Here is a 41,965-nt window from a genome sequence, read left to right as displayed (position 1 = left end):
GGGCCGCCGTGCCGGGAATGCTAGACCTGTGTCGCCGGTGGTGGCCAGGGGTTTGACCTGCGAGATTTCGGCCGCGAACATGCCATCCGGCCTCGGGGCGGCCTGGCGCAGGTCGTAGGCGGCCCGGTAGTCGGGTCCTCCAGCGCCTCGATGAGGGAGTGCCGGCCCGAGCGGCCGAAGCGCCACCACACCGGCCCGAGCGGCCCGTGCCCGGCCAGCAGCTCCAGCGTGGTCGCGACGATGGGCACGGCGTCGTCGTACTCGCGCCACCCGTCGCCGTCGTAGTCGCGGACCTCCCCGCACCACCGGCCGCGCCAACAGCCCGCGGACAGGTCCGCGACGGACTGCTGACGGTTGGCCAGAATACCGGCGCAGAGCTGGGCCGAAGGCCGAGCGCTGGCTTGGGGGCAGCGGCAGGAGAGCGCCGCCAGTTGCTCCGTCCAGGTGCGTGCGAACGCGCGGGTTTGTAGGCATCGCGCACATAATCGGAGCACGCAAAGCCCTGCGACCTGCGAGGATTCCATGCGCCGCTTCCGCGTCCCCCTCATCCTGCTCGCCAATGCGACCCTCATGGCAGGCCTGCCGTTCCTGGCAGCGCAACCCGCGGCTGCTGGTACCGGCGCCGTGGTAATCCGTGATCTCAACTCCGCAGGCCAGACTATCGGCGTCCAAAGCGACGCCTGGGTTCGCTCGGTAACGTGCGATAACAGCCTCGCAGCCCCGGGAACTAAAGAACTCGCTGTGGAGAACCTCACGGACGCGACCGCCACCGTCTACTCCGGCGATAACTGCCAAGCGTCCAACAAGATCGGCGACGTTCAGCCAGGAGTGGTCAACGTGCTTCAGGTCAACATCGCTCAGCGGTATTCAGTCATCGTGGCGGGCGGGTAGAAGCAGGGGATTACAGCCGTACGGCGCGTTACCTGCCTTGCCCCACGGCTGCCCGCGGTGCCGACGGATCCGGTCCCGCCACCGTCCCGTTCGACGGATCGGCTGGCCGAAGTGGGATGATTGGGTGTGCGCCGAGGGCGTCGCCCTTGCCGATGAGACCGCCTGACGGAGGCCGACTCCACATGTCCGGCGCCGGTCTCGCTCGGCCACACCGCCCAAGGGCACCTGGTACTGATCGACCTTGAGTGCGTCGGCGTGCTCCGGCTCGCCGGTCACTACCGGAGTGCCGCGATCTGCGGCAGGGGTCCGGCGGGGCGCCGTCCGGTCACGCGTACCCACCGGGTGCAACGGCCGTCGCACCCGCAGCCCGTAGACCGGCGCCAGGGAGTTCGCCCGGTGCGAAACTCACCAGCACCGCACGCGTTCTCCCCGGCACCGCACCAGTGCGGTGCGGTGCAGAGCGCCTTCTTCGCACCGCCGGCGCCCGTGACCGATCCGGGGCGGGCGCTGTTCACCCGGTATGACGATCTCCCACTTCCCGACCGCGGCCCCAGGGCCCGACCAGGCCGAGCCCGACCGCCAGGAGCCCGATGACGGCCTGAGCGCAGCCGAGCGCGAAGCCCTCGCCCGGGCCGCCGTCACCGGCCAGCACGCAGCCGACTGGATCCGCACCCTCGCCGCCCGGCAGAAGCACGCCGGCAACCGGCAGGTCCTGGAGCGGTACGCCGACGCCGTCGAGCAGGTGCTGCGCCGCGAGATCATCCCCGGCAGCGAGGGCGAGCTGACCGAGGAACTGCGCTACACCCTGGACGCCTACGTGCTGTGCGGCACCGTCCTGGCCGAGCACCGCCCGGAGCTGACCGCCACCGAGCGCATCGCGCTGCTCGCGGTCGGCTTCACCGCCGCGTCCGCTCCGCGGGTCGTCCTCAACCACCTCGTCGGCGACCTGGCGCTGCTGTGCGAGGCCATCGACCAGGCCCTCGCCCTTGCCGCCACGGCGCAGCCGGCCACTTCCGAGGTCCGGCCGTGAGCCAGACGCCGACGGCGGCGCCGGACGACCCGGTCCGCAAGTACGCCGTCGACCGGCTCGTCCGCCGCCTGCAGGAGAGGCGGCCCGTGCCGGGTGAGGACGCCGGGTGGTGGAAGCGCTACCAGCACGAGCGGTCCCTCAGACGGCTGGGCCGGGCCACCGATCGCGCGTTCATGTTCGAGGGCGCGGCAGACGAGGCGTTCCTGCGCTACCTGAAGATCGAGCTGGCGATGCACGTGCTGACCGACCTCACCGCCGACGAGGTCACGATGTGGCGGCGCACCGAGGGGATCGTGGCGGCCCGCACCCTGGTGGAGCTGCGGGACTTCGTCCGGCAGTCCACCGGCCGCCCGGACTGGGACTTCACCACCGGCCGGCATCGCCCGGCGCCGCTGGCAGGCGATGCCTGAACCGGCCCGGTACGTGATCGGGTGGCCGCGCCGGAGCCGGGAGAATAGTCCGATGACCAGTCAGCTCCCTCGCGACCTCACCTCCCTGATCCCCATCTCCCCCGCGCCCACCGCCGGCCAGCGCGCCGCCGCCCAGCTCCTCCAGCTCGACCAGGCGCTGCTCTCGGTCCCGGACATCGCGGCCGCCGCCGAGCTGATCGCCGACCGTCTCGAAGACCCCGACCAGGTCACCCCCGACGCGGCCGGCGCGGTCCTCGCCCACCTGCACGCCGCACTGGCCAGCGCCGCCGCACACCCCGCAGAGAACCGTCCCGGCTGAGTCCGAGCCGACACTGGAGGCATGTCACCCGGTCTCGGACGGGTGCAGCGGGCCGTGCTGGCCCACCTGGACGCCGAGCCGCTCGGGCGCAGCACGTTGACCGGGCTGCCCGTGTGGGAGTCGATGCACGAGATCGCGGCCGCCGTCTTCCATGCTGCCCGGGCCAGCGGGGCGGAGCTGGCGTCGGTGCGGCGGGCGGTGCGCACGCTCGCGGCCGCCGACCTGGTCGACCACCAGCGGCTTCCGCTGGACGGCGTCACCTACGTCCAGCAGCGCGGCACCCCGCGTCGGCCGGTGCTGCGGTGGGAGGTGCGGATCGAGGCCTGCGCCGGGGCCGGCTGTCCGGCCTGCGCGGCGGGGACGTTCCGGTGGCCGGGCCAGGCCGTGGATCTGGACGTGATCGACGCGCTGCTGCAACAGAACGGCTGCGTGCCCGGCCAGGTCGACGCGTTCTGCCGCCGCGGCTGGCACTGGAACCACTGCGAGATCCCCGGCCCGCAGCACCGCCACCCGGCCACCATCACGGTCAGCGAAGGCTGCGCCCGCCGCGCCACCACGCTCGAGGAACGCGAGGCCAGCGACCGAACGCTGGACGCCTACCTCGCCCGGTTCAGCGCCCGCGCACCCCCCAGGTGACCATCGCGCCCTCAGTGCCCGCGGTCGAGTGCTGTCGGGCGCTCGCCGGTGGTGGGTCACAGGGCGACGAAGAACTCCTCGTTCGCCGGGCAGTCCTCGTCGTGGAGGGCATCGACGATGCCCTCGCCTCCGCACTCGTCACACTCGTCGTCGTCCGGGTCGATCGGCTTCTCGGCCTTGCCCGACCCGCCGCACTCGTCGCAGATCGTGTCCTTCGCACCGCACAGGCACGGCAACGCGGGCGGCTTGCCCGGGTCCAGCGTGGTCTCGTCCATGCCCGTACCAACGAGCCGATCCCCCGCCGGGCACCGATCCGCCCGGCGGTTCAGTCGGCCACCGGTGCCTCGGGTGGCCGGCGCGAATGACAGGCGAAGCGCACCCGGCCCGCTTCGGGTGTGGCGTCCCACTCCTCCAGCGACGCCTGCAGGCGTGACCACTGCGGGCGCGACGCCCCTGCGCTGCGCCGAGGTAGGCCCACACTGGCTGCCGTGCGCCCCGACGTGTGTGTGGGCCTGGGACGCCGGCGTTCCCAGGCCCACCCTTGGAACGGGTCAGATCCAGCTGTAGTTCTGGTCGGTGACCGGCTCCAGCTCGAACGCCGGCAGCGGCGCGTGCGGCGAGGACAACTGCACGAGGACCTTGCCGATCGGTGGGAACAGCGGCAGATCGCCGACCTTGCGGTAGTCGATCCACTCGACGTTGCCGACCTCGTGGCTGCCGTCGGGCAGCTCGTCGAACTCCTGGGTCGCCAGGGTCGCGCGGACCTCCGGGGTGACGTGGGTGCGGTAGACCAGGTGGATCTTTCGGGGCGGTGCGGTCGGCCCGGGCCGGGTGACCCGGGCGTCCGCCATGCCGATCAGCTCCAGGTCCGCTGCCTGCTCGGGCGCGAGCCCGAGCTCCTCCTGCAGCTCCCGGACGGCGGCGTCGCGGAAGTCCTCGCCGGCGCCGACGTTGCCGCCGATGGTGGTGTAGTGCGTCGAGTCGGCGCGGTCCCGGCGCAGCAGCGCGACGTCGTCGCCGCAGAAGACCAGGCCGGTCACCCGGACCTTGATCCTGCTGAACGGCTTCTCGGTCGTCGCTTCGGTGGTGCTCATAGGTGCAGGTCTCCTTGGTGGACGTGGCCGGGCCGGTTGTGCCCGGCGGTGCCTCCCGGCCCAACGACCGGGAGGGGCAAAGGGGTTGGCGTCGCCTCCTAGAGTGCCCCGGGGAAGCCGTGGAGGGTGCGGGCTTCGCTCTGCGGGACGTGCTCCATCTCGACACCGGTGAGGGGGATGCGCCGCAGGCGGCAGCCGGTGGCGCGCATGACGGGGGAGAGGCGGCAGGGGTCCATCTCCTCGACCAGCAGCGTCGGACGGGCGGTGCGGGTGTTCTTGCTGCCGGTGATGGCCGGCGGCAGGTGCCCGCCGGCGAAGGGCATCGGGGTGATCCGCCAGATCGGCCCGCGGTCGCTGGACACGCTCGCCTGGCCGAAGCCGCGCTCCTCGCGCAGGGTCATCGGCTCGCCGTTGGTGCCCGTCAGGCCCCGGAACAGGGCCTCGGCGCGACCCTGGTTGACGATCTGTCCGGTGTCGATCGTGAACTCGCGGGAGAAGAAGGCGGAGGCGGGGTAACCGGCCTTGAGCAGGGCGCGGGCGTAGACGCTGACCTGGGGGAGGACCTGCTCGCGCAGGTGAGCGGCGGCCAGGTGGTCGACGGGGTCGAGGGCCATGGCCTGCTGCCGCAGGGCGGTGAGGACGCCGTCGATGTCGGCCGGGGTCGAGGTCAGGAACTCCCGCGCCGGCCGATCCGGCGGACGGTCTTGTACGCCAGCAGCGTGTTGAGGAAGTGCCGGGTGGTGTCGGTGTACCCGCTGGCCTTGCGCCGGTCGGTGGCCGGGTAGAGGTTGAGGGCGGTGAAGCGGCCGTCGGGGTGGAAGTCCGGGTCGGCGGCCCAGTAGTCGCCGTCCGCGTTGCGCAGGCGGTGCAGCCGCACGGGGACGGCCCGGTGCTGGATGGGCAGGACGCCGTCCAAGGCGTCCCGGACGGTCTGCGCCGTGGGCTCGGCGGCGTCGGCCGTCACGTGCAGGTAGAGGCGACCCTGCTCGGACAGCACCGGCTGGTTGCGCTCGTCCAGGCGCACGATCTCGGTGTAGGGCAGCTCGTCCGTGCCGGGCTGGGCAGCGATTAGCAGGTGGGGGCCGCAGGCGAGGACGTGATGGCCGTCGATGTGGGTGTCGAGGAGCTCGCCGAGGCCGACGAGCGGGGCGAAGCGCAGCTCGACAGCGGCGGTGGCCGCGCCGTGGCCGAGGTGGTCGAACAGCGGCCGGTAGGTCCGCAGGACGTGGGCGAGGTCGTCGGCGTAGCGGTCGCGACTGGTGCCGGGCGACTTGCCGACGTAGCCGGTGGCGTACGGGGTGAGCGAGATGCGGATACCGTCGAAGACCTCCTTGAAGTCATCGGCCAGGCGCTGGTGCACCGCGGCGAGGTGGCCGGCGCGCTCGGACCAGCCGACGGTGGAGACGCGGATCTTCACGCCGAGGACGTCGCGGGCGAGCCGGGCGTAGGTGTCCAGGTAGGGGTAGGACGCGATGTCGTTGTCCAGGTAGGGGAACAGGACACCCGGGCGGTGCGCACGGCCGCCGCCGATCCGCACGCCCCGCTCGCAGGCCTCCTCGGCGAGGGCGTGGAAGAGGTCGCCGAGGCCGTGCTCGGTGAGCTGCCAGATGTCGCTGCCGGCGGCCTGGCTGCACATCGCGCACCGGTTGACGCAGCCGACCGCGGGCGGCAGGTACTGGAGGTGGGTGAGCGCCTCGGTCGGCAGGGTCCGCAGCTGGTCCCGCAGCCGGGGCATGCTCTGAGTGGTCACGGTCTCGCTCCTTCAGGGGGTGGGAAGGTCGGTGGGGATCAGGTGCTGGTCGAGGGCGCTCAGCAGCGCGCGCCCGACGGGAGAGAGCCGGTGGGGTCCGGCGAACGGGCCACCGCTGCACGGCGTGACGGCTTCGGCGGTGCCGAGCTCGGCGCCCGGCAGGCACACCACGCCCGGCTCGGGCAGGTTGGCCAGCAGCACCTCCCCGGTGGCGGCCTCGGCCGGGTGGGCGCCGGGGCCGACCCAGCGCAGCCGACCGCCGTGGACGCGGTAGCGGCCGGGCCGGGCCAGGTCCTGGTCCAGGACGACGGGCCTCTCGCCCCGGTGGCGGAGCTTCAAGTAGTAGGGCCCGGGCGCCGTCGAGGTGGCGGCCCGTACGGTGGCGGCGTTGAAGTCGTCCGGCTCGGGCAGCCAGTCCACCCGGCCGCCGAGCAGGGTGGTCAGGTGCGCGACGACGAACGGCGGCAGGCCGCGCAGCTGCTGGTTGACCGCCGAGACCTCGGTGGTGCCCTGGTTGCGGCAGTTGATCTCGTTGAGGAACACCCGGCCGTCGTCGGTGAGGATCGAGTCCAGGCCGAACAGCCCGGACATGCCGTGCCGGGTCCAGGCCCAGCGGGCGACGCGCTCGGCCGCGTCCACGACGGCGGCCGCAGCCGGTTCGGGCCAGGGGATGGACCAGCAGTTCCCGGCGCTCTTGCCCGCTCCGATGCCGGCCTCCGGCAACCCGACCGCCTTATGGGAGGGGCGGTCGACGTAGACCCGCAGCCCGCCCCGGTGGTCCGGCACGGACAGCGCGGTGACGTTCGAGGACCACCCGGCGGTGAACGCGGTCGCCCGGTACGGGCCCGGCATCGCGGCCGCTCGGGCCAGGTCGGCCTCGTCGTCCACGAAGACCGTGCCCCGGCCGCCGGAGTCCGCACCGCACTGCACCACCAGCCGCACCGCCCCGACCCCGCGGCGCAGCTCCGCCAGGCCCGGCAGCGGACCGTCGACCCGCACACCGGGCAGGTGCAGGGCGGCGGGCACCTGGGCGTCGAGCAGCACCTCGCCGAAGTACGCCTTGTCCTCGATCCGGGCGCGCAGAGCGTGGTCGATCGCCGCGACCACACCGCGCGGCCCGGCCCAGGACCGCAGCAGGTCGGTGCCGTACCAGGCGGAGATGACCACCGGCCGATCCAGTGCGGCGATCGCCGAGCGGGCCAGGCGGTCGAGGCCGGCCATCCAGTCGCGCCGCTGGGCGACGCCGCGCACCCGGGTGCCGCTCTCGGCGGCCAGCACCCGCAGCGGCGCGGCCTGGGGCCAGGACCGGTAGCAGCCGATCGCCAGCGCCGGGCGGGCCCCCTCCAGGGGGAACGGCCCCGTATAGGTCGTCCGGCCGGCGGTGGTGAATCGCTCGACGCTCACGAGGACGCTGCGACCCAGCGCGGCGGTGAGGCCGCGGGCGGCCTCACCCCACACTCCGGCGTCCACGGTGGTGGCCGCGCTGGTCACGCGGTCCTCCCGGCTGCCACCGCGGAGCTCGCACTCTCCTGGGCCGGTGCCGTCCGGGGCGACGGAACGGTGAACGCCAGCCCGGCCTTGGCCAGGACGTGCTTGGCGATCTCCTCGGGGCGCTGCTCGGCGGTGTCGAAGACCAGCAGCCGGTCCCCGTGGCGGCGGGCCATGCCGTGCAGCAGCGCCGCGTTGAACCGCGCCGCGAAGGCGGGGTCCTCGACACTGCGCCGGTCGGCGGAGTCCACCTCCTCGCGGCCTTCCATTCGCGCGCGGCGGACCTCGGGGGAGGCGTGCAGGTAGACGGCGACGTCGAACGGGGCGAAGAAGCGTGCCCCCCAGAGGCTGAGCGCGGCGCTCAGGTAGGGGCCGCCGGCCATGCCGAACGCGACGGTCCTGTCGGCGTATCCGTCCTGGATGAGGACCGCACCGCCAGTGCGGGGCGGGTCGACGCGCACCAGCGCGGCGTCCAGGGCGTACCCGCCGACCAGAAAGGCGGCGGTGATGGCACTGGACTCGGCCTGGCGCACGAGCGGGAGCCGCTTGAGCAGCGGCTCGATCGGGTGGTGCTCGGCGAGCATGCCCCGGTGACGTGCCGCCGGGATACCGCAGCCGTCGAGCAGGGAGATCAGGGTCTGGACCGTGGTCGTCTTGCCGGACATGTCGAACCCGTCCACGAGGATGCGCACGACTGCCTCCTTCACCGTCGAAAGGACGGCGCCTGATGTGGCGTCACCCGCTAGCCTGGCGTGACGGCTTGGTCGCTTGTAGTGAGAGATCGCCGCCCGGTCAGGGCGAAGCCACCGCCCGTTCCGGACGGCGACCCCGCCCACGCGAGGACGGTTCGAACAGCCGACGGGCACGGCATATCCGGGGAACAGGGCGACGCCGCGCCAGGGAGCGGGCAGCGCTGACAAGGGGAGGTCACCCATGACCGTCACCAGCACCACCTCACCGGACGGCGCGCACACCGCGGCCTGCGGGCGCCGGATCAGAGAACGGACACTCGGTCAGGCCGGAAGCCCCGAGCCGGTGCCGCACGGCCTGGTCGAGCTGATCGCCAAGGAGATCGAGGCGCACTGCGGCCACCGCCCGCTCAAGGCCTTCCGGATGGCGATGGGCTGGACCGTCGCCGAGGCGGTTCAGGCGGCGCACGACCTGGTGGAGAGGGAGAACCTGCGCAAGGTCGGGCTCACCGAACGCTCCTGGAAGGACTGGGAGGCGGGCAAGGCGCCGAGCCCGGAGTACCAGGACCTGCTGTGCCGCCTCCTGTCCACGGGCCCGGTCCAACTCGGGCTGGCCGCCGACTACACGCCCGGGCCAGCCTGGGCCGACAGCCCGGACAGTGCGACACTCCCAACAGGACCCGCCGACGCGGGAGCGGGGCTGAAGGAGGTGGCGGCCACGAAACGGCGAACCGCGCTCATGCTCACCGGGCTCGCCCTCGCGACGCCCGCCACCGCCGCCCGGGTCCTCGACCAGGCCGCCGCCGAGGCACTGGAGTTCACCCGCCAGGCCGAGGCCAGCTCACTGGGCGCCGGAACGCTCGACCACCTGGACCTCGCCGTCACCGACTTCAACGACGCCTACTCCATCAAGCCCCCGCGGCAGGTGTTCGCCGAGGCGCTGGACTACCGCCGCAGGGTGAACGTGTTGCTGAAGGCGAAGCACACCCACGAGCAGGGCCGCGAGCTGTTCGCCTACGCCGGGTGGCTCTCCGAACTCCTCGCCTGGCTCGCCCACGACCTCGGCAGCCCCCGCGCCGGTCTCGCCTTCGCCAATGACGCCTTCGTGCACGGCCAGCAGGCCAGCCACGGCGAGCTGTGCGCCTGGGCGATGGACGCCGCAGCCTCCATCAACCTGTACGGGCACCGCCCCGACCGGGCGCTCGCCGCCGCCCGTCGCGGCCTCGCCCAGGCGCTGGCCACCCACCCACTCACCGTCCGTCTCCACGCCCAGGCCGCCCGCGCCTCGGCGGCGGACGGCGACGCCGAAGGCTTCACCGCCTCCCTGCGTTCCGCCGAGGACGCCCACCGGTTCCTGCCCGTCCGGATGGCCCACCGCTTCGGCCTGGACCCGCTGCCGCTGGCCGACTACGCCCTCACCTCCTACCCGGCCACCGCCTGCATCTGGCTCGGCCAGGCCGAGGACGCCCGCCGGCACGCCGAACACGCCCTGCAGGTCTACGGAGCCGCCCCGGCCGCGTCCCGCTCCCCCAGCCGCGAGGCCATCGCCCGCATCGATCTGGCCCTCGCCCACGCCCAGCTCGGTGACCCCGGCGACGCCGTCGCCCTCGGCACCGACGCACTGAACTCCGACCGCGTGGTCGACTCCGTGCGCAACCGCGCCACCGACCTCACCACCTACCTCGCCCGCCGCTACCCCGGCCACGCCGCCGCCGGCGAACTACGCGAGCGCCTGACCGCCCTGTCCACCCCGGCGTAGAAAGAGAGCACTATGCCCGAGCAGGACCGCGTCATCCAGATCCGCCGCCCCTACCTCGACCTGATCGCCCACGGCACCAAGACGATCGAGGTCCGCGTCGGCTACCCCAGCATGCGCAAGATCCACCCCGGCCAGACGCTCGTCTTCGATTCCGGCGACACCCACTGCCGCACCCAGGTCCTGAAGGTCGCCGAGTACGAGTCCTTCGAGGCGATGCTCGACGCCGAGGACAACGAAGCGATCGGCAGCGAGGGCATGACCCGCGATCAACTCCTGGCCGCCTGCCGAGAGATCTACCCGCCGGAGAAGGAAGCGCTCGGCGTTCTCGCGATCCACCTGCAGCGCACCTGGGCCGATGAGGACGACGGAACGGTCAGCAGCAGGCGGCCGCAAGGCTGAGCGGCTGTTTCAGGAGTTCCTTCACCGCGGGTACCTCACCGGCTCGGGCCAGTCTGATCCGCCCGCCACCGCCCCGAGTGGGCCAGGGCCCCGACCAGCAGGTGGGCGTTCGCGCCGACGCCCCACGACTCGGGCGGATCCGGCAGCTCCAGCCAGTCGAACTGGATCTCCTCGCCCGGCGGGTGGGCGATCACCGCCACGTCCCGGCCGGTCGCCGCCTTGCAGGGCTCGCAGTGCGGCCGGAGCTGGTGGCGGCGAAGCGCGCGGGTGAACGTCGAGTAGGCACCCTGATAGCCGAGTTCGGTGATCTCGTCCAGGAGCGTGGAGGCCCACAGGTGCGGATCGTCCGCCAGGCGCTGGCGGCAGTAGTCCACAAACGGCGCCAGCGGGTCCGGGGCCCGGCGCCGGTGCTCGGGCACCCGCTCGCCGTTCAGATAGGCGCGGATCGCTTTCGGTCACGGCCCAGGTGCCGGGCGATCGCCGAGATGGACCAGCCCTGCCGACGCAGCGCGTGCGCATCCACGTCTTCCTCCCGCGTCAGCACCCAGGCCCCCGAACAGGCCGAACTCGTTGCGAACGCAGACTTTCCGACAGAGCACGAACCAAGCAGACACGCCAGGCGAGATCACACAATGGGTGGGGACCTCACGCGAGCAAGTTTGGCCCACCGCGGAGCGGGGACCGCAGCTGTCAGCTGTCCAGGGCAGCCGTGGAGGTCGGCGCTATGGGATGTCCCAGGCAGGTGTGTCCGTGAAGGCCATCGGGTCGGGGAGCGCTGCGGCCCGCAGGGGCTGGGTGAACCATGACCGTTCGATCACCACGCCCATCACCCGCTCTGCCAGGAGGAACAACTTCGGACCCCAGAGCTCGGTCGGATCGCTGACGTCGATCAGGCCGCCGCACCAAGAGCGGTCCCAGCGGGAGTCTCCCTCGCGCAGCGGCTTCACTGGTCCGTACGGCTCCTCGTAGACAACGAGGTCGCCGTCAACCGCGTAGTGGATGGTGTCGCGGCCGTTGACATCGAGCTGGAGTCCGAAGCACCTGCCTCCCCGCGACAGATCACGCAGTACGCCGGGCACCGCTCCGGTCCATCCAACGACCTCCAGGGCGAAGACCACGCCTTCGACCGTGCCGACGCTCACGTGGTCGCGTCGCTCGGGGTAGTCGGGCTGAAGATCGTGGATCTCTTCGGAGGTAAGGAGCCGAGTGCTCTTCGCATCGCCTCCGAATCGCCGGATCACCTCGTCCTCGGTGATCCCCTCAATGAGCGTGAGGATCGGATAGAAGCCGTCTTCCTCATCAGTCCAGTCGAACCGGTCGTCGTGAGTCTCCATGCCGCATACATAGCAGGGGCCCCCGACAGGCCACCCACCAGCCTGGGGAACAAGGTGAGCAGCTCTGGCCAGCCCCTGAGCGCCGGGTGGGGAAACTCAAAGATCCCTATCAGGCAACCGCTGGCCGTGGTGGAACGCACTCCACACCGTGTTCACCAGGAGGGTCTGTGGTTGGTCCAGGGGGTCCAGGGGCTGCTCAACACCATCTCCAGCGTCGTCTCGTCGGCGGCGTCCTCGCGTCGGGGCGCGCCCGGGGCCACCTATCCTCCTCCGCCAGCATGTTCGGGCGGCGTCCGTTTCCCTCCCTCCCGGGTTCACCGCCCACGTCGGCCGGGGCGCCAGCGAGCCGGGTGGAGGCTCGGGCGCGGGGCGCGCGTACGATCCCAAGGTGGCCAAGAAGCAGAAGGCGTTCGACTACCCCGAAGACCTCCGTGAGGCGCAGCGAGCCCTGGTGGCGGTTCGTGCCGAGCGTTTCGGGTTCCTGGCCGGCCTGCCACGGTGGGGTGGGGATCTGGGGGCGGCGCGGCGCGGGTTGAGCGAGGAGCAGTGCGCAGAGGCCCACCGGTTCGAGGAGGCCGAGCGGCGGGCGGCGCTGGTGGTCATCGCGCACCCGTTCTGGGCGGAGGTTCCGGTCGAGGACCGGGTCGCGGCCCGTACGCAGCTGCAGCACGTCGACGACGCCGTCCTGGAAGGCTCCGCTTCGTAGACGCGGGCCCGAGGGCCCGTACTTCCCCTCGGGGTGTCCCCGCGGCCCTGGGCTCATGAGCCGGGTTGACTGGCGTTCTCGCTCTCCTACTGTCCGGTGCCACGGACCGCTCTGGCCCTGTCCGGGATGCCGCGCATGCGGCGCGGCGACGCCGCCCCAACCCCGGCCCGGTGGAACGGCGCCCGGATCAGGCACACCCGGCCGTCGTGGAGCAGCACCGCGCACACCCGCACCCGTATCGGCCCGGTCCCCGTGCCGCTGCCGGTCACGGCCGCTATGCCGTGGCCGAGGTGGCCGCTTCGTCGGCGCCGGGCGGCAGCGTCGGCAGCGGCCACACCACCAACAGGTCACACCGGATGGTGTACACAGGCGCCACTCCAAGAGGCCAGCCAAGCTGCGCTACCGGCGAGACGCTGATGAGATCAGCCGTACATCGGATCGCCAGGACAGGCAGCGCCGGGGACGGCCAAAATGCTCGCGCCCAGCAGAGCTTGAGGAGTACCCGTGACCAGACCATCGATGAGGCACATTCAGCGTGGGGTCGTACTCGTAGGAAGTGCCCTATTGGTCGCCGGCACGCTGAACGCAGCGCCCGCCTCAGCCACCACTGAAAACAGCGACCAGATCCTCTACGAGGCGTGCGGCACATCCGCGGACTGGTTCCTCGGCACTCCCCTCGACGCATGGCCGTATATGAGCGACGCAGAACTCATCTTCCTGGACTGCGGTTGCAAGGACACCCCGTGAACCCGCCAGATCACCCCCTGCAATCCCTCACCGGGTAAAGCTTCGCCTGGAGCGGACCCCACAGTGGGCTTGCCCTGGCGAGGCTGGCCACCCGGTCGGCCGCCCCGGCAGTCCCTGGGCCCGGTCAACCGTGTGCCGAGGGGCGGGTCCGTTGAACCATCACCCCGCAGATTCCGGCCACGCACCGGTTACCAGCCGGAAGATTCTCCACTGCACCCTTTGATGTCCACCGGACGCATAGGAAAGGAACGCTCTCAATGCTGTACGTCGACCGGATCTGCCTGACAGCCGCCACGGTGGTTGCTGCGATGGGATGTCTCACGACAACCTCTAGCGCCACGCCGAACGCTGACCGGCCGACCATATCTCGTGAGGCCGCGCCGCCCCCTCCCGACTGCCTTGCCACAAGCGAGCCGCTCTTCGGCACCGCTTGCTCCTGCACGCCGGAAAGCCATCCGCTCGGATGCACACTGCAGCCCTGCAAGCCAGGCGACGACGACCCCACGTACGTCTGCATCTGCAACCAGCAGAACGGAAACGGAGGACTCTGTGTCGAGCTGGCCAGGGACCAGTTCGAGCAGTCGCCACACTCAGGGTCACCTGGTGACCGCCACAGAGCGGCGGCGGCCGGCCCTGCCGGATTTGGCGCCGCTCCGGCTGGCACGGTGCCGGCTCTCCCCCGCTGACGCCTGGCGCGCGGAACCGACACGCGGAATCCGCACCACAGAAGCGTGCAATACACGTCTCCGTCAAGGACATTCCCATCAGAGAGGACCCAGATGCAATGTATAAGGGTGGCCAGCAAGGCCACCACAGCGCCGCCGAAGAGTGACCTGTCAAGGAAATCGGGCGCCTGGGGTAGACGAACGTATGCCGCGGCTGCGTCGGCCGCCCTAGCCTTGGTCGTTCAGCTGCCCTGGGAGGGTTCCCCTGCCTCGGCGGTGGTGGCGGCACCGGTGAATGGAAGCCGCCTGTTCACCTCGAACGGTACGTTCACGGTGCCTGATGGCGTGACAGAGCTGACCGTCTCCCTATGGGCAGCTGGCGGAGTTGGCGGCGGCGGAGGCGGCGGCGGAGGAGGCGGAGGAGGCGGAGGAGGAACCGAGGGCATGAACGGCATCATCGGCTCGGGCGGCGGCGCCGGTGGCGGTGGCGGTGGCGGTGGCGGTGGCGGGGCAGGAGACTACGCGCGCTGCCGCGTAGAGGTGACGCCGGGGCAACTCTATGTCGTCACGGTTGGCACAAGCGATACGGCCGGTACGGGCGGGCAAGGCGGCTCAGGCGGAAGCGGCGGTGCCGGATCAAACAACGGCTCTTCCGGCGGTAGAGGAGCACCGGGTACCGCACCGACCGGTACCACGCCGTCGGCGAGCTCTACCTTCACCCGGGAGTCCGACAACCTCGATCTGGAGGTCCTGAGCGGAAGTCCAGGCGTTGCGGGCCGCGGCGGTCATGGAGGTGCAGGAGGCGCGGCCAGCCACTACATCCAGCCCGGCGGAGCAGGTGGCGCAGGCGCCCCTGATACACCGCCTTCGTCTCCGACGCCAGGAACCTACCAGCCGTGCGGCCACAACGCAGATCAGATCGCACATGACTTCCGCTCCAGTGGGAGAGACGGAAAGCCGGGCCTTACTGGTGACTTCGGTGGCACCAGTGCATCAAGCACAAATGCTTCTGGTGGGGTCAATCTCGAGAAAGGCCGCGGCGGCGCAGGAGGGTCCGGAGGCGGCCCCCACCGCTTCCTGGAATGCGAATTCGGAGCAGGAGGCCACGGTGGCCGTGGCGGAATCGGCGGCGACGGTGGATCGGGGACCGGAGCAAGCGTTCATGCTCTGCCCGGAAAGAACGGCGAACCCGGACAGGCCGGCGCCCCTGGGCAACCCGGCGCTGTCCTGGTGATGTGGGGAACCCCCGCAAACGCTCCATGCCGCACATGACGGCACCTTTGATCGCCCGGCGTCAGGGGCCGCTGTGCTGGCCGGCGCCTGGTCATCTCCATGCGCGGCTACCTTCCCCCGTCCGGCTCGGTCACCCGGCCGCCGAACGGATCACATCATCGGTTCAGGAAGCCGCCAGGCGCTGGCGCGTCGGCTGACGGGCCACGCCCGGCCATTGGAGAGTTGCAACGGCCCGGTGTGCGGGTCCGGGCCACGGTCGTCGGAACGACCGCGAGCACGATCAGTCCCGTTGGCCATCGCGGGCTCTGGCTGCCCTTTCGCGAGCCTGTCTCTGGGCGATGGGCCTGACCATGATGGTCATCAACGGCCCAGGTGATCAACGAAGCGAGGCCAGCACTTCGCCCTCGCGGCCGACCATCAGCCCCGTGCAACGACGTACGCATGGTCGCATACCTGCTGGCTGGCAGAACGCTCGCAGACCTTAAACGACAAGCTGAGCGATGGCGCTGCGGGGGAAGCCGGCTATTTGCGCGGGGCGAGGACGGTCACTGCGCTGGTGGAACCGCGCGGGAGCACCGTCCGGTTTTCTGGACCGCAGGGAGGTACATCCGGCCCGCCCGTGACGGCACTCTTTGACGGACGGTCGCCAAGAGTGCCGTCGATGTCGTGACGGTCAGGAGATGCGGCAGTTCAGGACCTCTCCGGCATTGGGCGGGTTGAACGAGCAGGTGTTGCTACCGGCCTCCCCGTTCACGAAGGCGCCCAGGGCGTTGCTCTCGTTCATCAGTGTTCCGCTGTTGAAGGGCATGCCGGCGGTGACGGTGATGGTGTCGTCGCCGAGGCCGCCGTACACATAGTTGTTGTGACTGTTGCCGTTGCCGCCGAGCAGCTTGCTGTCTCCTCCGCTGACGGTGATGGTGTCGTTGCCCGCTCCTCCGCTGATGACACCGACCGTGCCTCCGGCCGTGTTACCGTCGCCTCCCTGGATAGGGCCGTAGCCTCCGGTGACGGTGATGGTGTCGTCGCCAGGGCCGCCGGTGACGCTTCCCCCGCTGTTCCCCGCACCGCCCCTTCCGGAGGAAATACCGGACGTGCCACCGCGAAGGGTGATTGTGGTGGGCGAGCTGCTGGTGGCGGTGATACTCCCTCCATCGTTGGCGGGGGCTCCCTGCTCGTTGCTGTCGCCCCCGAAGACAGAGATGCTGGTGGCACCTACTCCGGCGGAGGGGCCAAGCCTGACAGTTCCGGTGTTGCCGGACCCGCCGATTGCATCTCTTCCTTGGCCGCCGTTGATGGTGATGGTGCCGTTGGTCGCGCCGGTGATCGTTCCGCTGTTGCCGGGCCCGCCCGCTTTACTGCCTCCTTGGCCGCCGTTGATGGTGATGGTGCCGTTGGTCGCGCCGGTGATCGTTCCGCTGTTGCCGGGCCCGCCGACCGTTTCATCGTCTCCTCGGCCGCCGGTGGCGATGATCTTTCCGCTCGCTCCGCCGGTGATGGTACCGGTGTTGCCTGTCCCCCCCTGGCCCCCGAGAAGGGAGCTTCGCCGCCCGCCGATGACCTCGATGTCAGCGGTGGCCTGTTGGGTGTCGGCAGTGATGGTCCCGGCGTTGCCGATGCCACCGCCCGAGGCCAGGGCCGCCGAGAACCCCTGGACCGTCAGGTCTGCCGTGCCGCGGCGGATGGTGATCTTCCCCCGGTTCCCGGCGCCACCAGGGGCCAGGAGACCTGTGATCCCGCCCGAGGTGGTGGTGTGGGAGGTGTCGCTGGAGATGTCGATGACCCCGGTGGTGTCGACGGCGTTCCCAAGAGCGGTGTTAACGCGGATCGTGTCCTCGATCCCGCGCGCCCTGATCGTTCCGAAGACGGTTTCTCGGACAGTCACGGTGTTGGTCCCCCCGGTGCCGGTGTCCACCGTGTCGCCTGCCATGATCCCCAGCTGACAGACAATGGTGTTGTTCTGGTGGTCCGGGCCGGCGATGACCGTGTTACCCGGTGTGGTGCTCTGAGGGGCACCGTTCACCAGGCACGTGGTACCGGCCGCATGCGCCGCCGGAGCCGCCATTTGGGGGGCCGCGACAATGGCGGTCACCAGCACACCGGTACTGATCGCGCGCCCACGTCGCCTGGCGGACTCGGCGCCGAACCAAGAGGTGTGCCTCGAACGGACAAGACGGGTAGTCATCGACGTGGCCTCCGTGGAAGTAGGGGAGCCCAGAGGCGTGCGCATCGATCGCGCGGCTGTCCGCCACGGGTGCCGGGTCAAGGTCAGGGCCGTGTCGTACAGGACTCGGAATGAGAAAAGCGAGCCACCCGGCAATACCCTTCCCATCCACCCAATGCTGCATGGGACTGCGGCATCCTGCATAAGGGCCTGGCGCAGCCGAGGTACCTGGTGGATCCGACCGTGGGAAACGTCTGACAGGCGACGGGAAGTGGGCCGTTGACCGCCAGAGGGGGAAGCTCAGTTGGGAGTACTAAATTGATCGTTTGGCGAACGTCGCCCTCTGTTCGGCTTCTAGGGCTCGCTGGCCCGCTGGTGTGCCGGCATCGAGCCTCACGGTGACGTCGGCGCTGGAGTCGTCGGGCGTGATGAAGCCGTAGCCCTTGTCGGGATTGAACCATTTCACCGTGCCTTGGGCCTTGTAGGCGTGGCCGGTCGCGGGCCGGCCGGTGGGGAAGGTGAAGATGGCCTGGGCCCCGGGGGCGGAGCAGGTGAGGGATAGGGTGCCGGTCGCCAGGACGGCGTCCTGGAAGGGTGCGCTCTCGTTGACGGTGAGGGTGCCGGTTCCAGCTGCCGGGCAGATGAATTCGCCAGCCACTGCCAGTTTCCCGTTCCCTGCCGCAGTCGCGCTGTCGAGGCTCGCCGCGCCCGCCTGGTTGTCAAGGAGCACGATCTGGTCGTATCCCAGGACAGTGCCGAGCGCGCCGATCAAGGTGGCGGTCACCGTGACGTCGTCGCCCCAATTGCCGTCCGAGCCCAGAACGGCGTCGTCGACACGCCCGCGGACCGGCTGGCCGGTAGGGGCGCCCAGGCAGGAGAGGAGGATGGTCTGCGATCCGGAGCGACCGGCGGAGTCAGTGGCGGTGACTGTGAGGGTGGCGGCCAGCATGGGCGCCTCGCAGGAGTAGCTGCCGGTCCAGGACAGGACACTGCCCGTGGCACTCGCGGTGATGATCTGTACCCCGTCGTTGGCCGGCTCCGCTGCGGAGGCCGCTTCAGATGCCGCGGCCGGGCTCTCCACAGCAAGGAGTAGGGCGACGGCCGCGAGGGGCGCCACCGAACGCAGCGCCAGCCGCCGTGGAAGTGACGGACATTTCGCATCGCGGAAGGCGGCCGTTTCCTCACCTTCCACGGCGGCAACCCGACGGCGGACGGCTGCGGCTGGGCATCGCCCGCTGCCGTCCACCGAAATCGGCAGATGACCACGGTCCAGTGTCATAAGCCCTCCTCGGCCGAATCCAGATTCCGCGCGGGCACCGGCGTTGCGACCGCTTCCCCGCGCTTCGTCTCATCTGTGCACTAACCGGCCTCCTGTGAGCATGCGAAAGTTGCCCGTTTCGCCAGGAGAGACCAACAGGTCCACCTCGCAGGGCGTACGTGGGCGGTACGGATGGACTCGCGCCCACCCGGTGCGGGCCGCATGCGTGCGACCGCCTGGGAACCACCGATCCGGCACTGGTACCAGCCGGGCCCGAACGCAGCCGACCACACCGGCCGTCATCGCCACTGCCGATCGGGTAGAGCCCGTCTTCACGCGGTCAGCCGGCCGGTCCGGGTGGTCGTCGGGGCCAGGGCGATGGGCAGCTGGGCGGGCGGCGGTGTCGTAGGTGACGGCCGGACGGGGAGGTACTGCGGGATGACGGCAGCCAGGCCTTCGGCGGCCTCCAGGAGGAGCTGGTGGTCCTGGGCGAGGCGGAGGGCGCGTGCCTCCGGAAGTCGGGAGCGGAGTACGGACAGCCGTCCCGGCCCTGGGTGGGCCGGGATTGCGGGTCTTGCGGGGGCGGGTCAGCCGGTGACGGTCTCGGCGTGCCGGTGGAGCGCGTCCAGGAGCGCGGCGAGGCCTGCGAGCCGCTCGACCTCCTCCCCGCCCCGGAGCGGCCGGTCGCAGGCGGCGGGGTGTACCGGCCCACCGCCGAGCTCGCCTACACCGCCAGCACCGGCGAAGAGCGGCACCGCCTGCGGGCGTTCGTCGAACGCCACCGCCCCGGAGTCGGCGCCGAAGAGACTGCGGCGCAGCTGGCAGCCTGCGCCCGACTCTGGTGGTCCTGGTCGGCACGGCGGCCGCCGGGCTGCGCGGTGCGGTGGCGGACCTGCACCTGGCCGCCGAGGAGAACCCGGCCACCGCCGAGATGCTGGCCGCCGTCCCGGCCGGCGACGGCCTGGACGGGCGCCCGGGTTGCGGCGAAGGGCACGACCCGGCCAGGCGGCGGGCGGGCCGCAGCGGCGTCCGGTCTTCGCCGGGCGCTCACCATCAGGACGGTCCCGCAGGGTGGGAACCCGTGCCGTCCGGACCGTCACCCACCCACGCACCACCCACCAGCAATCAGGGCAGAGAGACGGACAGAAGGGGTACGTCTGATTTTCCGGCCCGCCGCGCGTGCCGTCTGACCTGGGGAAACGCGCGGCACCGGCCGGGAGTGGCGGGGTACCTGCGGTGGTACCTGCGCACGTACCCGCGGTGGTGCCCCCGGTGGTGTCTGCGGTGGTACCTACATGCGGCCGCCGCGGCGGCCCCGGCCGCGTCCCAGACGGCCCGCAGCGCGCCCAGGAGAGCGCTCTGCGGGCCGGCCCGGCGTCCCGGGTGCGGGCGGCGCCTGGTGGCCTGTCAGAACCGGCGGCGCACCACCGGCCGGGCAGGCTCAGCGCCGCACGGCGCCAGGGCGGCGGTGCGGGTGTGCTCCAGCCAGCTCACGACCCGGCGCAGCGTGCCGGGGGACGGTAGATCGTCACCCCGCCTACGGTCGCCACGCATCGTGTGCCCGCCGGCAGCCGCTCGACCGCCCAGACGTCCTCGGTCCTGCCGGTCAGCAGCACCCGCGTCAGGTGGTCCCTGCCGTACAGGACAGTGCCCGGCCGCTCCACGGTCCCGGTCATACACACCACCGGATCCGGCACGAACTGCCCGCCGTCCTCGTGCCGCACCCGCAGTTCGGCCGCGTTGGCCTCGGCCTCCGCCGACTCGGCCGGGACCTGGCAGGCCGGGCAGAGCACCAGAACCAGGCGGCCCCCCTCCCACTTCCCATTCCAGTCCTCGGCCGCCTCGCTCGTCAGGTCGTGCGGCGCGCGGCGACGACAACGATCGCACCTCAGGTTGTGTCCCATGCCCAGCCCAACGCGTCACCTGTTCGAGGGACACGGCGTACGCACAGCCGTCCCGGCCCACCCGGGCCAAGACGGCGGGGTCTTGCGGGGCGGTCAGCCGGTGACGGTCTCGGCGTGCCGGTGGAGCGCGTCCAGGAGCGCGGCCTGGTGGTCGGCCAGCTTGCCCTCGGAGCGGGCCGCCGCCTGCTTGCGCAGCCAGGTGCCGGGGCGGAAGGTCGGGTCCGCCTCGCCGCCGGTGCGGTTGGCGGGGCCGTCCAGGGTTCCGCCGGCGGCGAGGTAGGCGAGCAGGCGGCGGTAGGAGCGGTTCCAGTCCGGCTCCAGGCGCCACAGCTCGTCCAGCGCCTCCAGCTTCGCCACCTGGTCGCCGGTGAGGGAGTCGGCCTTGCGCTGGCGGCGCATCCACGCGCCCACCGCGTAGCCGTCCAGCTTCTCGGTCGCGGGGATGGCGAGGTGGCCGTGCCGGGCGGCCCAGGCGCGGGCGTAGGCGTGACCGCGCTCCCAGGCGTTGGCGTGCTTGGACCAGATCATGTCCAGCGCGTCCAGCTCCGAGATCCGGGCCGGGTCGAGGAGGTGCTGGCCGTTCAGGTGGCGCTGGCGGTCCAGCCAGGAGATCAGCTCGCCGTGCCGCGTCCTGTCGGTGGGGTCGAGGTGGCCGTGCTCGATGTGGAACCTGGCGGCGACGGCGTGCATGCGCTGCCACTCGGTCGCCCGCGGGTTGAACGCGCGCAGCTTCACCGACTGCAGGATCTGGGCGGCGTGGCGGCGGGCATCGATCCGCAGCCACTCCACCGGCGACTCCACCGGGGCCGGCTGCTGCTCGCCCTCGGCCGTCCCGCCCTCGGCCGAGGCCTGCGTCGAGGTGTGGGCGGTGGGCTGGGAGCGGGTGCCGCGCAGTTCGGTGATCCGGCCGACCACCCGGGCGTCGTGCGCGGCCAGCGCTCGCAGGACCCGCCAGATCGTACGGAAGGACGACGCTTCAAGCTCGGTGTCGGCCTCGGCCTTCACCGCCGCGCCCACCTCGCGGACCTCCGACGGATCCGCGGCCGCCGTGCCGTCGTCGCCGACCGCCGGCGCCGGCAGGTAGACCGGGATGACGACCCAGGACACCTTGCCCTGCCGGTAGGACTGGCGCAGCGCGCGGCCGACGGCCTGGACGATGTCGATCACGCTCGACTTCGGGTCCGCGAAGCAGATCGCGTCGACGGCGGCGACGTCGATGCCCTCCGTCAGGAGCCGGGAGTTGCAGAGGATGCCGCACTCCTCGCCGTCGTCTCCGGTGTGGGCCTTGAACTCCGCGAACGCGGCCCGGCGGTCCCTGAGACGGTCGGTGCCCGCGACCGCCTTGGCCCAGATCCGCTCCGGCCGGTCCGCGTCCTTCAACAACTCCGAGGCGCCCAGCAGGCTGTCCGCGAACTCCCTCGCCCCCGCCACCCGCGAGTGGAACGTGATCACCCGGCGCAGGCCCAGGTCGGCAACCGCGCGCAGCACCGCGATCTGCAACGCCAGGCGCAGCAGTTCCTCGTTGCTGCGCTGGGAGCGCAGGTCCGCGACGGCGGGCAGGTTCAGCAGGTCGCGCAGGTCCTCGTCGGTGACGACGGGGACCAGGACGCGGTAGTCGGCGAGGTAGCCGTGTTCGATGCCCTGGCCGAGCGTCCAGGTGAACACGGTGGGGCCGTAGATCGTCTCGTCATCCATGGAGCACAACGCGGGGAGCTTCTCCGCGCTCTCGCCGCCGGTGCCGGCGAGGTCGGCCTGGCCGTCCTTCGCCCGCCGGTCGTCGGCGATCCGCGGCGTCGCGGTGAAGTACAGCCGGCGCTTCGCCGGGACCTGGGCGTCGTCGTGGACGGCCGCCCAGGCCGTGCCCTCGGCGCCGGCGGTGCGGTGGGCCTCGTCGATGACGACCAGGTCCCACTGCGCCAGGCCCCAGCCGTAGTGGGCCTCGACGATGCGCTCCAGCGACGCGTAGGTCGCGTACACGGTGACCGGCTGGTCGTCCGGGGCGCCGTTGACCAGGTCGGTGAGCGCGGCGACCCGAGTGGTCACCGCCGCGTCGATACGCCCGCCGGCCTCCGCGCTCTCCAGCGCCTCCTCCCGCGAGCACGCCGCCACCGCCAGACCCCGACGCCCGCCCCGCAGCGACCACGCCTCGGCGGTCTGCTCCAGCAACTCGATCGTCGGCATCAGCACCAGCACCCGGCCCCTCGCGGCCAGCCGCCGCGCGCAGCCAGCGGCAATCAGGGTCTTGCCGGAACCAGTCGCCGCGACCACCGTCGCGCGGCCGCCGGCCTTCACCTCACGCACCGCGGCCGCCACCGCCTCCTTCTGGAACCAGTGCAGCGGCAACGGGTTCACGGCAGTACCGGACGGCTGCGCCGGGACGGTCGGCGTGCCGGTCAAAACGTCCTGCTCGGCGGTGGTGGTCTCCACGGCGGTGGTTCTCCTCTGGCGGCTTGGTGGTGCCGGATGGTCGGGGGTGGGCGGTGCTACTCGGGGATCCAGCCGCGGACTTCCAGGTAGGCGATGTCGGCGTCCTCGACGGCGCGACCGGTCTCCACCAGCCAGGCCCGCATCGCCTCGGTGACGTCGCCGTGGTGGTCAGCGACCCGCTGGGACCACTCGGCAGCGTCGAACCCACCCGTGGACGCGGAGCCGTAGGTGCGCTCCTCGGTGCCGTCCGCACGGGGGAGGAACCCGCGCCGGATCCCGCCGGAGTCCTGCTCGGACCCGGCCGAGTACACGTACTGGTCGGCCTTCATCCGCACCGTGAACGCCAGGCGGCCACCGGCCCGGCCGGTCTCGTGCACCACCGGGGCCAGGTGGGAGGCCCCGGACCTGATCGCCTGCTTCCCGGCCCGGCCGGCCATCGACCCGCCCGCCTCGCCGACGGTGTCCTTGCCGCGCACCCGGGCCTTCTGACCGCTCTTGGTGGTACGCCGCTCGGTGTTCGCCTCGGCGATCCTGGACAGGGCCGCCCCGTCGCGCTCGCCGCCCCGGACCGCCCGGACCAGCTGGCGCAGCGCGCCGACCATGCTCGCGCCCTTGCCCTTGGTGAAGAACTGCGAGATCAGGCTGGCATCGCGGCCCAGCAGCCTCGCGACCTGCCGCTTGGTGTAGCCCTGGTCCAGCATTTGCTGGGTCAGGCGGGCGGCCTCGTTGGGGTGGTTCGAGTCGGCCGGACTCACCGGTCACCTCCGGTGTAGGCGGGCCGGATGTACAGGGCGTCGAGCGCGGCGACAAGCGGGTTGGCCCCGCCCATGCAACGCTCCGCGCAGCCGGGCGGGCCGAGCCCGGAGCAGTCGTTCCGGTGCAGGAACGATGCCTGGCATTCCTCGCAGGCCAGCCAGGACGGCGCGTGCATCACCGTCGTCAGAACGTGGGTGCAGATCGTCACCGCATACCTCCCTCAGGGCTCTGGGCGGCGAGTTCGGCGCGGCCCAGGCCGCGCAGCTCGAGGTACTGCTCCTGGCTGGTCGGGTGCTCCACCGGGCCGGTCAGGTGGCCCTTGAGGAGGTAGTCGCCGGGCTCGCCCCGGTAGGGCCAGGGCTGGCGCTCGGTCAGGGCGATGCCGTCGGTGCCGAAGTAGACGACCGTGCCGGGCTTCGCGTGCAGGGCCACCACGAAGGAGGCCCCGGTGACCACCCAGCCCGACCACGAGAGCCCGGCCCTGGCCAGGCCGGCCACCCTGCACGAGCTGCGCACCGCGCTCTCCCGCTACGGCCGAGGACAACTACAGCTTCCACCGCCCGCACGGCGCGCTCGGAGGCCAGACCCCCTACGAACGCCTTAAGCAGAAGACCGAGAGCCACGTGTAACCGAGCTCCCGCAGATGCACACCACTCCAGGCCGGCCAGAAGCCGCCGACCGTCGTCACGCGGTCAGCTCCGTGCATGGACGCGCCGCACCGTGCGAACGGTCACCGGCGGGACGGCGGCGAGAACGGCGCCGACGGCGAAGCCGACCGTACCCGGTTCATCTCCTCCGCCGTACACGGCGAACGCTCCGAGGACGCACAGGAAGGCGATGAACAGCAGCCAATCCGCGAAGCGGACCAGGCGGTCGGCGAGCCACCCGTACCACAGCCCGCCCCGGACGGCGGCGGCGCTCTTCGCCGGGGGGCGGGGGATCTGTTCCCGGGTGCGGGCAGGCAGAGGAACGACGACCTCGGGGGGCAGGGCCTCGTCGATACGGGCGATCTCGTCCGCGGGTAGCGCGAACAACGTCGGCTCGATGTCCACGCTCATGCCGTCGGACCCGGTCAGGTACCGGGCCCCGTCGGGGCTGGCCAAGGCGGCCACGCAGTCCGCGTACCGGACGGTGGCCTGCCCGTGCGGGGATATGAGGCTGACCCCGTCGTCGCCGACCACCAGGGCGTGGCCGTGGTGCGCCAACGAGCGCCAGTGCCGCCCGGCGACACGGTCGGGCGAGGTGGTCGGTGCCGGGTGAAGTCCGGCCCACTCGCCCCCGGTGCCCGCCGGTGTCATCACCAGCGCCGAGACGGCGACCTCCTCGGCGACGCGCCGGATGTCCTCGACCGTCAGCGCCATGAGTTCGGCGCGGGCCTGGTCGTCGGCGGGGTCGGGGTGGCCGATCAGCAGGTTGCGGGCGTACCCCGGCAGTCGTGCGGCGGCGTCCGCCTGGTCGAGCCGCTCCAGCGAGCGGTTACGCACGGCGTCGAGCTCGGCCGCGTCGATCCTGCCCATGCGCAGGCCTGCCAGAACGTCCACGAAGCCTCCCAGCACGGCCTCACGCTTCGTCGGCAGCGCATCCGCGACGGCGGTGATGACCGCGTTCCCGCCGTCGCGTGCCTCGTAGCTGCTGGCTGCCTGATAGGACAGGCCGCCCTCCTGACGCAGTTCGCGAAACAGCGCCCGGCTGAGCAGATCTGAGAACACACGAGCCGCCGTGCCGCAGCCGACGACGGCCTGCAGCGCGACACCGGCCTCCTCTCCGGTGAAGTACGCCGGAGTACGCGGCAGTGCGGACGTCGCCTCCGGCACCGGCTGCCGCTCGCCGTCCGGGAGCTTCACATCCAGCCCCTCGGGAACCTCGCCCGCGGTCATCCACAGCACCGCGTTCTGCCGGGTGAACCAGTGCTCGGCCCAGGCGGTGACATCGGCGGCGCCGATGCGGTGCAGGCCGTGCTCGGGGTAGCTGAGCAGGCCGTAGCCCTGCGCGCCGTAGCGCCACAGCGGCAGCCGTCCACCGCTGCCGCGCCCGGCGGCCTCGGTCCGCAGAACCTCTTTCTCAACCTCGAGGCGGTCCAGCGGAAGATCCCGCAGCGCGGCGCAGACCCCGTTCAGATAGGACACCACCTCGGCCGGTGAGCCCTCGACGACGAAGTGGGTCTCCGTCGCGCTCGTCACGCCGTTGAAGTGATAAGCCGTCAGATCGTGCCGATGCAGGGCCAAGTGCTCGACCAGGTGAGTGATACCGGCGGTGGCGAGCGTCTCGTCGGCGCGGCCGACCCGGAACATCAGCCCGGCGCGCAGCGGGCCGGTGTCGGGAGCGAGGACGGTCTCGATGCCGTCGACCTGAGTGTGGACGACTGTCACGGTGGTCAGGCCTTCCTCGCCGCGGCGGCCCAGGCGGCGTCCGCGTGACGACGCCACAGCGCATCGGGCTGGCCGGAGACCAGGTCCCAGGGGTACTCGGTGGTGAGGTCGCCCAGTACCTCGAAGTGAGGCGCGGCCAGGAGCGGCTGGCCGGAGAAGCTGAACGCGGCCGCGAACTGGGTGTGCGCTCTGATCCAGCTGAGGTTGTGCTCGAAGCCGGGGTTCAGGACGGACCCCTCGGCGGATTCGATCAGGCTCTCGCGTACGCCCTCACGCCACCAGTACGTGTGCTGCTCGGCATCGCTGAGATCAACCCAGTGCTCCAGGTGTGCCTCGACGGTGATCACCGCGCCGAGACCGCCCGGCACAGCGGTGCGGCGGCATTCGTCGGCGAACGCGTGCACGGCCTCCCAGCTGCCGCCCCACTTCGGGCACAGTTGCTGCAGCAGTTGGCTCTGAGCCGGGTAGTGCCCGGGCTGGTGGGCTGCGAGCCGGTCGTAGCGGCGCCTGGCCTCCGACTGCCCGAGCTCGAGGCCCCTGGCGGTCATCAGCCGCAGGTACCAGCCGAGCGTATGCGAGGGGTCGATCCCCACGGCCTCGATCAGCAGCCGCTCCGCCCGGCGCAGGTAGTCGTGGAACTGCTCGAACCGCTCACGGGAGACGTCCTGCGCGCTGTACCCGGAGCGGACCCTCCAGCCGGTGCGTATGTGGTGGTAGGCCAGCAGCGAACGGGCGAGCACGCCCTCGGGCCCTTCGCCGGCGGTGCCCAGCGCCCCCTGGAGCCACGTGTCGGCGCCACGCATGTCCGCTACCGTCCGGGCCGCTACAGCGAGGTCCTGGCCTTCGCCGAATTCTGACAGCCGCGTCCTGACGGCGCCCCAGTCGCCGGCGCGGGCTGCGGTCCGCAGTCGGGCGAGGCTCGGGAACGCTGTGTGCAGGTCGTGGACCGGCATTCTCAGGCGGGCGGCAGGAGGCATGCGGAGGATCATAGGTCGATCGGTGATCACCGTGCACGGGGATATCCCTGGTCCCCGGACCGGCGGCTCGCCCGGGCGGGGCAGCGGCGTGGAGAGGTGGCGTCCAGCTCACGCAGGACGGTGGCCACGATGTCACCGGCGGGCTTCTCCGAGCGCTCCGCGACCGAGTTCGCCACCCCGACGACCGGGACGGACGTGGCCGGGGCGCCGCGGCCGGCCGACATCCTGGCGACCGCCGACCGGCTGCTGCCAGCCGGTGTGCGGCACGACAACGGCAGCACACCGCAGACCGGCCCGGGCGCCGCACACCTGACGGTCATCCGCCGACGGGCGGACCAGCGCGCTGGTGATCACCGTCGATCCCCGGTTGGAGCAGGGCGCCGGCGACCCCCGGCGGGCCTTCGAGGGCGGCGTGCGGTCCGGGCAGCAGCTGACCCGGACGGCGGCGTACGGCGGACGGCAGCGGGTGCGATCCGGCCGACTGCTGGACGGTCGAGGCCATGCTGCCCGACGGCACCGGCGTCAGCATCGCGGAGGCCAACGGCGACAACGCCTACGCGGACCAGCCCCGCACGCCGGTCCTGGACGTCGCCCAGCTCGTCGCCAGGGCCACGGACCCGGGCTGGCGGCAGCACTGAGTGGTGGGCGTAGTGAAGTCGCCGCTCACCGGTCCGCTTCCGGCCGTGCCCGGCCGGGTGGCACGGCGTCCGGCCCGCGGCGATGCGGTTACGATCAACGGGCAATCACATCGCAGGTTTGGATGACATGACTGATCATCAGCTAGCTGATCTCCTGGCCCATGTACGCGGGCACTCGCCCTTCTACCGCGACCTCTACGCCGGACTGCCCGACGACGTCGCCGACCTGTCCGCGCTGCCGCTGATCGACCACACCGCCTACTGGGGCGCCCACGGCATCGAGCGCAGCGGTCTGCTCACCGGCCCGCACCAGGACGGCATCGTCTTCAAGACCGGCGGCACCACCGGCGCACCGCGCGTCTCGGTCTACACCCGCGACGAGTGGCGTGCGATGGCCCGGCGCTTCGCCGGCGGGCTGCCCGCCGCCGGGGTGCGGGCGGGCGACCGGGCGGCCAATCTGTTCTACGCCGGGGAGCTGTACTCCAGCTTCGTCTTCACCCTCAACGCCTTCCAGGAGGCGCCGGTCCCGGTGGTGCAACTGCCGATCGGCGGTGCGGCGCCACTGGACTACACCGTCGAGACCCTGCGGGACTTCCGCGCCACGGTGATCGCCACACCGCCGACCTCACTGTGCCGGCTGGCCCGCCAGGTGACCGAGACCGTGGGGACGCTGCCGCAGGTCCGGCTGGCGCTGTTCGCCGGAGAAGCCTTCTACGGCGACCAGTTGGCGCTCATGGCCACCGCCTTCCCGAACGCGCGGGTCCGCTCAATCGGCTACGCCAGTGTGGACGCGGGCATCCTGGCCGGGCCGGTGGCGGACGAGCCGGACACCCGGGTGCACGAGGTGTTCACCGCCGACAAGGTGATCGAGCTGCTCGACCCCGAGACCGGCGAGCCGATCACCGAGGAGGGCTGTGCGGGCCGGGTCGTCGCCACCGACCTGGTGCGTCGTCTCATGCCGGTGATCCGCTACCCGGTCGGCGACATGGCCGAGTGGGTCGACTACCCGCGACGCCGCTTCCGGCTGCTCGGCCGTTCCGAGGAGGGCGCCCGGGTCGGCGTGGTCACCGTCTACCTGGAGGACCTGCGCGCCATGGCCGCCCGGGCCGACCGGCAGGGCGCGGTCGCCGACCTGCAGGTCGTGCTCCGGCACCGCGAGGCCAAGGACGAACTGCTCCTGCGGCTGGCCGGCCCGGCCCGCTCGGCCGACTTCGAGCGGGAGCTGCTCGCCGTGCTGGACGAGGCCCGGCCGATGTTCGGCGCGGAAGTCCGGAAGGAGAACATCCACCCGCTCGCCTTCGAGTGGGTCGGACCGGACGGACTGGACATCAACCCGCGCACGGGCAAACTGATCCGCCTCGTCGACCAGCGCGCGAACTGACGTCCGCGCGCTGGGAGAATCGCGCGAGCGGCCGTGCACCTTCCCACGATGCACGGCCGCTCGCGCGGGTGCCCCGCGCCCTTGGGAACGTCAGCGGTTCCTGGACCGCCGGTCCACCACGGCCAGCAGCTTCCCGCTCGCCGCCGTCTGCGCGAAGTCCGCGGCCGGGACGCACTCCACGCGCAGGTCCACCAGCCGGTCCCGCTCCACCGCCGCCGCGAGGTCCGGGTACCCGTCCAGGAACTCCCGGACGCCCGGCCCGTCCTGCGGCCGGCCCTCCAGCCGGACGGTCAGCGTCTCGTTGGCGGCGTCGTCCTCGTCCAGCAGGATCTGCAGCGCACCGTGGTGCTCCAGCCGTTCCTCCGCGACCTGGACGAACCGCCGGTAGTTGAGGAAGTGGCTGCCGCTGCGGAAGATGTCGCCGAAGCGCCCCAGCAGTTCGAAACGCGGGGTGCGCCGACCGCACGGGCAGTCCTCGGTCAGCCAGCGCCCGAGGTCGCCGATCTCGTACCGGTCCAGCCGCTGCCCGCGCCGGGTGTGCGCGGTGAACACCAGCCGCCCGGCCTCGCCCGCCGACGCGGGCCGGTCCTCCTCGCGGTCGAGGATCTCCAGCGTGTGGAGTCCGCTGAACAGGTGGTAGACCCGCTCCGGCGCGTCCGGGCACTGGTAGCCGAGCGGGCCCGCGTCCACGCTGCCGTACGCGCCGGCCCGGATCACCTCGACCCCGAACTCCTCGCGCAGCCACTCGCGTTGGCCGGCCGGGAAGTGCTCGCCGCCGTAGAAGAGCTTGCGTACACCGCGGTACCCGCGCAGCAGGTCCGCGCCCTCGGTGAAGATCCGCAGCAGGTAGTTCGGCATGCCGAACAGGGTGTCGACCCGGTGCTCGACCACCGACCGGGCGACCGCCGCGTGGTCGTCCTGCGCCATCATCGGGTACTGGACCGCCCCGAGCGTCTCCAGCACCGAGAAGAAGCTGGAGAACCCGCCGTACAGCTGCCCGCCGAAGAAGAGGTTCATCGCCCGGTCGGTCCGCGGGTCGAACCCGGCCGCGAGCAGGCCCTCCGCGCCGGAGCGCATGTGCTCGTGGTAGTCGTCCCAGCTGAACGCGGAGAGCTTGGGCGCGCCGGAGCTGCCGCCGCTGCGGAAGAAGACCTCCGCACGGCTGAGGTCGGTCTGCAGCTGCTCGAACTCGGTCTTGGCGGTCACCGCGACCGCCGGAGGGGTGAGCGCGCGCGCACCGACCAGGTCGTCCAGGCAGGCGTCGCCGGTGAACCGCCCGTCCAGCTGGACGTCCACCCGGCGGCTGTAGCGCTGCAGCGCGTACACGCCGTCGTGCGGCTCGCCGTCGTAGCTGCCGAGCATTCCGCCGGGCACCGTCACCCGCTGGACGCCCGCCGCCAGCACCGCGCCGGCCAGCTCCGCGGTGTCGGTGCGGCTCGCGCCGATCCCGGCGCTCTGCAGGTAGCGGCGCATCGGGCGCAGCACCTCGGCGATCCGCTTGCGCGGCAGCGGCTTGACCCAGACCGTGCGGTGCAGGGGCGAGGCGCGCAGCGCGCTGCGGGTGTCGGCGAGCACGTGCCAGCTCGCGTCGGGGGCGGCGTGCACCTTGGTGAGCCCGAGGTGCTCCTCCAGCCGGGCCACCAGGACGGTGTTGGTGATCTCGGCGCTCTCCAGCTGCTCCCGGTCCTGCGGTGCGGGTGCGCGGACGGCGAGCACGGCGGCGAACCGCTCGGCGAAGGCGAAGAGTTCGTCCTCGTCCTCGGTGTCCAGGTACACCACCTGCGGGCTGGCGCAGGCCTGCTGTTCGAGGCGGCAGATGTCGTCGGCGATGCCGTCCAGCGTCTCGGGGGCGGACCAGGCGTCGGCCGTCAGGTACGCGAAGGAGAGCTTCGGGCCCCAGTCGACGAGCCGGCAGCCGGCGGGTATCAGCGCGGCGATCGAGGCGATGGCCTCCTCGCCGCCCCAGGCGGCGACGGCGTCGGCGGCCGCGCACAGCCGCTGGAGCCAGTCGGTGCGCGAGGAGGGGAAGCCGAGCACCACGACCTGCCGGGCGATCGCCCCGGTGCCGTCGAACTCGGCCAGGGCGGCGAGCAGTTCATGGGTGAACCGCCCCTCGCCGCTGGTCTTGACGACGTTGAGGTTGCCCGCGAGCAGGCCCTCAACCACGGTGAGCGCCGCGGCGGCGGGTGCGTTGCCGGGAGCGATGTGCACCAGCAGGCCGACCGGCAGCCAGCCCTCGAAGATCTCCCGGCGGAAGTCGAAGCGCGCCAGCCGCCCGGGGTCGATGCCGCCGAGCTCGCGGGTCAGCTTGACCTCCAACGCCTCCCGGGACAGCGCCTCGGTCAGGTCGCGCATCGTCCGCGAGGTCTCGTCCTTGGGCACGCCCGCCTCGCGCAGCAGACCCGCCAGCTTGACGGCGTGCTCGCCCGCCGGGTCGGCCAGCGCGACGGCCAGGCGGTCGCAGGCGGCGAGCACGGTGATCGGGCTGAGCCGCTCGGCCAGCGCACCGGCGGCGTACTCGTCGAGGCGCTCCAGGCGGGCCGCCGCCTCCGCGTCGTCCACCCACGCGCCCTGCCAGTAGTGCTGAGTCACTTTGTCCCCTCGGTCTTGAGCAGTTCGGCGGCGGCGACGGCGCAGCTGCGGTTGCGGCTGAGCCCAGCCCGCCCGTGCACCTCGAACCAGGGCGTGGGCAGGCCGCAGCCGCACTCCTCCGGCGCGTGCTGGGTGACGAGGTCGCCCATCAGCACGGACTGGGCCGGCACCGAGGTGATGTACGGCGAGATGAACTGGGGGTAGCCGCTCTCGCCGTACGGCAGCGGCTGGAGCGTGCGCACGTCACGGACCAGCTGGCGGGCCCAGACCGGGACGTGCAGCCGGTGGTTGGGGCACTCCATGTGCAGGACGGAGTGCTCCACCGCGCCGTAGCCGTCGCGGATCCGCCCGTCCGGGATGCCGAGCTGCTCGTGGATGCGCCGGTACAGCTCCGGCTTGGCGACCTGCTTGTCCGCGTTGCCCTTCCAGCCGCCGCCGAAGACCACCAGAGACTCCGGGTTCAGCCGCAGGGGCGGCAGGCCGAGTTCGCGCATCCGGTCCAGCGTGAAGGAGAGGAAGGCGGGGAAGCCGAGGATCCGGACCGGCGCGCCCTCCTCGGCGAAGCGGATCAGCGCGCGGACGCAGCCGAACGGGTCGAACTCGTGGCCGCTGCCGGTGTGCTTGAGCGCGTACTCGACCGAGCGGACGGGAGCGAAGTGGCACAGGTACTCGTCGGTGAACGAGGTGCCGAGGTTCAGGCCCGGCCGGGGCTGGTAGTTGGAGAGCAGGTAGTTGACCGGCTCGTCGCCTTCGGACCTGATCCAGCCGTAGTGGTCGAAGACCCGGGCGACCATCCGCTGGCCGTTGCGCAGGGTGAAGTCGTCGAAGGCCATCTGCGACTTCTGGCCGGTCGTGCCGGAGGAGGTCAGGGTCAGCAGCGTCTCCTCGCGCGGCAGCGACAGCACCTCGTGCAGCTTGAAGAAGTTGGCGTGCACGAACGGCAGTCGGTGGAGCTCCTCGATGGACTCCAGGGGGTGCCCCTCGGCCTCCCACAGCCTGCCGAAGTAGGGCGAGCGCTCGGCGTGCCAGGCGTTGATCTCGTTCATCGCCGCCGTGAACAGGGCGTCCACGTCGTCCCCGGCGCGGTACGGCTCGGCCAGGTCGACCAGCTGCTGTACGTGGGCGAGTGCTTCGGGGTCCGGTACCGAGACCGGTTGGAGGTACGTGTTCATTGGAATATCCCGTGGGTGTCGAGGTGCTGCTTCTTCCACAGCTCGATGTACTGCTCGGTGAACGGCTGGAACGCGGCGTCGATGGCCAGGCCCCGGAAGTCCAGCGGCTGCAGGATCCGGGCGAGTACCACGTGGTCGCGGAAGCCCTCGCCCTCCCGGCGCATGGCGGGGTAGGCCGCCACCGGCAGGAAGCCGTGTCCGAGCAGCCGGCGCAACAGGTGGTAGCTGTCCAGCGGCACCAGGGCCTCGATGTACCGGGCGCCGTGCGCGGCCAGCCCGTCGGTGATGGTGTCGAGCTCCTCGCCGATCTCCGCGAGCTCGATGCCGATCAGCGTGCAGTACCCGTCGGCGGGGCTGAGGTGCGCGTACACCTCGTAGGCGCCGTCGGCGGCGGAGAGCATGACGTTCGGCTCGTGGAACGGGTAGAAGCACTCCTCCAGCCCGTCGAACCGGCGGCTCACGAAGGCCGGCGCGTCGATGAACTCCAGCTCCCGGACGACGCTGCCGCCCTTCCTCGGCCTGGGCAGCGGCTCGTCCACGAGCTCCGGTCGCTGCGCGGGCCCCGGCACGTCCGCCAGCGCCCGTACCAGCCCGCCGAGTTCGGACGGGACCTTGTACACCGGGAGCCGCTGCTCCAGCACGCCCGCGCGGTGCTTGGCCAGCAGCACCATGGTCTCGTGCCAGGCGGCCTTGCGCAGGTTCGGCAGCACGCCGAGCGCGCGGAAGCCGGACTTCAGGCAGATGCGCTGCGGGGCGGTGGTGTCGGTCCGGGCGGTGGCGTACACGGAGTCGACCGGGTGGTCGCCCGTCAGCAGCTGGTCGGCGAGATGCTGGACGGCGAGGTTGGCCCCGCCGAGCCCACGGGCGTCCGGGTGAATCACCAGACCCTGCAGCTTGCCGATCCGCGCGGCCGGGTCGACCGTGCCGAGGATGGATCCGAGCAGCCGGTCGCCGCCGGGCTCCCGGGCCACCAGCCAGGTGGTGTCCGGGGCCGTGATCTCACGGGCCATCACCTCGGGGTCGGTGCCGAGCGGCAGCGCGTAGCTCCGCCCGTACACCTGGCGGTAGAGCGTCAACAGACCGTCCACGTCGTCTAGACGGGCCGGGATGAATTCGAGGGCCAAGTCGCCTCTCCCAAAAGGCGGCGCGAACACGGTTCATCGCACGCGCACCACGAAAGAAACTTGAGTCGCAAGCAGGCGTGCCCGGTCCGAGCAGCCACATTGCCGCTCCACCACAGTAACGCTCACGCAACGGTGCGCCGGACCGTCACGGTGCTAAAAGGCTGTCAGAAGGCTTGGATGCGACGAGAATCACAAGCACGCGAAATACGTACGAAATTGAACCAATGAACTTCCGCTGAACGTTGTCCGGCCGTTCCCCGACCGGTCGTCAGGGTTCCTCTGGCGGTGTCGGCCCACCCGCCGCCGGCGGTCGGCCGGATGCCGGGCGGGCCGGTTCGCCGCCGTCAGGGCATGCGCGCGCTGAGGGTGCGGGCGACCTGGCGCAGCACCTTGTCGCTCCAGTTCCGGTCCGCCTTCGCGTACTCCCCCACGCCGCCGGCCATCGAGGTGCCACTCAGCTCGTACTCGTACGGACCCTGGTGGCAGGTCAGGTTGCCCCTGGCGAGGTCGTCGGTGTAGCAGCCCTGCGGGCCCAGTGAGGTGCCGAGGTCCTGGAACTCCTTGTGGTACTTGGTCGCGTCCTCACGGGCGCGGGCCAGGTCCTTGGCGTAGCCCTTCGCGACGAGCGCGGGGTCGGCGACGGCGGTGAAGGTGAGCGTGACGCTGCTGTTGCTGTCGCTCTCGTACTTGTCGGGCAGGCCGAAGCCGAACTTGCAGCCGGCGTCCGGCGCGTCGCCCGTCGTGCCGGGGTCCGCCTCGGCCAGCGGGTTGAAGTCGATGACGGTGACCTTCACCGGCTTTCGCTTGATGCCGGCGGCCTGCGGCAGGATCGCCTTGATCTCGGCGTCGCCCAGCACCTCGCAGGCGTGCGGCCATTGGGCCAGCGCCAGCGAGCGACCCGACGGCGGCTGGGCGGTGAGCCGGTTCCCCGACGGCTGCGCGGAGCCGAAGTTCAGGGCGGGCACGTCCTTCTTGCCGCATCCGGCGAGCAGGAGTGCCGCGGCCCCGGCCAGGGCCGTGGCGGTGGACAGTGTGCGGGCGCGTGTCGTCATCGTTCCCCCCGGAAGTGTGCGTGTGCGTGACGGGCGGGTGCGCCGACGATCAGGACACGGACGATCTCTTCACTGTACCGCCCCGCTGGTCGAGCCGGGTGGGCGTTCGGGAACGGCCCGGGCGTTGCGCCGGAGCCGCTGCTCCGGGCCGTCATCCGGTGGGCGGTGGCTCCGAATCCGGTTCACGGCGCGAACGGCAATTCCGTCGGAGTTCTCGCCGAGGGTTTCCGGCCGGCCGGGGACGGTGGAACCGGAAAAGGGAAACCGGCGGGAGGGATTCGCCGGGCACGCAACCTCTTTCCCGGGATCCTGACGACGATCACGGCCAATGGTGGGACGGCCCATCAAGTCGGATGCGGCAAGCAGCAGACGAACCTGACATGAACGCCTCTGGTGGATTCCATCAGCTCACAGCGGCTCCCGGCGGCTCGGAGGCGCCGGGAGCCGGCGCGCCGGACTCGCGGTGGTGGAGGGTGGAGTCGAGGACGGGGAGGGTGGGCATCGCGGTGTCACTTCGCTTTCGGTCCGGGGATTCGTTCGGTACGGGGGTTCAGAGGTTGAGGCTCAGGACGCGGTCGACGGCGATCTCGAGGACGACCAGGTCTGGTGGGGCGGGTGGGGCCGCGCGGTAGCGAGCGGTGTAGCGGCGGACGGCCTCGGCCAGGCGCTCAGGGTCGTCGGTGACGGTGGCCCGGCCTTCGAGGGTGGCCCAGCGGAAGCCGTCCGCCTGGCAGAGCGCGACCCGGGCCTCCGGTCCCGTGGACGCCACGTTCCGTGCCTTGCGGGCCCCCGCCCGGGTGGTCACCCGGGCCAGTCCGGTGGCCGGGTCGAAGGTGAAGCGGACGGGGGCGACGTGCGGGGTGCCGTCGAGGCGGAGTGTGGTGAGGGTGGCCGTGTCCGGGCGAGCGAGGAACGCCCTTGTGGTGACGGGGAGTTCGAAGGTCGTCCGGCTCACTTCTTCTTTACGCCCTCGTTCCAGATCAGCTTGGCGATGTTCGGCTTCACGGCCGTGGTGATGACGCCCATGGCCGTTCGGACGTATCGCCGGTCCTCCAGCTCGCGCAGCATGCTCGCGGCCAGGTCCGCACGGGCGGTGAAGACGCCGTCGGCGCTCGTCTCGGCGGTGTGGTAGTCCGTGACAGCGGGGTGTTCGAAGAGGCCCGAGGGCCGGACGAGGGTCCACTCGAGGTCCGTCCGACGGATCACGGCCTCCATGCGGCGCATGTCCTCCTGGAGGGTACGGCCGAGGCGCCGATTCACCAGCGGGTCGAGTACGTGATTGAAGAAGTGGGCGCCGGTGGGGCGCCAGTTCGGGTTGGCGATGCTGGAGCTGACAGCGAGCAGCCGTTTGACGCCGTGGCGGGCCATGGCGCCGGTGATGGCCGAGGCACTCGCCGAGTACGTGGTGACGGCCTCCCTGCTGAAGCGCGCGCCCAGCGCGGAGAGGACGGCGTCCGTGCCGCCGATCGCGGCGTCGACGGCCGCCGGGTCGGTGGCGTCGGCGACGGCTACGGTGAGGCCGGGCCGGGCGGGGAGGGAGCCGGGGCGGCGGGTGACGGCGACGACCTCGTGGCCGGCGGCGAGGGCCTGGTCGGTGAGGTGGCGGCCGGTCGGTCCGTTGGCGCCGAAGACAGCGATGCGCATGGTGTCGGGTCATCCCTTTCGTGTGAATCCCGGAACGCCATTGACACTGCCGACCACGCAACGCAGGCTCAACGCCGATGAATAACGCCGCCCCCGCACCCGCCCGACCGCGAGGCCGCCGCCGCGGCAACCCCCCGACCCGCGAGTCGATCGTCTCCGTGGCCCGTGCGCTGTTCCTGGAGCACGGCTACCAGCGCACCACCCTGCGCGCGGTGGCTGGTGCCGCCGAGGTCGACCCGGCGCTGATCGCGTACCACTTCGGGTCGAAGAAGGGCCTGTTCGCGGACGTGATGCAGTTCCAGTGCGCCAACGCGCTGACGGTGGACGCCGTCCTCAGCGGAGACCCGGCCACCCTCCCCGACCGCCTGATCGACGCGGTGACGGACCTGTGGGAGGACGCGGACTTCCGGCAGCTGACCACCCGGGGCGAGGAGGCGGCCGAGGTGATCCGCGAATACCTGGAACGCGAGCTGCTGACCCGGCTTGTTGAATTCCTCGGCGGCCGGGACGCGACCGCCCGCGCCACGGCCGTGGTGACGATCCTCGGCGGCCTCGTCTACACCCGCTACCTCAACCCCCTCCCCACCCCCGCCGCCCTCACCCCGTCCGAGACCCGCCGCATCCTCACCCCGGCGCTGCGGGCGGCACTGGCCCCGAGGCCGCGCAGCACGGCGGGCGCCGGAGCAGGCCGTCGTGACTCACCGGCCTCCGGTGGAGGCGCCGTCCGGCCTTGACCGCCTCGGCGCCTCCGGTGCGGCTACCCGTGGGCAGAGGTAGGCAGCAGTAGCGGTGGCGGAGACCTGTGGGCACGGCCCGGGGCCGAGGATTCGTTCCCCAGCCTAGCCGTACGCCGTCAGACCGGAGACGGTCCTTCCGGCTCGGTGTCACGCGGCACCCCGACGGGCGCGGGCACGGGACTTGCGGCAGGCGTTGCGACGGGCGCTGCAGCGGCGACCGGGGCCGGAGCCGACACCAGGGCCTGGACCCGGGCCTCCTGGGCGGTCCTGGCCGCGAGCGGGTTGACGCCGGCCCGGTCGAGATCGAGGTGCCCCGAGATCGCGAGGGCAGCCCGGCGACGGCGGCAAGGGCGCCAAGTACTGGCTCCAGGTCCTGACCGAGATCAAGAACCGCGGCGTCGACGACGTGTGCATGGTCGTCTGCGACGGTCTCAAGGGCCTGCCGGAGGCCATCTCGACGGTCTGGCCGCAGGCCATCACCCAGACCTGCGTGGTCCACCTAGTGCGGGCATCGTTTCGAGAGCGTGAACGCCCGCATACGCAAGGCCGTCCGCGCCCGGGGGCACTTCCCGAACGAGGCCGCCGCGCTCAAGTGCGTCTACATGGCCGTCATGAGCCTGGACGCCACCGGCCAGGGACGCAAACGCTGGACCATGCGCTGGAAGCCCGCGCTCCAGGCCTTCGACATCGCCTTCGGCGGCCGACTCTCCGTCGGCCGCCGGTAACTCACACAACACGAGATACACCAGTCGCTGGACACACCCGCCCGTCAGCGCGGGCAGGCCCGCGGCAGACTGTGGGGCTGGTTGGCCACACCAACATCGCCGCCGGACTCCGCGAGATGGCCCTCCGCTTTTTGAGCGGCCACTGGCCCTCTTCGGACTCAACTGACCGGCATCGATCCGAGATCATCAGACTTTGCACGCCCTGGCCACTACCCTGTTCAACCGGTAGCCAACGCGGAGGACAGGGGCGGTTTGTGGACGGACGGTTGATCGCGGGCAGGTACCGGCTGATCGAGCGCTTAGGCATCGGCGGCATGGGGACTGTGTGGCGTGCCCGTGGCGAGACGCTGAATCTGGACGTTGCGGTGAAAGAAGTCCGGCTCAATGGCGACGAGGCGGTGAAGCGTGCCCTGGCGGAAGCGAGGAACGCCGCCGCCCTCCGTAACCACCCGAATATCGTGGCTGTGCACGACGCGGTTCTGGACGGCGGCGTCCCCTGGATGGTGATGCGCCTGGTCGACGGGCGTTCCCTCGCCGAGGAGTTGGAGGCCCGCGGACCCCTCCACCCGGGCGAGGTGGGCAGGATCGCCGCCGGGGTACTGTCCGCGCTCGGTGCGGCGCACGCGGCCGGCATCATCCACAGGGACGTCAAGCCGGCGAACGTGTTGCGGGCGCGCGACGGCACGGTGCTGCTAGCGGACTTCGGTATCGCGAAGAACCACGCCGATACGAAACTCACCGCCACCGGTTCGTTCATCGGCACCCTGGAATATCTCGCGCCGGAACGCTTCGACGGCACACCGGACACCCCGGCCGTCGACCTGTGGTCGCTCGGGGCGACACTGTTCGAGGCCGTGGAGGGAACCTCACCGTTCCGGAGGGACACCCCCACGGCGACAATGGCGGCAGTCAAGGGCGTTCTCGGACAGGCTCGCGGCGGTGACGGAGTGGATTCCGCGAAGCCGTCCGCAGACGGTGCAGTGGGCTTGACGCCGGTCGCAGCCGCCGCACCGGGGCAGGCCGGTCAGCTTGGAGAGCGTGCAGGGTGCGGTGCGGCCGCGGATCGAGCAGGCCAGGACGGCCAGCGGACAGCAGTTGGGGCAGAGGGGACCGTCGGCCGTGCGGGTCCGCACTCGCCGTCGGTCGCCGCAGCTGACGCAGACCTCGGTGTTCGTGGGGTCGGTGACCAGGCAGTTCGGACACAGCGGACGCCCATCCTCGTCGCGGGTCGCCGGTTCGCGGCGGGCACCACAGCGGACGCATTCTTCGACACGGGACTTGGCGATGCAGTTGCGGCAGGCCCGCTGCCCGTCCAGCGGCTTGTCGATGCGGACACCCCGCCGGCGCGCGCAGCGGGCGGATGTGCCCTTCGGCAGCCGTTCACCGCGCCGGAGCGGTAAGTTGACGGCCGCCAACTGTGGGGAGAACCGTCGACATGACCATCGATCAGGCTGCCCTCGGCGACGCGGTGAAGTCGGTCGTCGTCGCCGCGCACGCCGACGAGCCGGCCGCGCTGTACCGGGCCGTGATGCCGCCGGCGGGCACGGGCACGCCTCCGGCCGAGGCCGCGGCCTGGTTCGGGACGCTCCTGATCCGCCTGGCGCTCGCCGCCGCGGCCTCCTCGGGGCTGGAACGGGGCGGCTCCCGGGAGACCGTCTCGGGGTGGATCAAGGAGGTGCTGGGTCCGCCGCCCAGCCCGGCGCTGCTGCGCGCCGCGGATCCCGGCCGCATCGACCACGTCGAGGCCGTGAGCGCCGCGGCGGACTTCTCCCGGTGCCACGAGTACGCCGTCGACCTGATCCGGCTGGGCCTGGCCGAGCCGGACGAGGCACCGGACGAGCGAGGCGTCGATGCCCACTGCGCGGTGACGAACGACAAGAGGGCCAGGATCACCGTGATGGCGATGCTCGGCCGCCTCATCCGCGTTCCGGGCGAGCGAGGTTGACGACGCTCCGCTCCGCCGGGACCACCCCGGCAGCCGGGCAGTCGCACCCGGCCCAGCGGACGTTCGGATCGCCGTCCGGCGGTGTCAGCGGACGAAGATCCGGTGCGGGGTGTCCGGGGTGGCGGGCTGGTTGCGGTCCAGGTGGACGCCCGGGTACGTCTTGCCGGCGCTGCGTACGCCGAAGCCGGTGGCCACGGCCAGCAGGCCGGTCACGCCCGACAGGCCGGGAACGGCGCCGCCGCCGCCGATGAGGCAGGCGATGACGACGAGGACGATCCCCGCCGCGAGCAGGAGCCGGCCGAGGGTGCCGCGGGTCCGCTGCTTCTGCGCGGCGGTCGGCTCGGACTCCAGCACCACCCTGATGGGGACGCGGCAGTCCCCGCAGAACGCGTCGAGGACGACGGACCCCGACTCCGGGCGCCGGCTCGCGCCGAGCGGGAACAGGTGCCACTGCGACCGGTAGGTCGTGCTGCGCACCCCCTCGGTGCGGGTCATGCTCGTCCGGTGGCCCAGGCGGAACCGTGAGACTTCGGTGGGCACGCTCATGGATCTCGCTCCGTCTCCCCCTGCGCGGGCCCCAAGTGTCCGCGCGAGCCGCGATGTTAACAAACTCGCGTGTACGCGGAGAGGTCAGCGGGCGACGCCCGGGCGGCGGGGAGGGCCGACAGGGTGGGCTGCGTGCACGTGCCCCGGGTGAACACCCCCGCCTGCGGCCGGCCCGCGGGGCGTCAGGCCGGGCCGGCCCCGGCGAGTGCGGCGATCAGCCCGTGGGGCGCGTCGTCGCCGTGCAACAGTTCGCTCAACTCCTCGCCGGCCGCGGCGGAGCGGGCCGCCCGCGGGAACATCTCCCGCTCGTACGCGGCGAGCGCGTCCTCGGCGTCGCCGGGGCGGGCGGCCAAGGCCAGGCCGAGTTCGGCACCGTCCAGCAGGGCCAGGTTGGCGCCCTCGCCGTTGGAGACGGCCAAGTGGGCGGCGTCCCCCACCAGCGTGACCCCCGGCACCCGCTCCCACCGGTGCCCGGCCGGCAGGGCGTACAGCGGCCGCAGGACCGGCACGGTGTCGCTGTCGGTGATCAGCGCCCTGAGCTCCGGGGCCCAGCCCTCGAACTCCGCCGCGATGCGCGCCGCGGCCTCCCCCGGGACACCGAAGTCGACGCCGTCGAACCACTCACGCGGCTTCCGCAGCATCACGTACGTGTGCAGGATCGCGTCGTTCTCCCGGTGCGCCCCCAGCTGCGCCCGCCCCGGCTCGATCGCGAACATCGACCCCCCGCCGACCGCCCGCGCCGACGCGGAGTGGCGGCTGTCGGCGTCGTACAGGTACGTCTCGACGTACGAGGCCGGCGCCGATGATCGTGATGTCGGGGGTCATGGCTCTGGTTCCTTGCCTGGTCACGGCCCGGCGGCGGGACACCGGCGGGCTCTCACCGACACGGTTCCAGGACGCACCGGCAGGGCGCTGACAGACCACCGGCACGGGCCTGCCACCGCTGTCGGGGCGCGCTGCCCGCGGGCTGGACCTGTCCGCACCACCTGGGCCCGCAGGGCGTGGCGGCGGAGATCGAGGGCCCCGACGGCCTGGTCGCCGGCGCCCACGGCCTCCCGCTCACACCCGACGACGACACCCCCTCCGACGCGAGCGACACCGTCCACATCGGGCCCGAGAGCGGCGGATCCGTCCAGGTGACCCTCCCGTCCGAGGCCCTGTGCCCGGGCTTCGACGGCTTCGCCGTCCAGCAGCGCCTGACAGCGCCGACCGACTCGCACAACACCGTCACCGGTCGGCCGGCCGCCCTACCGGCTCACGGTCTCCATCTGCGACCCGGCGATCGGCACGCTGCGACGCCAGGCGGGCTCGACGGTGCCGGGCGACGTGCTGGCAAACCGACAACCGCACGCCCCGCGACGGGGAGGACCGGGCCGCCACGACGACCTGACCGGCGGGGTCCGGTCA

Annotated in this window: 39 protein-coding genes and 2 pseudogenes; 15 read left to right on the top strand and 26 right to left on the bottom strand. The window is 71.8% G+C overall.

The window, feature by feature from the left end; translation table 11 throughout:
• Positions 1-522 precede the first annotated feature (522 nt).
• The 5 genes from ACZ47G_RS38670 to ACZ47G_RS38650 all read left to right on the top strand — a co-directional run bounded on the left by ACZ47G_RS38670 (position 523) and on the right by ACZ47G_RS38650 (position 3,286).
• The gene (locus tag ACZ47G_RS38670; protein ID WP_465751048.1) at positions 523-891 is read left to right on the top strand and encodes a hypothetical protein; all 369 of its coding nucleotides are present in this window, start codon (positions 523-525) and stop codon (positions 889-891) included.
• A 520-nt stretch (positions 892-1,411) separates the two neighbouring features.
• Entirely contained in the window at positions 1,412-1,921 is a 510-nt protein-coding gene (locus ACZ47G_RS38665; protein WP_465751046.1) for a hypothetical protein, read from the top strand.
• The gene (locus tag ACZ47G_RS38660; protein WP_465751045.1) at positions 1,918-2,331 is read left to right on the top strand and encodes a hypothetical protein; all 414 of its coding nucleotides are present in this window, start codon (positions 1,918-1,920) and stop codon (positions 2,329-2,331) included. The genes ACZ47G_RS38665 and ACZ47G_RS38660 overlap by 4 nt, the downstream gene beginning before the upstream one ends.
• Positions 2,332-2,383: 52 nt before the next feature.
• The gene (locus tag ACZ47G_RS38655; protein WP_465751043.1) at positions 2,384-2,650 is read left to right on the top strand and encodes a hypothetical protein; all 267 of its coding nucleotides are present in this window, start codon (positions 2,384-2,386) and stop codon (positions 2,648-2,650) included.
• 21 nt (positions 2,651-2,671) lie between these two features.
• On the top strand, positions 2,672-3,286 hold the full coding sequence (locus ACZ47G_RS38650; protein ID WP_465751041.1) for a hypothetical protein: 615 nt from the start codon (positions 2,672-2,674) through the stop codon (positions 3,284-3,286).
• 56 nt (positions 3,287-3,342) lie between these two features.
• Here ACZ47G_RS38650 and ACZ47G_RS38645 read toward each other — a convergent pair whose 3' ends face one another.
• From ACZ47G_RS38645 to ACZ47G_RS38620, 6 genes are all read right to left on the bottom strand, one after another.
• Positions 3,343-3,561, bottom strand: a complete 219-nt coding sequence (locus ACZ47G_RS38645; protein WP_465751039.1) for a hypothetical protein — start codon at positions 3,559-3,561, stop codon at positions 3,343-3,345.
• 276 nt (positions 3,562-3,837) lie between these two features.
• Positions 3,838-4,380: an NUDIX hydrolase gene (locus ACZ47G_RS38640; protein WP_465751037.1), complete on the bottom strand. Its 543-nt coding sequence runs from the start codon at positions 4,378-4,380 to the stop codon at positions 3,838-3,840.
• Between the two features lie 98 nt (positions 4,381-4,478).
• On the bottom strand, positions 4,479-4,994 hold the full coding sequence (locus ACZ47G_RS38635; protein ID WP_465751035.1) for a hypothetical protein: 516 nt from the start codon (positions 4,992-4,994) through the stop codon (positions 4,479-4,481).
• Between the two features lie 53 nt (positions 4,995-5,047).
• The gene (locus ACZ47G_RS38630; protein WP_465751033.1) at positions 5,048-6,130 is read right to left on the bottom strand and encodes a hypothetical protein; all 1,083 of its coding nucleotides are present in this window, start codon (positions 6,128-6,130) and stop codon (positions 5,048-5,050) included.
• 12 nt (positions 6,131-6,142) lie between these two features.
• The gene (locus ACZ47G_RS38625; RefSeq protein WP_465751031.1) at positions 6,143-7,621 is read right to left on the bottom strand and encodes a hypothetical protein; all 1,479 of its coding nucleotides are present in this window, start codon (positions 7,619-7,621) and stop codon (positions 6,143-6,145) included.
• The gene (locus ACZ47G_RS38620; protein ID WP_465751029.1) at positions 7,618-8,310 is read right to left on the bottom strand and encodes a hypothetical protein; all 693 of its coding nucleotides are present in this window, start codon (positions 8,308-8,310) and stop codon (positions 7,618-7,620) included. Before ACZ47G_RS38620 ends, ACZ47G_RS38625 begins: the two co-directional genes overlap by 4 nt.
• Positions 8,311-8,551: 241 nt before the next feature.
• Here ACZ47G_RS38620 and ACZ47G_RS38615 point away from each other — a divergent pair, with 241 nt between their 5' ends.
• Positions 8,552-10,066: a tetratricopeptide repeat protein gene (locus ACZ47G_RS38615; RefSeq protein WP_465751027.1), complete on the top strand. Its 1,515-nt coding sequence runs from the start codon at positions 8,552-8,554 to the stop codon at positions 10,064-10,066.
• A gap of 12 nt (positions 10,067-10,078) precedes the next feature.
• A complete protein-coding gene (locus ACZ47G_RS38610) occupies positions 10,079-10,465 on the top strand; it encodes an ASCH domain-containing protein (protein ID WP_465751025.1) in 387 nt (128 codons plus the stop codon).
• 35 nt (positions 10,466-10,500) lie between these two features.
• Here the strand turns inward: ACZ47G_RS38610 and ACZ47G_RS38605 are convergent, their stop codons facing one another.
• Positions 10,501-10,884, bottom strand: coding sequence for a hypothetical protein (locus ACZ47G_RS38605; RefSeq protein WP_465751023.1), 384 nt, complete (start codon positions 10,882-10,884; stop codon positions 10,501-10,503).
• Positions 10,885-11,187: 303 nt separating this feature from the next.
• Positions 11,188-11,799 (bottom strand): DUF6461 domain-containing protein, encoded by a 612-nt coding sequence (locus tag ACZ47G_RS38600; protein WP_465751021.1) that lies wholly within the window; start codon positions 11,797-11,799, stop codon positions 11,188-11,190.
• A 388-nt stretch (positions 11,800-12,187) separates the two neighbouring features.
• Here ACZ47G_RS38600 and ACZ47G_RS38595 point away from each other — a divergent pair, with 388 nt between their 5' ends.
• Both ACZ47G_RS38595 and ACZ47G_RS38590 read left to right on the top strand, forming a co-directional pair.
• Positions 12,188-12,505: a hypothetical protein gene (locus ACZ47G_RS38595; protein WP_465751019.1), complete on the top strand. Its 318-nt coding sequence runs from the start codon at positions 12,188-12,190 to the stop codon at positions 12,503-12,505.
• 564 nt (positions 12,506-13,069) lie between these two features.
• Positions 13,070-13,252: a hypothetical protein gene (locus tag ACZ47G_RS38590; protein WP_465751017.1), complete on the top strand. Its 183-nt coding sequence runs from the start codon at positions 13,070-13,072 to the stop codon at positions 13,250-13,252.
• A gap of 2,571 nt (positions 13,253-15,823) precedes the next feature.
• On the opposite strand, the gene ACZ47G_RS38585 is transcribed toward ACZ47G_RS38590, so the two are convergent.
• The 10 genes from ACZ47G_RS38585 to ACZ47G_RS38540 form a co-directional block, all read right to left on the bottom strand.
• Complete coding sequence (locus ACZ47G_RS38585; protein WP_465751015.1) at positions 15,824-17,239, bottom strand: hypothetical protein; 1,416 nt, start codon at positions 17,237-17,239, stop codon at positions 15,824-15,826.
• Positions 17,240-17,624: 385 nt separating this feature from the next.
• Entirely contained in the window at positions 17,625-17,837 is a 213-nt protein-coding gene (locus ACZ47G_RS38580) for a cold shock domain-containing protein (protein ID WP_465751050.1), read from the bottom strand.
• A 1,319-nt stretch (positions 17,838-19,156) separates the two neighbouring features.
• Positions 19,157-19,351, bottom strand: coding sequence for a hypothetical protein (locus tag ACZ47G_RS38575; protein ID WP_465751013.1), 195 nt, complete (start codon positions 19,349-19,351; stop codon positions 19,157-19,159).
• 708 nt (positions 19,352-20,059) lie between these two features.
• Positions 20,060-20,362 (bottom strand): hypothetical protein, encoded by a 303-nt coding sequence (locus ACZ47G_RS38570; protein ID WP_465751011.1) that lies wholly within the window; start codon positions 20,360-20,362, stop codon positions 20,060-20,062.
• Positions 20,363-20,566: 204 nt separating this feature from the next.
• Entirely contained in the window at positions 20,567-22,900 is a 2,334-nt protein-coding gene (locus ACZ47G_RS38565; protein ID WP_465751009.1) for a helicase associated domain-containing protein, read from the bottom strand.
• A 56-nt stretch (positions 22,901-22,956) separates the two neighbouring features.
• Entirely contained in the window at positions 22,957-23,655 is a 699-nt protein-coding gene (locus ACZ47G_RS38560) for a helix-turn-helix domain containing protein (protein WP_465751007.1), read from the bottom strand.
• Positions 23,652-23,864 carry a hypothetical protein gene (locus tag ACZ47G_RS38555; protein WP_465751005.1) on the bottom strand — a complete coding sequence of 71 codons (213 nt, stop codon included), beginning with the start codon at positions 23,862-23,864 and terminating at the stop codon, positions 23,652-23,654. Before ACZ47G_RS38555 ends, ACZ47G_RS38560 begins: the two co-directional genes overlap by 4 nt.
• Positions 23,861-24,172 (bottom strand): hypothetical protein, encoded by a 312-nt coding sequence (locus ACZ47G_RS38550; protein ID WP_465751003.1) that lies wholly within the window; start codon positions 24,170-24,172, stop codon positions 23,861-23,863. The genes ACZ47G_RS38555 and ACZ47G_RS38550 overlap by 4 nt, the downstream gene beginning before the upstream one ends.
• 176 nt (positions 24,173-24,348) lie before the next feature.
• Positions 24,349-25,947, bottom strand: a complete 1,599-nt coding sequence (locus ACZ47G_RS38545; RefSeq protein ID WP_465751001.1) for a M16 family metallopeptidase — start codon at positions 25,945-25,947, stop codon at positions 24,349-24,351.
• A gap of 83 nt (positions 25,948-26,030) precedes the next feature.
• Complete coding sequence (locus ACZ47G_RS38540; protein WP_465750999.1) at positions 26,031-26,828, bottom strand: hypothetical protein; 798 nt, start codon at positions 26,826-26,828, stop codon at positions 26,031-26,033.
• Positions 26,829-27,502: 674 nt separating this feature from the next.
• Here ACZ47G_RS38540 and ACZ47G_RS38535 point away from each other — a divergent pair.
• Together ACZ47G_RS38535 and ACZ47G_RS38530 are read left to right on the top strand one after the other, a co-directional pair.
• Positions 27,503-27,640 (top strand): hypothetical protein, encoded by a 138-nt coding sequence (locus tag ACZ47G_RS38535; protein WP_465750997.1) that lies wholly within the window; start codon positions 27,503-27,505, stop codon positions 27,638-27,640.
• Between the two features lie 127 nt (positions 27,641-27,767).
• Positions 27,768-29,021: a phenylacetate--CoA ligase family protein gene (locus ACZ47G_RS38530; RefSeq protein WP_465750995.1), complete on the top strand. Its 1,254-nt coding sequence runs from the start codon at positions 27,768-27,770 to the stop codon at positions 29,019-29,021.
• A 90-nt stretch (positions 29,022-29,111) separates the two neighbouring features.
• Here ACZ47G_RS38530 and ACZ47G_RS38525 read toward each other — a convergent pair whose 3' ends face one another.
• The 6 genes from ACZ47G_RS38525 to ACZ47G_RS38500 all read right to left on the bottom strand — a co-directional run bounded on the left by ACZ47G_RS38525 (position 29,112) and on the right by ACZ47G_RS38500 (position 36,605).
• Positions 29,112-31,613 (bottom strand): acyl-CoA reductase, encoded by a 2,502-nt coding sequence (locus ACZ47G_RS38525; protein WP_465750993.1) that lies wholly within the window; start codon positions 31,611-31,613, stop codon positions 29,112-29,114.
• Positions 31,610-32,785 carry a LuxE/PaaK family acyltransferase gene (locus tag ACZ47G_RS38520; RefSeq protein ID WP_465750991.1) on the bottom strand — a complete coding sequence of 392 codons (1,176 nt, stop codon included), beginning with the start codon at positions 32,783-32,785 and terminating at the stop codon, positions 31,610-31,612. The genes ACZ47G_RS38525 and ACZ47G_RS38520 overlap by 4 nt, the downstream gene beginning before the upstream one ends.
• Positions 32,782-33,909 carry a GNAT family N-acetyltransferase gene (locus tag ACZ47G_RS38515; RefSeq protein WP_465750989.1) on the bottom strand — a complete coding sequence of 376 codons (1,128 nt, stop codon included), beginning with the start codon at positions 33,907-33,909 and terminating at the stop codon, positions 32,782-32,784. Before ACZ47G_RS38515 ends, ACZ47G_RS38520 begins: the two co-directional genes overlap by 4 nt.
• Positions 33,910-34,253: 344 nt before the next feature.
• Entirely contained in the window at positions 34,254-34,961 is a 708-nt protein-coding gene (locus ACZ47G_RS38510) for a hypothetical protein (RefSeq protein ID WP_465750987.1), read from the bottom strand.
• Positions 34,962-35,511: 550 nt separating this feature from the next.
• Positions 35,512-35,916 (bottom strand): pyridoxamine 5'-phosphate oxidase family protein, encoded by a 405-nt coding sequence (locus ACZ47G_RS38505; protein WP_465750985.1) that lies wholly within the window; start codon positions 35,914-35,916, stop codon positions 35,512-35,514.
• Positions 35,913-36,605 carry an NAD(P)-dependent oxidoreductase gene (locus tag ACZ47G_RS38500; RefSeq protein WP_465750983.1) on the bottom strand — a complete coding sequence of 231 codons (693 nt, stop codon included), beginning with the start codon at positions 36,603-36,605 and terminating at the stop codon, positions 35,913-35,915. Before ACZ47G_RS38500 ends, ACZ47G_RS38505 begins: the two co-directional genes overlap by 4 nt.
• Positions 36,606-36,682: 77 nt before the next feature.
• On the opposite strand from ACZ47G_RS38500, the gene ACZ47G_RS38495 reads away from it, so the two are divergent.
• The 4 genes and pseudogenes from ACZ47G_RS38495 to ACZ47G_RS38480 all read left to right on the top strand — a co-directional run bounded on the left by ACZ47G_RS38495 (position 36,683) and on the right by ACZ47G_RS38480 (position 40,012).
• A complete protein-coding gene (locus ACZ47G_RS38495; RefSeq protein WP_465750981.1) occupies positions 36,683-37,339 on the top strand; it encodes a TetR/AcrR family transcriptional regulator in 657 nt (218 codons plus the stop codon).
• Between the two features lie 349 nt (positions 37,340-37,688).
• Positions 37,689-38,067 (top strand): annotated as a pseudogene (locus ACZ47G_RS38490) (transposase); the annotation flags it as partial.
• A 254-nt stretch (positions 38,068-38,321) separates the two neighbouring features.
• Positions 38,322-39,467 carry a serine/threonine-protein kinase gene (locus ACZ47G_RS38485; RefSeq protein WP_465750979.1) on the top strand — a complete coding sequence of 382 codons (1,146 nt, stop codon included), beginning with the start codon at positions 38,322-38,324 and terminating at the stop codon, positions 39,465-39,467.
• A gap of 35 nt (positions 39,468-39,502) precedes the next feature.
• Positions 39,503-40,012, top strand: coding sequence for a hypothetical protein (locus ACZ47G_RS38480; RefSeq protein WP_465750977.1), 510 nt, complete (start codon positions 39,503-39,505; stop codon positions 40,010-40,012).
• An 84-nt stretch (positions 40,013-40,096) separates the two neighbouring features.
• Here the strand turns inward: ACZ47G_RS38480 and ACZ47G_RS38475 are convergent, their stop codons facing one another.
• A complete protein-coding gene (locus ACZ47G_RS38475) occupies positions 40,097-40,507 on the bottom strand; it encodes a hypothetical protein (RefSeq protein WP_465750975.1) in 411 nt (136 codons plus the stop codon).
• Between the two features lie 233 nt (positions 40,508-40,740).
• Positions 40,741-41,349 (bottom strand): annotated as a pseudogene (locus ACZ47G_RS38470) (FAD-dependent oxidoreductase); the annotation flags it as partial.
• Positions 41,350-41,965 lie beyond the last annotated feature (616 nt).

The organism is Kitasatospora sp. NPDC030952, assembly GCF_055571335.1.
The sequence above is the reverse complement of the archived record's forward strand: the minus strand, read 5'-3'. Positions and strand labels throughout refer to the sequence as shown.

What these genes read in the sequence shown, in the direction of transcription:
- ACZ47G_RS38540 (WP_465750999.1), bottom strand. Translation starts at nt 26,828, where the DNA reads ATGCGTGGCGCCGACACGTGGCTCCAGGGGGCGCTGGGCACCGCCGGC.
- ACZ47G_RS38650 (WP_465751041.1), top strand. Translation starts at nt 2,672, where the DNA reads ATGTCACCCGGTCTCGGACGGGTGCAGCGGGCCGTGCTGGCCCACCTG.
- ACZ47G_RS38670 (WP_465751048.1), top strand. Translation starts at nt 523, where the DNA reads ATGCGCCGCTTCCGCGTCCCCCTCATCCTGCTCGCCAATGCGACCCTC.
- ACZ47G_RS38615 (WP_465751027.1), top strand. Translation starts at nt 8,552, where the DNA reads ATGACCGTCACCAGCACCACCTCACCGGACGGCGCGCACACCGCGGCC.
- ACZ47G_RS38645 (WP_465751039.1), bottom strand. Translation starts at nt 3,561, where the DNA reads ATGGACGAGACCACGCTGGACCCGGGCAAGCCGCCCGCGTTGCCGTGC.
- ACZ47G_RS38545 (WP_465751001.1), bottom strand. Translation starts at nt 25,947, where the DNA reads ATGTTCCGGGTCGGCCGCGCCGACGAGACGCTCGCCACCGCCGGTATC.
- ACZ47G_RS38600 (WP_465751021.1), bottom strand. Translation starts at nt 11,799, where the DNA reads ATGGAGACTCACGACGACCGGTTCGACTGGACTGATGAGGAAGACGGC.
- ACZ47G_RS38655 (WP_465751043.1), top strand. Translation starts at nt 2,384, where the DNA reads ATGACCAGTCAGCTCCCTCGCGACCTCACCTCCCTGATCCCCATCTCC.
- ACZ47G_RS38665 (WP_465751046.1), top strand. Translation starts at nt 1,412, where the DNA reads ATGACGATCTCCCACTTCCCGACCGCGGCCCCAGGGCCCGACCAGGCC.
- ACZ47G_RS38510 (WP_465750987.1), bottom strand. Translation starts at nt 34,961, where the DNA reads ATGACGACACGCGCCCGCACACTGTCCACCGCCACGGCCCTGGCCGGG.
- ACZ47G_RS38610 (WP_465751025.1), top strand. Translation starts at nt 10,079, where the DNA reads ATGCCCGAGCAGGACCGCGTCATCCAGATCCGCCGCCCCTACCTCGAC.
- ACZ47G_RS38480 (WP_465750977.1), top strand. Translation starts at nt 39,503, where the DNA reads ATGACCATCGATCAGGCTGCCCTCGGCGACGCGGTGAAGTCGGTCGTC.
- ACZ47G_RS38495 (WP_465750981.1), top strand. Translation starts at nt 36,683, where the DNA reads ATGAATAACGCCGCCCCCGCACCCGCCCGACCGCGAGGCCGCCGCCGC.
- ACZ47G_RS38635 (WP_465751035.1), bottom strand. Translation starts at nt 4,994, where the DNA reads ATGGCCCTCGACCCCGTCGACCACCTGGCCGCCGCTCACCTGCGCGAG.
- ACZ47G_RS38500 (WP_465750983.1), bottom strand. Translation starts at nt 36,605, where the DNA reads ATGCGCATCGCTGTCTTCGGCGCCAACGGACCGACCGGCCGCCACCTC.
- ACZ47G_RS38640 (WP_465751037.1), bottom strand. Translation starts at nt 4,380, where the DNA reads ATGAGCACCACCGAAGCGACGACCGAGAAGCCGTTCAGCAGGATCAAG.
- ACZ47G_RS38530 (WP_465750995.1), top strand. Translation starts at nt 27,768, where the DNA reads ATGACTGATCATCAGCTAGCTGATCTCCTGGCCCATGTACGCGGGCAC.
- ACZ47G_RS38535 (WP_465750997.1), top strand. Translation starts at nt 27,503, where the DNA reads ATGCTGCCCGACGGCACCGGCGTCAGCATCGCGGAGGCCAACGGCGAC.
- ACZ47G_RS38475 (WP_465750975.1), bottom strand. Translation starts at nt 40,507, where the DNA reads ATGACCCGCACCGAGGGGGTGCGCAGCACGACCTACCGGTCGCAGTGG.
- ACZ47G_RS38520 (WP_465750991.1), bottom strand. Translation starts at nt 32,785, where the DNA reads ATGAACACGTACCTCCAACCGGTCTCGGTACCGGACCCCGAAGCACTC.